We start from the raw sequence: 55,907 nt of genomic DNA on the forward strand, positions 1-55,907 counted from the left end.
AACGCCCGCAGGTATCCCAAGTGCTGTAGGTGTGACGAGAGGATTTTTGTAACGATCGGGTTTCGTCGTCATGTGAAAATTCACCGTGGCGAGGGGATTTATCCCCGCTGGGCAGCGAAGCGGCCCCAAACCCGGCCAGCAGCGTTTTTGCAGGCACACCGCGTGTAGGGGAATTGCGACTGCTTCGCAGCCGAGCGGGGATAAATCCCCTCGCCACAATAAATTCACTTATTGCAGAGAGCTGTTGCGCTCATAGCCAGCAGGCATCCCAAAGCGGGTAGTCACCGATTTTATCGACCAGTCCGGCTCGCAAGGGATTATTGATGAGGTAGCGGGCGAATGGCTCCCAGTCTTCGCCGTCACGGATCGCGCGGTCATGGTAGCCGGATTGCCACAGCGGTCCGTGACGTCCGGTTTTTCTGTTGACCGCGTGCGTGCAGCGAGCCTTGATACCGCCAATGACTTCGCCAAGTGAGCCGCTTTGCAACTGCATCAACCAATGAAAGTGGTCGGGCATGACAACCCAGGCGATGGATTGCGCGACACCTAGCTCATGAACCCGGCGCAACTCTGCAACCAATAATCGGCCTGTTTGCCAATCTGAAAATACGGGCCGGCGCTGGTGGATAACAGCGGTGATGAAATAGGCACGCCCCTTTTCAGAGAATCGACCTTGGCGTAGACGGTGGGAATTGGGACGGACTGGCACGTGAGCTTCCTTGCTTGTGTTCCTGGCTTCTCCAAAGGTTAGTGGTTGATTGCTTTGGTTGGCGCTGCAATCGTTGAGTGAAATTTCTGAATTCGCCGGGTGATTTATCGGTGATGAAGCGCAAGGAGAGACACAGCACAGTGAATCAAATGCACTGGGCCTGAGACATGACGCTGCACCATTGCTGTGCAATACTCGGCGCCTTTTTCAGTGGCGAGTCTTCCTACGCAAGGCAGGTAATGCCTTCCGCAAACCGCACTTGTGCCCAGAGTTGTCACTGAATGTTGTGGTTTATAGAGTGAAAAGACCTGCCAAAGGCTTTTTATACTGCACGCCCCGCTGATCTTGCAGGTTGCCCTGCAAGACGCGTCTGCCCACGAAGCCGACGCGGTTTCCTGCCCAGCCAAGGCCTATCGGCCGACGCTTCGAGACCCGGTGGTCATATCCAATAACAAAACGAGGTTGCACCCTTATGCCAGTCGGCAATCATCTGCCTCACGGCGAAACCGCTCAGGGCGGTCCGCTCAAACGCGAACTCGGCGAACGGCATATTCGCCTGATGGCGCTCGGTGCCTGTATCGGCGTCGGTCTGTTCCTGGGTTCGGCCAAGGCCATTGAAATGGCCGGCCCGGCAATCATGCTTTCCTACATCCTCGGCGGTCTGGCGATCCTGGTGATCATGCGGGCCCTCGGCGAGATGGCGGTGCACAACCCGGTGGCCGGTTCGTTCAGCCGCTACGCCCAGGACTATCTCGGTCCGCTGGCCGGTTTTCTCACCGGCTGGAACTACTGGTTCCTGTGGCTGGTGACCTGCGTCGCGGAAATCACCGCGGTGGCGGTGTACATGGGCATCTGGTTTCCCGATGTGCCGCGCTGGATCTGGGCCCTCGCGGCGCTGATCAGCATGGGCTCGATCAACCTGATTGCGGTCAAGGCCTTCGGTGAATTCGAGTTCTGGTTCGCCCTGATCAAGATCGTCACCATCATTGCCATGGTCATTGGCGGTGTCGGCATCATCGCCTTCGGTTTCGGCAATGACGGCGTGGCGCTGGGGATTTCCAACCTGTGGGCCCACGGCGGCTTCATGCCCAACGGCGTAACGGGCGTGCTGATGTCCCTGCAAATGGTCATGTTCGCCTACCTCGGCGTCGAGATGATCGGTTTGACCGCCGGCGAAGCGAAGAACCCGCAAAAGACCATTCCTGATGCGATCGGCTCGGTGTTCTGGCGGATTCTGCTGTTCTACGTCGGCGCGCTGTTCGTGATCCTGTCGATCTACCCGTGGAACGAAATTGGCACGCAAGGCAGCCCGTTCGTGATGACGTTCGAGCGTCTGGGCATCAAGACCGCCGCCGGCATCATCAACTTTGTGGTGATCACCGCAGCGCTGTCGTCGTGCAACGGCGGCATCTTCAGCACCGGGCGCATGCTCTACAGCCTGGCGCAGAACGGCCAGGCCCCGGCCGGTTTTGCCAAGACATCGAACAATGGCGTACCGCGTCGCGCGCTGCTGCTGTCGATTGCTGCGCTGCTGCTGGGTGTGCTGCTCAACTATCTGGTGCCGGAAAAAGTCTTCGTCTGGGTCACCTCGATTGCCACCTTCGGCGCGATCTGGACCTGGGTGATGATCCTGCTCGCCCAGCTGAAATTCCGCAAAGGCCTGAGCGCCAGCGAACGTGCCGGCCTCAAATACAAAATGTGGCTGTACCCGGTCAGTTCGTATTTCGCCCTGGCGTTTCTGGTGCTGGTGGTCGGCTTGATGGCGTACTTCCCGGATACTCGCGTGGCGCTGTATGTAGGGCCGGCGTTTCTGGTGCTGCTGACGGTGTTGTTCTATGTGTTCAAGTTGCAACCGACTCAGGTGTCGCAGGACACCGCGCGTTCGGTTTCGTAACGTTCAATCGCTGAAAACAGAAAAGCCCCGGTCGTGAGTGAGACCGGGGCTTTTTCGTGAGCGCTGCACAGCGGGGAAAACTACGTGTCAGCACATTGCCAGCCTCACGCGGCTGCCACCTCATTCGGCTCAAAACTGTCCGCCCGCGCCATCTGCCACATTCGCGAATAAAACTCTCCATTCACTTCCCCAGTGAGCAATTCTCCCGGTTTCAGAAACACATGCAGCTGCGAAAACAGCTTGATCTCGGTTGCCGACATGCGCCGCACCAGATGCTTGGCCGACAGTTGCGACGGGTGCTCAAGTCCGGCCGCCGCGAGCATTTCGGCGAGTGCCTTGAGCGTGCTGCGATGGAAGTTGTAAACCCGCTGGGCCTTGTCCGGCACCACCAGGGCGCGTTGGCGCAACGCATCCTGAGTCGCTACGCCGGTCGGGCATTTATTGGTGTGGCACGACTGCGACTGGATGCAGCCGATGGCGAACATGAAGCCGCGCGCGGAGTTCGCCCAGTCGGCGCCGATGGCCAGCACGCTGGCGATGTCGAAGGCGCTGACGATCTTGCCGCTGGCGCCGAGTTTGATCTTGTCGCGCAGGTTCAGGCCGATCAGGGTGTTGTGCACGAACAGCAGGCCTTCGCGCATCGGCACGCCGATGTGGTCGGTGAATTCCACCGGTGCGGCGCCAGTGCCGCCCTCCTTGCCATCGACAACGATAAAGTCCGGAAGAATGCCGGTCTCGAGCATGGCCTTGGCGATGCCCATGAACTCCCACGGATGGCCGAGGCAGAATTTGAAACCCACCGGTTTTCCGCCCGACAGCTCACGCAGTTGCTGGATGAACTGCATCATTTCGATGGGCGTGGAAAACGCGCTGTGGCGTGACGGCGAGACACAGTCTTCGCCCATCAGGATGCCGCGGGTGTCGGCAATCTCTCGGGTGACCTTGTGCTTGGGCAGGATGCCGCCGTGGCCGGGTTTTGCGCCTTGGCTCATCTTGATTTCAATCATTCGCACCTGCGGATTCTGCGCCTGGACGGCGAAGCGTTCCGGGTCGAAACGGCCGTCGCTGGTGCGGCAACCAAAGTAGCCGCTGCCCAGTTCCCAGGTCAGGTCGCCGCCGTGTTCGCGGTGATACGGGCTGATGCTGCCTTCGCCGGTGTCGTGGGCGAAATTGCCAAGCTTGGCGCCCTGGTTCAGCGCGCGAATGGCATTGGCGCTGAGTGAGCCGAAGCTCATTGCCGAAATGTTGAAGATCGACGCCGAGTACGGCTGCGTGCACTGCGGCCCGCCGACGGTGACACGGAAACCGTTCGGGTCGCTCAACGGCGCCGGGCGCATCGAGTGGCCGATGAATTCGAAGCCGGACTGATAGACATCGATCAGCGTGCCGAAGGGTTTGTCGGCGGTTTCGTTCTTGGCGCGCGAGTACACCAGCGAGCGCTGGGCGCGGGAGAAGGGCAGGGCATCGCTGTCGGATTCGAGCAGGTATTGGCGAATCTCCGGGCGGATGCCCTCGACCAGATAACGGATATTGCCCAGGATCGGATAGTTGCGGCGCACCGCGTGGCGCGTCTGCACCAGGTCGAAGAGGCCAAGCAGGCTCAGCACAGCGGTGACGGCGGTGATCGGCCACAGCCAGTCATGTTCAAGAAAAGGCAGGCTGGCGAGGGTGAAAATCACACAGGCAGCAAAGAAGGCGTAGCGGCTCAGCAGCGACAGGCTCATACGGTTTCCTTGGGTTCGGACTCGAATATTCAGCGAAGATTTTGGGATATACACATTCCCCTGTAGGAGTGAGCCTGCTCGCGATAGCGGTATATCAGCTACAAAAGTTTCGCTGGCCTGGCGCCATCGCGAGCAGGCTCACTCCTACAAAAGGCAACAATACCCGGCGCTCAGGCGTTCTGCGCCTGCAGAAAAATCGAAAACAGCTCGGACTGGGACTTGATCCCCAGCTTGCTGTACATGTGTTTCTTATGGACTTTCACGGTTTCCACGGAGATTTCCAGCTTACGGGCGATTTCTTTACTGGAGCAACCGCTGAGCATCAAGCGCCCGACATCCAGCTCGCGCGCGGTCAATTGTGCGCCCTTGAGCCGTTGCACCGACGCTTCCAGTTGCACCCGCCAGTCTGTCTGCGCAGGCGCGGCGGCGAGGGCCACGGTTTCGTTGATCTCGTATGGCAGGCGTTGGCGCAACAGACCCAGCACCCATGGCTGAATCAAAGACAGCAAAGCGATCTGTTCGCCAGTGAAACGTTTTTCACTGCCCAGCGACAGGCACAGCGTGCGCTCGCCTTCGAGCTGGCAATTGAACTGGATTTCGTCGGCCACCACATTCAGACGAAAGTATCGCTGGTAATACTCGGTCAGCTCGAAATGCTCCGGAGCAACTTCCGACAGGCGATACAGGCCGGTGCGCGATTGCTCGCGGCAGGCGATGTAGAACGGGTCGAGCAGGTACAGACCGCGCAGATAATCCTGAAACAACGGATCAGGACTGCCGTCCTCACCGGGGCATTCGGCGAAGACTTGCGGATGCTGGTCGGCACTGAACAGCAGCACCACCCAGCTATCGAACACCACGTACTGCTCAAGCAGACGCACCAGTTGCGCCCAGAAATTCGGCTTGTCGAGCGCGTCGATCAATTGCCCGACGGCGCGGTGCCAAGTGATGTCATTCAACGAAAGTGTCATCGATCTACCCCTATCGGGTTACCCCGGCCGCGTGATTCCCTGGCCGGTTGCTTGCTGCGCATACTGGCCCACAGACAGTCACCGGGCAATCCTTCAAGGCCCGGCGCACATAACAAGGAATGCCCATGAAAGTCGAACTCGCCCAACTGGCGGGCCGTGACCACGACACGGCTTACAACCTCGAACGCGCGCTGGCGGCGATTGCTGCCTGCGCGGCTGATACGCAGATGATCGTATTTCCGGAAACTCACCTGATGGGCTTCCCCAACGCTGAAACCGTGGCGCAGATTGCCGAACCGCTCGACGGCCCGACCGTCAGCGCCGTGCTCGCAGCAGCGCGTGAGCGCGATATAGCGGTGGTCATCGGCATGGCCGAGAGCGACAGCGGGCGCTTCTACAACACCACTTTGCTGATCACCCCCGAAGGCATCGCCCTGAAATACCGCAAGACCCACCTGTGGGCCTCGGATCGTGGCGTATTCGAAGCCGGCGACCGTTACGCCACCTGCGTGTGGAACGGCGTGCGCGTCGGCCTGTTGATCTGCTACGACATCGAGTTCCCGGAAACCGCCCGTGCCCTCGCGCAACTGGGGGTGGAATTGCTCATCGTCACCAACGGCAACATGGACCCGTACGGCCCGACCCACCGCACCGCGATCATGGCCCGCGCTCAGGAAAACCAGGCGTTTGCGCTGATGGTCAATCGTGTCGAGGCGGGGGATGACGGTCTGGTGTTTGCCGGTGGCAGTGCGCTGGTGGATCCGCTGGGGACGCTGCTGTTCGAGGCCGGACGGGAGGAGGGGCAGTTCGGGGTCGAGCTTGATTTTCAGCAGTTGGCAGTGGCGCGCAAGGATTACCGCTATCTGGATGATCAGCGTCTGAAGTTGCCGGGGGAGAGGGTGGAGCAGGCTTCTGGTGTGCGGGAGCTGCTGATTCCTGCGCGTTGATCCGAATGCTGCATCGTGCCGGCTGACGTCTTCGCGGGCAAGCCCGCTCCCACAGGGGGGCTGGGCGTACAAAAAAATTGTGTTCCCCTCGGACACTGTGGGAGCGGGCTTGCCCGCGAAGAGGCCCGCTCAAACAGCATAAAAACAACAAAGTCACACCCGAAATTTTCGCCGAATCCGGCTCTGCCATAAATCCAATAACATTCGGAGTAAGACGCCCATGGCTCGTTTGCAACGCACCCTTTCGCTAGGGTCGGTGGTGCTGTTTGGCATCGCCTACATGACGCCGATCATTGTCCTCGGCACCTTCGGCATCCTCGCCCAGGCCACTGTCGGCATGGTCCCGGCGGCCTACCTGGCAGCACTGGTGGCAATGTTCTTCACCGCAATGAGTTACGGACGCATGGCCGCCGCTTTCCCGGTGGCCGGCTCGGCTTACAGCTATGTACGCAAGGCAATCAGCCCGAAACTCGGTTTCATTGCCGGGTGGGCGGTGTTGCTCGATTACCTGTTTCTGCCCATGGCCATCTGGTTGATCGGCTCGGCCTACCTGGCTTCGGCGTTCCCGTCGATCCCGCAGTGGATCTGGGTGCTGGCGTTCATCGGCATCACCAGTGCGATCAATATCGTCGGCTTGAAACTGGCCAATGGCATCAACGCCTTGCTGATGCTGGTGCAGTTCCTCGTGCTGATCGCGTTCGTTGCGCTGTGCATTCACTACATCGGCGGCGATGCCAGCACGCCGCTATGGTCGATCAAACCGTTCTTCAACGGCGACATGCAGATGCCGCTGATCATGAGCGGCGCGGCGATTGCCTGCTATTCGTTCCTCGGCTTCGACGCGGTCAGTACCCTGACCGAAGAAACCCGCGATCCGCGCCGCACCATTCCCCGGGCGATCATGCTGATCACCCTGATCGGCGGTTTGATCTTCGTCGGCGTCTCGTACTTTGTGCAAATCGCACATCCGTCGTTCCAGTTCGACAGCGTCGATTCGGCAGCCTATGAAATCGCCCGCAACATCGGCGGCGATCTGTTTGTGTCGATCTTCCTCATTGGTCTGATCGTCGGCCAGTTCGCCTCAGGCTTGTCGGCGCAGGCCAGCGGTTCGCGGCTGCTGTTCGCCATGGGCCGCGACGGGGTCTTGCCGAAGTCGTTTTTCGGCACCTTGCACGCGCGCTTCGGTACCCCGGTCAACAGCATTCTGCTGTGCGCGGCAGTGGCGTTGCTGGCGCTGAAACTCGACGTCACCACCTCGACTTCGTTCATTAACTTCGGCGCGTTCCTGGCGTTCAGCCTGGTCAACCTGTCGGTGATTTTCCACTACTGGATCGGCGGCGAGAAAAAAGGTCCGCGCGAGCTGCTGCTGTTTTTGTTCTGCCCGCTGATCGGCCTCGTTGCGGATTTGTGGCTGATGGTCAGCCTCGATCATCTGGCGGTCTGGCTGGGGTTGAGCTGGTTGGCGATTGGCGTGGTGTACCTCGCGGTGCTCACCGGTGGTTTCCGCCGTCAGCCGCCGGAACTGGATTTTCAGGAAGCCGGCTGAATGTGCCTCAAACGGCCAGTCGGTTCTGGCGTATGGGCAGTTCGACACGGAATGTCGTGCCCACGCCCAATTCGCTGCGAACCTGAATATCGCCGCCGTGTTTTTTCACGATGCCATAGGACAGCGACAGCCCGAGCCCCGTACCCTGGCCGACCGGTTTGGTGGTGAAGAACGGATCGAAGATTTTCTGCAGCGTGTCCGCAGGGATGCCCGAACCGGTGTCGGCGACTTCGATCCAGACGTTGTCGCCCTCGACGCCGGTGCGCAAGGTAATGGTGCCGCGCTCCGGACCCATGGCCTGCGCGGCGTTGACCACCAGGTTCATGATGACCTGATTGATTTGCGAGGGCAGGCATTCGATGTCCGGCAGAGGCTGGTAATCCTTGACCAGATCGGCCTTGTATTTGAGTTCGCTGGCGACGATGTTCAGGGTCGATTCGATGCCTTGCTGCAGATTCGCCCATTGCCATTGCTGCTGGGTGTCGACGCGGGAGAAGTCTTTCAAGTCCTTGACGATCTGCCCGACCCGGCCGATGCCCTCCTTGGATTCACGGATCAGCAGCGGGATGTCTTCGAGAAGAAAATCCAGTTCGGCCGCTTCGCGCTGTTGCTGCAAACGGGCGGCGGACTCGCCGCCCAGGCTTTGACCGATGCTGTGGTAGGCATCGAACAGGGGACGCAGCTGATTGAAGTAACCGTCGAGGGTGCCGAGGTTGGAAGAAATGAAGCCGATCGGGTTGTTGATTTCGTGGGCGACCCCCGCCGCCAATTGCCCCAGCGAGGCGAGTTTTTCCGACTGCACCAGTTGCCCTTCCAGTTGTTTGCGCTCGTCGATCTCCCGCTGCAAGTCCTGGCTGGCCTGCTTGAACTGGGCGGTGCGCTGATCGACCAGATGTTCCAGATGGTGCATCTGCAGCGAGGCTCTTTCGGTCATCTGCCATTTGGTCAGCAGCGTGTTGGCCATCTGCTGGACTTCGATGTTGTCGAAGGGTTTTTTCAGGATCAGCAAGCGATCGTGGGCCTGGAGTCGGTCGAGCAATTCGTCCCAGGAATAATCCGAATAGGCGGTACACACCACCACCTGTAATTGCGGATCGTGCTGCCATAGATGCTCGATGGTTTTCGCGCCATCCCAGCCATCGGGCATGCGCATGTCGACGAACGCCAGTGCATAGGGGCGTTGTTCCTGTAGCGCCTGGATCAGTTTGCCCAGGCCTTCCTCGCCGCCGTAGGCCGAGTCCAGTTCGAACAGCGGCCGCTCGGGCCGGGCCTGGGTGCCAAACAGCGCGGCTTCCATTTCGTCCAGCTCTACCGACTGCGGTGTGGCGGGCATGAGAATCTTGCGAAAGTCCTCGTGAATCGACGGCATGTCGTCGATCAGCAGAATGCGGCGGTTCGACAGCTCGCTCATGCGTTCTCCGTGACGGTGATCAAGGGTATCTGCAAGGTGAACAGCGCACCTTTGCCCGGCCCGTCGCTGTGGGCGGTGAGATGGCCGTTCATTTCGATGGCCGCCAGCGCACAGCTGTGCAAGCCGAAACCGTGGCCTTCCTTGCGGGTGGTAAAACCGTGGGCAAAGATCCGCGTCATGTTCTCGGCGGCGATGCCTTCGCCGTCGTCCTTGACGCTGATTTCGAGAAAGCGCTCATCGACAGTCCTGACGCCCAGGGTCATGGTGCGCGGACGATTGCTCAGGTCCGACATCGCGTATTTGGCGTTGCTGATGAGGTTGATCAGGATCAGCAGCAAACGGTGCTTGTCGCCCATCACTTGCGGCACGTCGTCGTAGGCCTTGACCACGGTGACGTGATGTCGGGTCAGCGCGCCGGCGTTCATGCGCAAGGCATCTTCGAGCAACTGATCGATGTACAGCGGCTCGGTCATGCTGCTGGCGCCGGCGTAGGACTGCTGGGTAGCGACGATGTCCTTGATGTGATCGACGCTTTTGCTCATCTGGGTCAACTCGTCGGCCATCTCCTGTTGTTCCTGGGCGATGGCGGTGACCAGTTGATTGAGATAGCCGGGCAGCAGTTTGCCCTTGGCGTCTTCGCTGAGAAATACCCCCAGGTCATCGGGATGGTCATTGATCAACTGCATGGCTTTGCCCAGGCCCTGGGTCTTGCTGCTGCGCAATTTGCGCGCGATCAGGTCAGAAGAAATGTTCACGCTGTTGAGGACGTTGCCGACGTTGTGCAGCACATTGGTCGCAATTTCCGCCATGCCGGCCTGACGGGCCGCGTCGAGCAGTTCGCTCTGGGCATTGCGCAGCTCGCGGGTGCGTTCTTCGACCCGTTGCTCCAGTACATCGTTGGCGGTCTGCAACGCCGCGTTGACCCGGTTGATTTCCGCGAAGCTGCCGATCAGACGGATCGCCAGCCACACCAGCGACAACATCAGCAGCACAGAAAACAACAGCAGGTAGAAGTGATACTGACGGTCGGTTATCTCGACGCGCCGCTGGTCGCGATCGAGCAGGGTGGTGAGGCTGTCCAGCTGTTCGGCGACGGGGACGGCCTCGATGCTTTCGAGTAACTGATTGACCACCGGCTGCTCCCGGGCAATCAGAGCGATGTGGTTGCTGAGGATTCTGATCGGGGCCTTGAAATCCGCTGGCAGGCGTTCGGCGTTAACCGCCAGTTTGTTCAGGCCCAGCTCGATTTCGGCGGCTTTTTCCACAGTGGTGACCTGGGCGTATTCCAGGGTGCTGAGCAGCAGGTCGTAGGTGTCGGTGACGATGTTTTGCTGCTGCAATTTGTCGAAATCGGACAGCGCGGCGAGTTGCTGCTGAATGTCGTCCTCGGCGGTCGGCAGAAACGCCAGTGAGTTGCGCAGCAGGGCGTTATGCGACTTGAACTGTTCGACCAGGCGGGTCTTTTCCTGCATCGCCTGCAAAAAGGCCTCATGGGCGCCGTTCCATTGCGCCAGGTCGTTGCGACCGTGGCCGGACTCAAGCGAATCGAACTGCGCCCAGAGCCGGTTCATCTCGTTCATCGGCGACACCAGCGGGTCGTAGTTGTGCGAGATCGCTACCCTGGCCTTGAGGATCTCGTTTTCCCACAGCGAGTCCTGCTGCTTGATCTGCCGGATCAGATCCCGCGACTCGGTGTAAGTCATGGTCTGCTCGGAGTTGGACTTGAGGTACAGAAACAGCAGCACCGAGGCCAGCGCCAGCGCGACGAGGGTGAGCAACAACAGGCTGCGCCGACGCGAAATGTTCGTCATGGCTTGCCCTCCGTCTTGCCGGTCAGGGTCTTGAGAAACTGGATGATCAGGGTTTTGTCTTCAGTGCTGGGCATGCGGCCCAACTGGTACTGGAACATGATATCCACAGCCCGCTCGAGGTCGGGTGCCGAGCCGTCATGGAAGTACGGTGCGGTCAGCGCGACGTTGCGCAGGCTCGGCACTTTGAACACCGCACGATCGGCCTCGTCGGCGGTGACATTGAAGCGCCCTTGGTCAGCCGCTGTCGGGTTGCCGCGGTCGGCGATGTAATCGCCGAACACGCCGAATTTCTGGAACATGTTGCCGCCGATATTCACGCCCTGATGGCAGGCGATGCAGCCGTAATCCTTGAAGCGCTGATAACCCTGTTTTTCCTCATAGCTGATGGCGGAGGTATCGCCCAGCAGGTATTGATCGAAGCGCGAACCGGGGGTCAGCAAGGTGCGTTCGAAGGCGGCCAGCGCCTGCTGGATATTGGCCCGGGTCACGCCGTCCGGGTACGCCGCGGCGAAGTCCCGGCGATAACCGGCGTCGCTGGCAATCCGCTCGATCACGGTCTTCCAGTCGCTGCCCATTTCGTGAGGACTGGTGATGACGATGTTGCTCTGTTCCTCCAGCGTTTCGACGCGACCGTTCCAGAACTGGCGGAAGTTGAGGCTGGCGTTGAATACCGTCGGCGTGTTGACCGCCACGGGTTTGCCGTCGAAGCCCAGTGAAAGCGCTCGGCTGTCGGCACCGTTGTGCTCCAGTTGATGGCAACTGGCACAGGACAAGGTGTTGTTGACCGATAATCTGGGGTCATGAAACAGCTGCCGTCCGAGGGCCACGCGTCCGGCATCCTGGCGGGGCACCTCGGGCAGCGGTTTGAGCGGCTCGTTCAACGGTTCGGCGATGGCGCTGGCAGCGCCGCCGCTCAGCAGCAGCGCGAGGGCATAGGGCACCAGGCCCGTCGACCGATTCATGGTGCGCTCCACGGTGCACATTCTCCCGACGCCAGCCAGCGGGCGAAGGTATCTGCCGGCAAGGCTTCGCTGAAATAAAACCCTTGGCCTTCTTCGCATTGATGGGCCTTGAGAAAGGCCAGTTGTTCGGCGGTTTCGATCCCTTCGGCGATGACGTTCAAACCCAGGCTCTTGCCCAGGTTGATGATCGCGCTGACTAGCGCGGCGTCGTGACTGTCGCTGATCAGGCCGCGAATGAACGACTGATCGATTTTCAGCACATCAATGGGAAAGCGGCGTAGATAACTCAGGCTGGAATAACCGGTGCCGAAATCGTCGATGGCCAGCCGTGTGCCCAGCGCCTTCAACCGATTGAGCGCGGTCAGGGTGGCCTCGACGTTTTGCATCAGCACACCTTCAGTGATTTCCAGCTCCAGCCATTCGGCGGCGAGATTGTTTTGCTTCAGCGCCTGCTCGACACCGTCGACGAAGTCGCGTTGGCGAAAGTCGATGGGCGAGGTGTTGATTGACAGGCGAATCGGCGGCAGTCCGGCCAGTTGCCATTCGCGCAGCTGACGACAGGCTTCATTCAGCACCCACTTGCTCAACGGCACGATCAGACCAGTGTCCTCGGCCACCGGGATAAATGCCGAGGGATACACCCAGCCATGCCCCGGTTTCTGCCAGCGCACCAGCGCCTCGGCCCCGACCACGCGGGCGCTGCGCAGGTCGACCTTGGGTTGATAGTGCAGGACCAGTTCTTGCGCTTGCAGGGCCCGGCGCAGACCTGATTCGATGCTGTGCTGTTCCCGGGCGTGCTGGTTCATGGCTTCGATGAAAAAGCCGATTTCATCGGGACCGTGTTCCTTGACGTTGCGCATCGCGGTTTCGGCTTTTTTGATCAGCTCGATGGCGTCCAGCCCGTCTTCGGGGTACACGCTGATGCCCAGGCTGGCGGTAACGCTGACGTCATGCCCGGCAATCGTCTGCGGTGCACGAATGGCCGCGAGCAGTTTTTCTGCGACGCCGTGGGTTTGCTGCGGGTGGTTGATGTCGTTGAGGATCACCACGAATTCGTCGGCGCCGTAGCGAAAGACCGAGTCCGAATCGCGCAGGCAAAGCGTTAATTGCCGCGCGGTGCATTTGAGCATCTCGTCGCCCGCCGGATGGCCCAGGGCATGGTTGATGCGTTTGAAGCGGTCGAGACCGAGAAACATCACCACCAGTTGCTTGTCATGGCGCCGGCAGACCGCCAGCGCCTGACTCAGGCGATCGCCGAGCAGCGTGCTGTTGGGCAGCCCCGTGAGGGCGTCGTATTGCAGCAGGTGCGAGACCTTGAGCAGTTCATGCACCCGCGCCTCGATGGTTTGCTCAAGGGCGAGCATCTTTAATGCCGCGTCCTGCGCCAGTTGCCATTTCCAGGTCAGAGCGTTGGCCATCTGACGGATTTCCAGGCTGTCGAACGGCTTTTTCAGAATCAGCAATTGATCGCCGAACGCCAGCCGTTCGGCCATGGCTTCCCAGCTGTAATCGCTGTAAGCGGTGCATAAGGCGATTTGCAGGTTCGGATCGACCTGCCAGAGCTGCTCGATGGTCTCCAGACCATCCCAGCCGGGCGGCATGCGCATGTCGATGAAGGCCAGGGCATACGGGGTGCCGGCGGCCAGGGCGCGCTCGACCAGGGCCAGGGCTTCCTGGCCCTGATAGGCGGAATCGAGCTGGAAGGTCAGGTGGGCCGACGGGTGGGTGCCGAACAGCGTCTGTTCCAGTTGCTGCAGATCGGCCGGGTCCTGCGCCTGTGGCGCGAGAATCTTGCGAAAGTCAGCATGGATCGCCGGCGTGTCGTCGATGATCAGAATGCGTCGGTTGGTCTGCGGGAACGGGGTCTTCATGCCTCATTCCCCTTCGGCGGCAATTCGCTGTTGCGCAGCAGTTGCTCCGCCTGTTCGGCGCTGACCGCCTCGCTGAAGTACAACCCTTGCGCGCTGGAAAGTGGCGCTTCGCTCCCCTCAATCAGCGGCGCCTCGGGGGCTGTGTGACCTTCGGTAATGATGCCGATGTCCAGATCCCGGGCGAAGTTGACGATCGCACGCAGGGCGTTGGCGCTGGCCGGATCCCTGCTCGCGCTGTCGATGAACGTCTGAGCCAGTTTGAGGTGATTGACCCGGTAGGTTTTCAGGTAATCGAACGATGAGTACTCGGTGCCGAAGTCGTCGATGGCGATGGTCACGCCCAGCTCGCGCAAACGCGGCAACACATCGTTGTGGGTCCACTTGGTCTGCGCCAGCGTGGCCTCGGTGACATCGAAGCGCAGGTCCCACGGCGCGAGTTCCCAGCGTGCGGTGGTGCGGAGTACGTCGTAGATCAGTTCCGGACCGCTTTTGAGTTGCGCCAGGGACAGCTTGATCGCCATCACCGGCGGGGCCACGCCTTCATCGCGCCACAGGCGCATCTGGCGGCAGGCCCGGTCGAGGACCCAGCGCCCGAGCGCAATGATCGCGCCGGTGCGTTGCGCCGCCGGCACAAACGCGCTGGCCGGCAGCAGGCCCAGACGCGGATGCTGCCAGACGATCTGCGCCTCCATGCCGAGAATCCGGCGGCTGTGCAGATCCACTTCCGGCGCGTAGTTGAGGGTCAGTTCGTCGCCGTCCAGCGCCGTCAGCAACTCGCTGGCCAGGGTCATGCGTTCAGCCACCTCCCGGGAGATCTCGGCGCAGTGGAAGTGATATTGGTTGCGGCCCATTTCCTTGGCGCGGTACAGCGCCATGTCGGCCTGCCCGAGCAGGCTGTCGGCGTCGAGGCTGGCCGCGGTGTAGGTGCTGATGCCGATGCTCACCGACACGTGCAGGGCATTGCCGGCCAGGTGATAGGGCGCCAGCAGCGTGTCGCGGATGTTGTTGGCCATGGCCGCCGATTGGGTCGGGTCGCTGACGTCCAGTTGCACAATCGCGAACTCGTCGCCACCGAGGCGCGCGACCACGTCGTTTTCGCGCACGCTGGCCTTGATGCGCCGGGCGACTTCCTGCAGCAGCAGATCACCCACCGGGTGGCCGAGGGTGTCATTGATCCGCTTGAAGTGGTCCAGGTCCAGATAAAACACCGCGAACGGCGCGGCGCCCCGACGCGCGGCAGCGAAGGCCTGGTGCAGCCGCTCAATCAGCGTCGCGCGATTGGCGAGCCCGGTCAGGCCATCGGAGCGGGCCAGCAAGGCGAGTTTTTCCTCGGCCACGCGGCGCTCGGTGATGTCGAGGATAATCCCCTCTACTTCGAGCAGGCGGCCGTCATCGTCGCGCACCGGGATATAGCGGTTTTCCACCCAGCGCCAGGTGCCGTCCCCGGTGCGCATACGAAACTCGATCGAAGCGCCCAGCGCGTGCCGGTCAAGGACCCGGGCCATGGCCGCATCGACGCTGGCCTGGTCGTCGGGATGAATCAATGCTTGTGCCCAGTTGGGCGAACGCACCAGTTCTGCCGCCACATGGCCATAACGGGTGATGTTGTGGGAAATGTACATCAGCGGAAACGACGGCTCGCCGCGCAGCCGGTAAAGGATGGTCGGGCTGTTCTGCACAATGATGTTGGCGTCGGACAACTCCCGGGTGCGCTCCTCGACGGCTTGTTCCAGCAGGTTCATTTTCAGCGCGGCGTCTTCGGTCATTTGCCATTTGACCGTGAGGGCGCTGGCCATCTGGCGGATCTCGATGGCGTCGAAGGGTTTTTTCAGGATCAGCAGGCGGTCGTTCAACGCCAGACGCTGGTCGATGTCTTCCCAGGAATAATCGGAATACGCTGTGCACAGCGCGACCTGCAATTTCGGGTCGACGTGCCACAGCCGTTCGATGGTTTCCAGGCCGTCCCAGCCCGGCGGCATGCGCATGTCGATAAAAGCCATGGCATAGGGCCGCTGACTGGCCAGCGCGGCTTCGATCTTTTCCAGCGCCTGGTGGCCCTGGAACGCCGAATCCAGTTCGAAGCGCAGGGTCGGCGCTGCCGACGGGGTGCCGAACAATAGATTCTCGGTGGCGCCCAGCCCGTCATCGTCAAGCGCGACCGGACTAAGGATCTTGGCGAAGTCCTCATGGATCGACGCACTGTCGTCAACGATGAGTACGCGCCGATTGATCGGCGTAAGTGGCGCGTTCATGCCGTGCTGCTTGCGATTTCATACGCGGTTGTCGTCAAGAGCATCCCTTTCCCTTATTGCCTGGCCTATCAGCGGACGGAACCGCTCACTGTGTTGAGCGTAGTTGGCCGTTCGTCACTTTGCCTGCGCATCCAGGCAGAAGTTTTGCGTGAGCAATCGGCAAAATCATCTAGCCTTTAAAGCAGATGCGGGTCGGTGCCGGGGGCAGAGCGCCGCGTCGTTGACGTCCACTGTTGCGCTTGAGGCCATACCATGGAAGAACAAAACACCTCGACGAGCCAGCGCCCCAAGGTGCTGCTGGTCGATGACGAAGAATCGATTCTCAACAGTCTGCGCCGCCTGTTGCGCGGCCAGCCCTACGATGTCCTTTTGGCCACCAGCGGTGCCCAGGCGCTGGAGATACTGGCGCAGCAGCCAGTGGACCTGGTGATGAGTGACGCACGCATGCCGAACATGGACGGCGCCTCGTTGCTGGCGCAGGTCCGTCAGCGCTGGCCAGCGACGATGCGCATCATGCTCACCGGCTATGCCGATCCGACGGCGATCATCAAGGCGATCAACGACGGCCAGATTCACCGCTACATCAGCAAACCGTGGAATGACGAAGAACTGCTGGTGATTCTGCGCCAGTCGCTGGAACACCAGCATTCCGAGCGCGAGCGTCAGCGCCTGGAGCGCCTGGCCCGGGTGCAGAACGATCAGCTCAAGCTGCTCAACAGCACGCTGGAGAAGCACGTCGCCGCCCGTACCGCCGAGTTGCAGCAGACCGCCGACATGCTCGATCTGGCTTACGAAGAACTCAAGCACAGCTACGTCACTGGCACCGAAGTGTTCTCCCTGCTGGCCAATCTGCGTCTGCCGCCGGCCAAACAGACCAACCGGCAAATCATCGAATTGGTGCGCGGCTACAGCAAGGCGCACGGCCTGGACGAAGCCACCAGCCGCGACCTGGCCATGGCGGCCGCCCTGTACAACATTGGCAAACTTAGTTGGCCCGACACCATGATGGTCACGCCGTCGGATCTGCTGCATTCCGCTGAGCGCGAGCGTTATCGCGGATATCCGAAGCAGAGCGAATCGCTGTTGATGACCCTCGATCCGATGAAGGATGCCGCGCGGCTGATCCTCCATCATCAGGAGCGCTGGGACGGCAGCGGTTTTCCCGATCGCCTCAAGGGCGAGGCGATTCCGTTCGGCTCGCGCTTGTTGAAACTGGCGGTGGACTTTGTCGAACTGCAACGCGGGCTGATTCTCGAACGGCAGATGAACAGCGACGAAGCGCTGCTTTACCTGCGTCAATACAGTGGCCGTCTGTACGACCCGGAACTGGTCGAGGACTTCATCCAGGTGTGCGCGGCATTCCTCAGCGATATCACCCTGATCGACCCGGACGTCAAGGTCGTGACCACCCGCGAGCTGACAGCGGGAACAGAACTGGCGCGTAACCTCAACGCCGATAACGGCATGCTCCTGCTCAACGCCGGCAAGGTACTCAGTGCTCCGCTGATTGAAAAACTGATTGCTTTCGAGGCGATGGAGGGCGGCAAGTATCAGGTTTTTGTCAAAGTGCCGCAGGACGAGCCGGGCTTGCTGCAGGCTGAGGGCTGAAGGGCATGACGAGACAGGGGCGGGCGTGGGATCCTTGGTTTTTTTGACCCAGGGACTGTTGTCACCCATGACGCTCGCATCTGTCGCTTCCGCTCAAACTATCCACATCGCCGCCGCGCTGCTGCTGAATGCGCAGGGCCAGACCCTGTTGGTACGCAAGCGCGGCACCACAGCGTTCATGCAGCCGGGCGGCAAGATCGAACCCCGGGAATTACCGGTGCACGCGCTGGCTCGCGAGCTGGAGGAAGAACTGGGCCTGCGTATCGATGCGACGCAGGCTGCGTTCCTCGGTGAGTTTGCGGCACCGGCTGCGAATGAACCTGGGTATGTCGTCTGCGCACAGATTTTTCAATTGACGATCGATGCCGAGGTTTGCCCGGCCGCTGAAATCGAAGAGGTGATCTGGGTCGACCCGGCCACTGATCCGGCGGTTGACCTGGCACCATTGACACGCGACCTGATCCTGCCGTTTTATCGGCGCTCGCTGACCGCACTCGCCTGATCATTCACGCAAAGGACTTTGCCATGATCCCGCTTCCAGACCTGCTGATTTTCGCCGCTGCCGCGTTGCTGATGGTACTGACGCCGGGGCCGAACATGATTTATCTGATCTCGCGCTCGATTTGTCAGGGCCGCCGGGCCGGGGTGACTTCATTGCTGGGCGTAGTTGGCGGGTTCTTTGTGCACATGTTTGCCGCCGCGGCCGGGTTGACCGCGGTGTTCCTGGCCGTGCCGATGGCCTATGAAGTGCTGAAGTGGGCGGGGGCGCTGTACCTGCTGTGGCTGGCTTGGCAAGCAGTCAAACCCGGGGCGCGTTCGCCGTTCGAGGCGCAACAACTGCCGCCGGACTCGTCACGCAAACTGATCACCATGGGCTTTCTCACCAGTGCGCTGAACCCGAAAATCGCCGTGTTCTATCTGTCGGTGTTTCCGCAGTTCATCAGCCCTGAACACGGCTCGGTGTTCGTCCAGAGCGTTGTTCTGGGGCTGACGCAGATCAGCGTCAGTTTTACCGTCAACCTGCTGATCGCGCTGTTTGCGGCGGGCATTGCCTCATGGTTTGTGCGTAACCCGACGTGGCTGGCGATGCAGCGTTATTTCATGGGGTTGGTGCTCGGCGGTCTGGCCGTACGGCTGATGCTCGAACAGCGCAGGACGGCCTGAACATGTGGATCGAGCGGCTCGATGCCAGCCATGCCCTGGCGTATCGCGAACGCATGCTTGAAGCCTATGACCGCCACCCGCAGGCGTTCACTTCCAGCGTGCGTGAGCGTGCGGTGATGCCGCTGAGCTGGTGGGAAGGGCGCTTGACCAGCAAACTCGATGTGCTGCTCGGCGCCTTTGACGGCGGCACGCTGGCCGGCATTGTCGGCCTCGCGCTCGAACCCAGGGAAAAGGCCCGCCATAAAGTTACTTTGTTCGGCATGTATGTCTCGACTGACTTCCGCCAAAAGGGCCTGGGTTTCGAGCTGGTACAGGCGGCCCTCCTCGAAGCACAAAACCATGCCGGGCTGAAAGTCATCCAGCTCACCGTCACTGCCGGCAACGATGCCGCCTTCAAGCTGTACCAACGCTGCGGCTTCATCCAGTTCGGCCTGGAACCGCTGGCGGTGCGGGTAGGCGAGGATTACTTCGACAAAATCCACATGTGGCGCCAGCTCTGACACAGCGCTGCTCTTGTTCCATTGTGGGAGCGAGCCAGGGGCCCTGTCAGCCGCCGCAAATGTTGCCTGACCCACCGCTTTCGCGAGCAAGCCCGCTCCCACAATTTGACCGCATTTCTCCAGTCCAAACGCAGCCCCTCTGTAGGAGTGAGCCTGCTCGCGATAGGGTCGTTCAGACACATCACTATCGACTGACAGATTGCTATCGCGAGCAGGCTCACTCCTACAGTGGATCTTCTGCGTAGCAGTTTCAGCGCACGGCGCTGACGCCATCGAGTGTTGAGAACGAGGTGTCCTTGGCGGTCAGCAGGAAGTCGCGCATGTATGGGGCGTCCAGCATGTCCGTGCGGATCGCTGCGTACAGCGTCGCAAACAAACCTTTCTCGCCCAGGCGCTTGGCCTTCACGTAACCGCGCGAGCTGTATTCGTGCAGGGCCCAGTGCGGCATGCCGCAGACGCCGCGGCCGCTGGCGACCAGTTGCATCATCATCACCGTCAGCTCCGAGGTGCGCACCTGCGCCGGCTCGATGTCGGCAGGTTCGAGGAACCGGGTGAAGATGTCCAGGCGGTCGCGTTCCACCGGATAAGTAATCAGCGTTTCCGTCAGCAGATCGTCGGGCACGATGTACGGCTTGCTCGCCAGCGCATGTTGGTTGGCCACCGCCAGCATGGCTTCGTAAGTGAACAGCGGCACGTAGGTAATGCCGGCGATGTCCAGCGGATCGGAGGTCACCACCAGGTCCAGATCACCACGGGCCAGGGCTGGCAGCGGTGCGAAGGAAAAACCCGAGGCCAGGTCGAGTTCGACTTCCGGCCACGCGTCACGAAACTGATCGATGGTGGGCATCAGCCACTGAAAGCAACTATGGCATTCGATGGCCATGTGCAGACGCCCGGCGGTCCCACCGGCCAGTCGGCTGATGTCCCGCTCGGCGGCACGCAACAGCGGCAGGGTGACGTCAGCCAGTTGCAGCAGGCGCAGGCCGGCGCTGGTGAAACGCACCGGTTTGGTCTTGCGCACGAACAACGCCATGCCCAGGCGCTCTTCCAGTTCCTTGAACTGGTGGGAGAGCGCCGACTGGGTCAGGTGCAGGCGGTCGGCGGCGTCGACCAGACTGTCGGCTTCGCGCAGGGCGTGCAGGGTTTTCAGGTGACGGATCTCAAGCACCGCAGGTCTCCATGAGTAGAACTCGTGATCAAATTCAAGATGTTGAGTTTGTCTCATGTTGAACCGGCTGTCGATGGCGCAACGTAGTCTCCGGGCCAGTGACCGCTCGGCGCTGTTCATCAAACTGTCACGCAACTATGGCAGCGCGCTCGCACAAATTTCATCAGACTCGCGCTCTACTGGGGTTCTGCGTTTTGGTGTTTTTTCATGCGTGTATTGTTCTTTCTGGCCGCGCTGTTGGTCGGCCTGCCGTCGTTGGCGGCTTCGCGTTGTGATGTCAACGTACCGACCGAGCGGGTCGACCTGCCGGCGGTGAGCATCGCCTATCAGAGCATCGGCCGTGCCTCGGATCCGGCGTTGCTACTGGTCATGGGCCTTGGCGGTCAGTTGATTCACTGGCCGGACGAAGTGGTTGTGGCGTTGTGTCAGTCAGGTTTTCGGGTCATCCGTTATGACAACCGCGATGTCGGCCTGTCGACCTGGCGCCAACCTCCGGTCGAGGCCAATCTGACGTTTGAAGTGTTGCGCTACAAACTCGGCCTGCCGGTTTCGGCGCCCTACAGCCTGACGGACATGGCCGACGATGCATTGGGGTTGATGAGCGCGCTGCAGGTCGAGCGCTTTCATGTGCTGGGCGCGAGCATGGGCGGAATGATCGCCCAGCACATGGCGGCAATGGCGCCGCAACGGGTCGAAAGCCTGACGCTGCTGATGACCACTTCCGGGGCCGCTGGCTTGCCGGCACCGAATGCGGCGTTGGTGCAGCTGTTGTCGCGGCGCGGCGCACCGAACCGTCAGGTGGCGCTGGAACAACAGGCTGATCTGCTCGCGGCACTCGGCAGCCCGGCGGTGACGGATGATCGGCAAGCGTTATTGCAACAGGCCGCGGCTTCCTATGACCGCGCGTTCAACCCTGAGGGCGTCAAGCGGCAGATCATGGCGATTCTCGCCGAGCCAAGTCGAGTGGCGTTGCTCAATCAACTGCGCGTGCCGACGCTGGTGGTGCATGGCACGGCCGATCCGTTGCTGCCAGTGATGCACGGTGTGCACCTGGCGGCGCATATCCGGGGCAGCCAGTTAAAACTGATTCCGGGGCTGGCCCATCGGTTTCAGGAGGCATTCAAGGAACCGCTGCTGGCGGCGGTGTTGCCGTATCTTCAGGCGCACCGTGAGGACACTTCGCACTGGGCGCGGGTCGAGCCGGCGGAGAATAGGAATTTGCTTTAACTGAAAGTTTTGCGGTGATCGTTCGGCCCCTTCGCGAGCAGGCTCGCTCCCACAGGGGAATGCATTGCAAATGTGGGAGCGAGCCTGCTCGCGAAGGGGCCCTCATTGTCACCAAACAGGCGTCCCTGCGTCAGCTGTGAACACGCACCCAAACGGTCACTAAAACAGTCGCCGCCATCAACCACGCCACTGCCGCCACGGCCAGCGACGCCTCCAGCCGCATCCGGTCGACCATCACATACAACGTCGCCAGATAGACGAAGTACGGAATAATCGACCACATCCCAAACACGATCGTGGTTTTCAGATCATCGATCGAGCGGCCCTTGCCAACGATGTAATGGGCAATCAGCGCAAAGGTCGGAAACAGCGGCACCAAACCTGCGATGTAATAGTTTTTGGTCTTCGACAGCGCCGCGATCATCACCACCACGGCGGCGCCCAGCAGGGCTTTGAATATCAGGTCCACGTCGTTCTCGCTTAATGGCTCAGGCCGTATTTTTTCACTTTGTCGAACAGCGTGGTCTTGGCCATGCCCAGTTCCAGGCTGGCCTGGGTCAGGTTGCCGCCGCTGCGTTGCAGGGCGTCGCTGAGCAGGTTGCGCTCGAATGCCTCCACCGCTTCGGCGAACGCCAGACCTTGACCGCCGCTGCCGGCGCCGGACTTCTTGAAGGCCGGCAGGCCCAGGGCGAAGCGCTCGGCGACGTTGCGCAGTTCGCGCACGTTGCCGGGCCAGTCGTGGCTCATCAGGTGCGACAGGGTCTGATTGTCCAGCTCCGGCAATGCGCGGTCGAAGCGCAGGGCCGATTGCTGGGTGAAGTGTTCGAACAGTTGCAGGATGTCTTCGCGGCGTTCGCGCAAGGGCGGCAATTCCAGCGTCACCACGTTGAGGCGGTAATACAGGTCGCTGCGAAAGGCCCCCGCTTTGCTGGCTTCGTCGAGGTCGGATTTGGTCGCCGCAATCACCCGGCAGTCCACGGCCACGCTCTGGTTGGAACCGAGGCGTTCGAGGGTGCGCTCCTGCAACACACGCAGCAGTTTGATCTGCAACGGCAGCGGCATGCTTTCCACCTCATCGAGAAACAGCGTGCCGCCGTCGGCGTGCTCGATCTTGCCGATACGGCGCTTGCCGGCACCGGTGAAGGCGTTCGCTTCGTGGCCGAAGATTTCACTTTCAAAGAGGTTTTCCGGCAGGCCGCCGCAGTTCAGTGCGACGAACTGTTTGCCGTGACGGCGGCTGAAGTCGTGCAGGCAGCGGGCGACCAGTTCCTTGCCGGTGCCGGTCTCGCCCTCGATCAACACGTTGGCCGAGGTGTCGGCGACGTTGGCGATCAGTTCGCGCAGGTTCTGCATCGCCGGCGAGCGGCCGATGATCCGTCCTTCCAGAGAATCGCGTTCGGCCAGTTGCCGCCGCAACGACGAGACTTCGCGGGCCAGGCTGCGTTGTTCCAGCGCACGCCGGGCGACGTCCACCAGACGCTCCGGCGAGAACGGCTTCTCCATGAAATCGTAAGCGCCTTTCTGCATCGCGCCGACCGCCATGGAGATGTCGCCATGGCCGGTGATCAGCACCACCGGCAGGCTGCGGTCGCGTTGCTTGAGGCGGGTCAGCAGTTCCAGGCCATCGATGCCCGGCAGGCGGATATCGCTGATGACGATACCGGCGAAATTATCGCCGACCTGCTCCAGCGCTTCTTCGGCACTGCCCACGCCGATGCAGGGAATGTCTTCCAGGGTCAGCGCCTGCTGGCAGCCGAGCAGCACATGGGGGTCGTCTTCGACAATCAGCACACTGAGTTCGTGGTTCATATTGGCTCGGCAGGTGTAGGGCTTACCAACGGTAAACTGAGGACGAAGGTGGTGCCACCGCTGGCCGGGTGTTCGACACCCAGATGGCCGCCGGTGGCGGCGGCGAGGCTGGCGGAAAGCGTCAGGCCCAGGCCCAGGCCTTGCTCGCCGGGCTTGGTGGTGAAAAACGGTTCGAACAAATGTTTGCGCGCCTCGGCGTCGATGCCGTGACCGTTGTCACGTACGCGCAGGCGATATTTGCCGTTGAACTCTTCGCCTTCGAGCCACAGTTGCGGCTGCGCCTGGGCCTGCATGGCATCGAGGGCGTTGCCGATCAGGTTGAGCAGAATCTGTTCGAGACGGGTCTGGTCGATCTGCAATTGCACGTCGCTGAACTGCCGGTGCACTTGCAGCGCCGAGGTTTCCAGACGCGCGCCGAGCACTTGCAGCGCGGCGTCGACCGCTTTGCCGAGGCTGGCCTGGCCCTTGTTATCGCCGCGCCGGGCAAAGGAGCGCAGGCTGGCGGTGATCCGGCCCATGCGGTCGATCAGGTCGTTGATGGTCTTGAGGTTGGTGCTGGCGACATCGAGCTGGCCGCGCTCAAGAAAGCGCACGGTATTGCCCGACAGCGTGCGCATCGCTGCCAGGGGCTGATTCAATTCATGGGCGATGCTGGTGGACATCTGGCCGATCGCGGCGAGTTTGCCGGCCTGCACCAGTTCATCCTGGGCGCGGCGCAAGGTCTCTTCGGCCTGGCGGCGTTCGCGTATCTGGCTCTTGAGCCGTTCGTTGCTGGCACGCAGATCGGCAGTGCGTTCGGTAATCCGTCGCTCCAGCTGGCTGTTCACTTCCTGCAAGGCTTCGCGGGCGGCGAGGCGGGTGGCGAGGACCTTGCGCCGCTCGTTCCAGGCGATCAGCAGGAAGGCGAACAGGGCGAATGCGACCGCCACCAGAATGCCTTGATTGATCGCCTCGCGGCGCAGGTCCTGCAGCGGCGTGAGCAGGGTGAAATTCCACGGCGTGTCGCTCAGCGGCCGGGTCTGCGCCAGGTAACTGATGTCATCCTCGTCGGACGCCACTTCGCTGTTGGCCGGGAAGGTGAGTTTTTCCACGCCTTCGGACAAGGTCTCGCGGGCCAGCGGTTGCAGCTCGTTGAGCGGGAACCAGTAGTACTGCAGGCTGCGGGCGAGTTTTTCCTTGACCTCGTCGCTTAGCGGGACCACCGATTTCAGCCGCCGGGCCGGATCGCTGGAAAGAATGATGATGCCGTTTTCGTCACTGACAAAGGCTTCCAGACGCGCGCGCTGCCAGCGTTCTTCCATGGCTTCCAGGCGCACCTTGACCACCGCGACGCCGATGATCTTGCCGTGCTCTTCCAGGCCGTGGGCCAGGTAGTAACCGGGCTCGCCGTTGGTGCTGCCGATGCCGTAGAAACGCCCGGGCTGGCCGCGCACGGCGTCCTTGAAATAGGCGCGGAAGGACAGGTCCTCACCCAGGTAACTGTCGACATCGCGCCAGTTGCTGGTGGCCATGACGCGGCCGGTGGTGTCCATCACATAGATGGCCCGGCTGCGGCTGCGGCGGTTCAGGCCCTCAAGGTAATCGTTGACCGTTTGCCGGTGTTCCGGGGTCGGGTCGGCCAGCAACTGCGGCACACTCGTTTCGAGTTCCAGCAGGCTGGGCAGGTAGGTGTACTTGCTGATTTCGCTTTCGACCGCACGGGCGTGCAACTCCAACTGACGCTGGCCGTTCTCGCCGAGGCTGCGGATGCCGAAGTGCTCACTGGTCCAGAAGCCGATAAACCCCAGGCCAATCATCAGGGCGATGACCAGCGGCGGCAGGAACAGATGGCGAATCAGACGGGGCTTCACGGCAAGTGATGGCTTTGCAGCGCGATAGAGGGTGGGGTCGCATTTCATCACAGATGCCTTGGGTCAACCACTGCACTTGTTTGTGCATCACCGTTGCTTTGAGGTGAACCCTGTGGTGAGGGGATTTATCCCCGTTCGGCTGCGAAGCAGTCGTCGAACCGCTAGATGCGGTTTGACTTTGAAATGCCAGGGCCGCTTCGCAGCCCAACGGGGATAAATCCCCTCGCCACAGAAGCTCGCCACACCACAGGGTTCTGCGTGGTTTTTTAGTGCTGCAAGATTTTCTCGAGGAAGTGCTGCGCGCGTTCGGAGCGGGCGCTGATGTCGCCGAAGAATTCCTCTTTCGGGCAGTCTTCGATGATCTTGCCCTGGTCCATGAAAATCACCCGGTCGGCCACTTTACGGGCGAAGCCCATTTCGTGGGTCACGCACATCATTGTCATGCCTTCGTGGGCCAGTTGCACCATCACGTCGAGCACTTCGTTGACCATTTCCGGGTCGAGCGCCGAGGTCGGCTCGTCGAATAGCATGACGATCGGGTCCATCGCCAGCGCACGGGCAATCGCCACACGCTGTTGCTGACCGCCGGACAGTTGCCCCGGATGTTTGTGGGCGTGCGCCGACAGGCCGACGCGCTCAAGCAGTTGCAGACCTTTTTTGGTCGCCTCTTCCTTGCTGCGGCCCAGCACCTTGATCTGCGCGATGGTCAGGTTTTCGGTGATGGTCAGGTGCGGGAACAGTTCGAAATGCTGGAACACCATGCCCACCCGCGAACGCAGTTTCGGCAGGTTGGTCTTCGGGTCGGCAATCGAGGTGCCATCAACCACGACGTCACCCTTCTGAAACGGCTCCAGCGCGTTGACGCATTTGATCAGCGTCGACTTGCCGGAACCCGACGGGCCGCAGACCACGATCACTTCGCCTTTTTTGACCTCGGTGCTGCAATCAGTCAGCACCTGGAAGTCCCCATACCACTTGTTGATATTTTTGATAGAGATCATACGGCGAACCTTTTTTGCAGTTGCTTGACCAGCCGCGAGGCGGCGAAGCTGATAATGAAGTACACAAGACCGGCGATAATCAGGAACTCGTTGGAGCGGCCGATGATGTCGCCGCTGGCGCGGGAGGCATTGAGGAAGTCAACCAGGCCTACGGTGTAAACCAGCGAAGTGTCCTGGAACAGAATGATGCTCTGCTGCAGCAACAGCGGGGTCATTTTGCGGAACGCCTGCGGCAGGATGATCAGGCGCATCATCTGCCCGTAAGTCATGCCCAGCGCTTGCGCCGCGCCCATCTGACCTTTGGGGATCGACTGCACGCCGGCACGGACGATTTCGCAGAAGTACGCCGCTTCGAACATCATGAACGCCACGATGCATGAGGTGAACGCACCGATCGGTGTGTCTTCGCCGGTGATCCAGCGCAGCACGAACGGCACCGCCAGATAGAACCAGGTGATCACCAGCAGCAGCGGGATCGAACGGAAATAGTTGACGTAGGCGCCAGCGATGCTCGACAGCAGTTTGCTGTGCGACAGACGCATCAGCGCGAGAATGGTGCCGAGAATGATCCCGCCGACCACGCCCATGGCCATCAGCTTGAGGGTCATCACCATGCCGTTCCACAAACCGGGAATGGCCGGGACGATGCCGCTGAAATCGAATTCCATTATTTACCCCCCACGGAGATCAGGCCGGGCACGGCGACTTTCTTCTCGACCATGCGCATCAGCAACATCAGGCTCATGTTGAGGGTGAAGTAGATCAGGGTCGCCAGGGTGAACGCTTCAAACAGGTTGGCCGAGAACTCGGCGGTCTGTTTGGTTTGCGCCAGTAGCTCCATCAGGCCGATCAAGGACGCCACGGAGGAGTTCTTGAACACGTTCAAAAATTCCGAGGTAAGCGGTGGAATGATGATCCGGTAGGCCTGGGGCAGCAGCACGTTCCAGTAGATTTGCGGCAGCTTGAAACCCATGGCGCGGGCGGCCGATTCCTGGCCGCGGGGCAGCGCCTGGATACCGGTGCGCACTTGCTCGCAAACACGCGCGGCAGTGAACAGGCCAAGGCACACGACGACGCTCAGGTAGGCCGAGGTGGTCGGGTTCAGGTCCTGTTTGTACCACTCCTGCATATCCGCGGGCAGCAGATCGGGTACCAGGAAGTACCAGATGAACAGCTGAACCAGCAGTGGCACGTTACGGAACAGTTCGACGTAGCAGGTCGCGATGCCCGACACGATGCGGTTCGGTACGGTGCGCATCACGCCCAGTATCGAGCCCAGCAGCAGGGCGATGATCCACGCGACGATGGCGATGGCGATGGTCCAGCCCAGCCCGGAGATGAACCAGTCGAGATAAGTCTCGCTGCCCACGCCGGTGGACTTGAAGAACACGCCCCAGTCCCAGTTGTAATTCATTAGGGTCTCCCCTCGATTCGATCGATGTACAAGTGCCCGCCTGGGGAAACTCCGTTCCCGCCTGATGTGAACATCAGGCACACGCGATCGGCTCGACAGCTACCGGTTCGAGTGTTTCCAAAAAAGTGCCAGCAGGGAGTGACCATCCCCTGAAAAGGCAGGCGCCTCCTCAGGGGATAAGGTTAGTCAGAAATCAGGATTTCTTGTCGTCAGCCGCTTTGTCGGTCGGGTTGGCGATCAGGGTCTTGAGCTCGTCGCTCATCGGGAAGTTCAGGTTCAGGCCTTTTGGCGGAATCGGCTGCATGAACCACTTCTCGTAGATCTTGTTGATTTCGCCCGACTTGTAGGTGGCGACGATGGCGTCATCCACAGCTTTTTTGAACGGGGCGTCGCCCTTGCGCATCATGCAGCCGTAGATTTCGTACGACTGCGCGGTGCCGGTGACTTCCCAATCGGCGGCTTTCTTGGCCTTGGCCGCTTCGCCGGCGAGCAGCGCGTCGTCCATCATGAACGCCACGGCACGGCCCGATTCCAGCATCTGGAAGGATTCGCCGTGGTCTTTGGCGGAGATGACGTTCATGCCCATCTGCTTGTCGGCGTTCATCGCCTTGAGGATGCGCTCGGAGGTGGTGCCGGCGGTGGTCACGACGTTCTTGCCTTTCAGATCGTCGAAATCCTTGTACTTGGAGTCTTTCTTGGAGAGCAGACGGGTACCGATTTCGAAGATGCCGACGGAGAAGTCGACCTGCTGCTGACGCTCGACGTTGTTGGTGGTCGAACCGCACTCGACGTCCACGGTGCCGTTCTGCACCAGCGGGATACGGGTTTGCGAAGTCACCAGGTTGTATTTGACTTGCAGGTTGGGCAGGTCGAGGTCTTTCTTGATCGCTTCGACGATGGCCAGCTGGATATCGTGGGAGTAGCCGACCGGCTTGCCGGAAGCGTCCGCGATGTAGGAGAACGGAATGGAGGCGTCACGGTGGCCCAGGGTGATGACACCGGACTCTTTGATCTTCTTCAGGGTGCCGGTGAGCTCGGCGGCGAAAACTGGCGTGCTGATCAGAGCGGCAGCAATGGCTGCGCCCAGGATATGGGGAACGATGCGCATCAAATTTTCCTCGACATTGTTTTTTTTATGGAGCCAGTTTGTCGGCCCTTTTTGTGCTTCGAATGCCTGACGGCTCCTGAAGTGTTGGCACAGCAGGCATTCGTCGAGAGAGTGTAGAGCAGAAGTCGTGCCAGACCAGTCGATAATGGTCAACCAATTGATTTTTAACGTTATTAAAGTTTTGTGGCGGTGATTTTATGCGGAACTGATCCGGTTAACCGAATCGACCGGAGAGTCGCGTTCGGAAAACCGAATGATCTGTAACGCGCAGTCTCAGCGATCCCGGCTCAAAGGCGTTTCGTGCAAATACAGCCACTTCACCCCGTCTGCCTGCGCCCTCAGGATTGCCACCGACACGCGTGAGTGTTCAGTCCCGTTTAACCGCTGGGTTTCTACGTAGCTCAGAGCCAGTGTCTCGTCCTGCTGCCAGACCGTATGCAAATCGCTGATGTCGATATCAAGCCCTGCCTTGGCGCCCACAGCTCCCCTGAACAGTTGCTCGACCTCGGACCGGTTCAACGGAATCGCCGAGATGCCAACCATGCTGAAGTCCTCGGCAAATGCCTGCATCAACGGCTCGATGCTTGCGGCACCAGTGCCGTCGGCATCGGTGAATACGCGATGAATCAGTTCGTGGACGTAGTGAATACTGTGTATGGCTTGTTCAGCCAGATCGTTGCTCATGGGCACTCTCTTCAGGGTTCAATTGGCGCATCTGAAACAGCGGCAGCAGCCCGACCAGCGCCGCAACCGCGAAGGTCGCGTGGTAGGCCTGCGTGGTGTCGAACTGCTTGAGCAGCACATTGAAAATCATCAGAAACAGCGCGGCGCCGAGGCTGAAAGACATCTGGCGATTGATGTTCCAGATGACACTGGCCTTGTGCGTATCGCCGCCGGCGAAGTCCATCAATGAGGTGGTCTGCGCGGTATTGGCACCGATGCCGCCACCGATGCCCATCAGGCTGTAGGCAAGGACGATGATCCACAGATCACCGGGTGCATTGACCAGCACCAACGTGGCGATGCCAGCGCTGTGCAACAACATGCCGAGAATGAACAGGCGCTTGGCGCCGACCCGGTTGTAGACCCTGCCGCAAAGGGTCATCGCGATGAACGCACCAATGGCGTAAAGGATCATGAACATCCCGGTCAGCCTGGCGCTGAAGTGCAGAATGTTCTGCAGGAAGAAAATGCTCATCAGATTGACTCCGGTGAACACGCCCGGAATCGCGTAATAGATGAGAATCGAGGTGCTGAGTTTTTTACTTCTGAGCAAGCTCAACTCGATGATTGCGTTGTTGCAACGGCGGTAGTGCAACAGATAAACGGCTATGAATATCAGGCCCGCGATGACAAACACCAGCGCTGCCAACGGCGGATAGTCGCCGCCGTACAGCGACATGCCCATCAACAGGCTGGCGAGTGCCGCGCTGACCAGCAACAGGCCTTTGATGTCGGGCCGCTGAAGATCGGCGGGCTTGCTTTCCCTGATCCAGAACCAGGACAAACCGGCGGCGATCAGCGAAAACGGAATGTTGCTATAGAACACCCAGCGCCATGAACTGCTGTCGACGATGATGCCGCCCACGGTGGGTGAAATGGCCGGTGCGATCAGTGCGACGGCCATCACCAGCGTGGATATCTTCGCCCGTTGCTCGCCCTGGAAAAGATTGAACGTCAGCGCCTGTCCGACCGGAATCAACAAGCCACCGCCGATGCCCTGGACGAAGCGCCAGATCACCAGTTCGTGGAAACTGTCGGCCTGGCCGCACATCCACACCGAGCCGCTGAATACCAGCATGGAAACGGTCAGAATTTCACGACTGCCAAAGCGTCCGGCCAGCCAGGTGCTGACAGGGATTATCAAGGTCAACCCGAGGATGTAAGCGTTGGCGACCCATGCCACTGCAGAAGTGCTGACTTGCAAAGTGGCCGATATACTGGGTAATGCGACAGCGGACATAAATATATTTATGCAATCAATAAAGAAGCCGATCAAGAAAATCAGCGCGATCTTGTAGCGATAGTTCATGGTGTATCCCCTTTGCCGCGCAGCATAGGGGCGATGGACTTGAAGTGTCGATACGACTATGCTTAAAACAATGTTTGACAGAATTTAACAGTGAGCCCAACCACCATGCACTCTCATCTTAATCGGGTTCAAACGTTTCTCGCGGTGGTCGATTTTGGTTCTTATACCAAAGCGGCTAATTATCTGAGTATCAGCAAAGCCATGGCCAGCCTGCATGTCAAGGCGCTGGAGGAAGTGTTGTCGGCCACGTTGCTGATCCGCAATACACGTAACATTTCGCTGACGGAAATAGGTCAGGAGTTTTATGAAGAGTTCAAGGGGATTATCGCGGACATTGATAATGCTTTTGACAATGTATTGAAGGGTAATAATCGCGTATCTGGAAAGTTGCGCATAAGTTCAACCAGCGAGTATGGTGAGAAGTTTATTCTGCCGTTGATCCCGTTGTTTACCGAGCACTATCCGGATATTCGCCTGTGCTACAACTTCAACTCTTCGCTGAATGATCTAGTGGCAGAGAAGCTCGACCTGGTCGTTCGCTTGGGTAACTTGGCAGATTCGGCATTCAAAAGCCGAAAGCTGGCGGATTACGAAATCGTATTGGTCGCCACCGAAGGATTTCTCGCCCGGCATGCGGTTCGACAGCCCCAGGATCTGAATGGTGTACCGTGGATTGCCAACAGCAATCTGCAGGCGCCGACACAGTGGCGCTTACGTGATGGTCTGGGTGGGGAGATCGAAGTCAACGGCACCAGCCACTTCGAGTCGAATTCCTCCACAGCAATTCGATCAATGACACTGTCCTCGCTGGGCGTGTCGGTACTGCCGGCCTGGGTGGTTGAAGACGATATTGCCAGTGGTCGTCTGGTGCGCCTGCTGCCCGGTTACTCGCTGCCCTCGCAATCGATCAATGTGGTCTTTCCAAACACTCCACATCTGCCGCACAAATCGCGGGTTTTCATCGATTTTCTGTTGGTGCATCTGGGGCAGTGAGTTCATCTATCCAATGTCGTGAGGGGGCTGGATTTTGCGGATACAACAAAAAAAGCCCCTGAATCTCTCGATCCAGGGGCTTTCGTTTAAACGGTGAGATCAAGCCGCCTCGATCTTCCGATTCTGCTCAACCTTGCCCAGATACGACGCCAGCTTCTGCTGCTCATCTGCCGTGGTGAACAACCCGAGCTTGGTACGGCGCCACAAAATGTCGTGCGCAGTGGTCGCCCACTCTTCGCTGCACAGGTAATCGACTTCGCGGGTATAGAGCCCGCCGCCTATGTGCTCACCCATGTCGGCCAGGGTTTCCACGCCTTCAAGCATGCGCCAGGTGCGGCTACCGTAAGTGACGGCCCAGCGACGGGCGATTTCAGTCGGAACGAAGTCGAACTTGTCGCGAATCAGCGCGCTCAAGGCTTGCGGTGTGGTCATGTCTTCGCCGCCGGGCAGGGTGGCGGTGGACGTCCAGCTCGGGCGCATCTGGGTGAAGAACGGCATCAACTGCGCCATCGCTGATTCGGCGAGTTTGCGATAGGTGGTCAGCTTGCCGCCGAACACCGACAGCAGGGGCGCTTCTTCGCCGCCGCCAGACAGCGCCAGGGTGTAATCGCGAGTGACCGCCGAGGGGTTGTCGGATTCGTCGTTGCACAGCGGCCGTACGCCCGAGTAGCTGTGCAGGATGTCATCGCGGCTGAGCTGCTGCTTGAAGTGGGCGTTGACCACTTTCAGCAGGTAATCGGTTTCCCCTTCGGTGATCGCGACTTTGGCCGGATCGCCGGTGTATTCGCGGTCGGTGGTGCCAATCAGGGTGAAGTGGTTCAGGTACGGAATGGTGAAAACGATGCGCTGGTCTTCGTTTTGCAGAATGTGCGCATGCTCACCTTCGTACAGTTTCGGCACGATGATGTGGCTGCCCTGAATCAGACGAATGCCGTACGGCGATTCCATCTTCAGGTCGTCACGGATGAATTTGGCTACCCACGGGCCGGCGGCGTTGACCAGTGCTTTGGCGGTAATCGAAAACAGGCTGCCATCGGCGCGTTCCAGGTGCAGATGCCACAGGCCTTTGGCGCGACGGGCGCTGACACAACGGGTCTGGGTGTGCACGTGGGCGCCTTTTTCGCGGGCGGCCATGGCGTTGAGCACCACGAGGCGGGCGTCATCGACCCAGCAGTCGGAGTATTCGAAGCCTTTCTTGATTTCGCTTTTCAGCGCGCTGTCGGCGCCGAACTTCAGGCTTTTCGAACCCGGCAGCTTTTCGCGTTTGCCAAGGTTGTCATAGAGGAACAGGCCGGCACGAATCATCCACGCCGGACGCAGGTGCGGGCGGTGCGGCAGCACGAAGCGCATCGGCTTGACGATGTGCGGTGCCTTGGCCAGCAGCACTTCACGTTCGGCCAGCGCCTCACGCACCAGACGGAATTCATAATGTTCGAGATAGCGCAGGCCACCGTGGATCAGCTTGCTGCTGGCTGACGAAGTGTGGCTGGCGAGATCGTCCTTTTCGCAAAGGAACACCGAAAGACCGCGACCGGCGGCATCCGCTGCGATCCCCACGCCATTGATCCCGCCGCCGATTACGGCAACGTCATAGATCTCGGAGAGAGGGGGCGTACGCAAGGTAGAGGTGGACATCGGCTGGCCTCGGGTTCTTTTTGGTTTTCGATATTTGAAATCGAACATGAATGTTCATTTGCGAAAATGGTAGCCCATAAAGACGCGCGCAGCCAGTCGACTTCGATTGAAAAAACTCATCGAAGGGCAGAGAAAGGAAAATTTTCGAACATGAGCTGCGCAAAGGCGCGAAAGGTGTGCTGCTTTTAAGGGCCTCTTCGCGAGCAGGCTCACTCCTACAAGGGTTATGTGTTCAGCCGATCAAGTGACGTTCGACCTGTCATCTTCGGCGACGTAGAATGCGCGCCTTTCCCGGGCAATCGTCCCCACGTTTGACGCCCGCGCATTTATCGGAGCACTCGACCATGACCGTCACCAAGACCAGCGAATACCTGGAAACCCTTTACGAAGGCTACGGCCAGCGTTTCCGCATGGAAAAACTGCTGCACGAAGTGCGCACCGAACACCAGCACCTGGTGATCTTCCAGAACCCGCGCATGGGCCGGGTGATGGCGCTGGACGGCGTGATCCAGACCACCGAAGCCGACGAATTCATCTACCACGAAATGCTCACCCACGTGCCGATCCTCGCCCACGGCACTGCCAAGCGCGTGCTGATCATCGGCGGCGGCGACGGCGGCATGTTGCGCGAAGTGACCAAGCACGCCGGTGTCGAACACATCACCATGGTCGAGATCGACGGCACCGTGGTCGACATGTGCAAAGAATTCCTGCCGAACCATTCCGCCGGTGCTTACGACGATCCCCGTCTGAACCTGGTGATCGATGACGGCATGCGTTTCGTTGCCACCACCAGCGAAAAATTCGACGTGATCATCTCCGACTCCACCGATCCGATCGGTCCGGGCGAAGTGCTGTTCTCGGAGAACTTCTATCAGGCCTGCCACCGTTGCCTGAACGAGGGCGGTATTCTCGTGACGCAGAACGGCACGCCGTTCATGCAGATCGACGAAGTCAAAACCACGGCCGGTCGCCTCAACAGCCTGTTCCCGGACTGGCACTTCTATCAGGCCGCCGTGCCGACCTACATCGGCGGTTCGATGACCTTCGCCTGGGGTTCGACCAACCCGGCCTACCGCAAGCTGAGCCGTGAAACCCTGCAACAGCGGTTTATCGGCAGCGGCATCGTCACCCGCTACTACAACCCGGAAATCCACATCGGCGCATTCGCCTTGCCGCAATACGTACTGCGTGCGATCAACAAGCCAAGCAACGACTAATCACGCCGAAGGCGCTCTGTAAGGGAGCTTTTGTGGCGAGGGGATTTATCCCCGTTGGGATGCGCAGCATCCCTGAACCGGCCTGCGCGGTGTCTCTGTTAAACCGCAATGGATGGTATTACGACTGCTGCGCAGCCGGACGGGGATAAATCCCCTCGCCACAGAGTCCGCCTTATCGATTGGATGTTATTTTCACCGTTGGCGCCTGTAATCCTTTTGAACCAACTATCGCGGGAAAAAGTCGAGATAGAGGTAAGCCCATTTACGGGTTGATCGAGGAGGCACTGATGCAAAAGTGGAAAGTCACTTTCGTGGATGATCACGGTGAAATTGTTGATGAAGTCTTCGAACGTGAGGAATGCCCGTCCGACGATGAGGCCGCACGGCTGATCAAGGAGCGGCTTCTTCCGGTCGCCGCCAAATTGGATCTGAACGATCTGGAAGGGCGCACCGCCGATGCCGGGGTGAAAAACCTCAAGACGCAGAACGGCATCGAAATCCGCAGCATCACCCCCATCTGAATACTTCCTGTCATCTCGTAAACCAGGCCTTGGCAGCAGCGCTCTCTTGGGGCTACTCTGCAAGCGAGATCAGCGAATGGATCGCTAAGGTCTGGTCTTGTCAGCTACATGCTTGCTTCCCGCGCGCAACCACGTTGCCGTAGTACTTTGGCCAAAAGGCCCGGGGCGGGAATACGGAAAGTCTATCCATCAATCGAGGGGGACGATTCATGAGCACAGCCTATCAAGAAGACATCAGCAGCAATGTTCTGCGCCGCATGAAAGAAGGCGGTTTCGATTTTTCCCGTTTCCATCCCATCGAGTTCTACGCGATTTTCCCGGACGAGGAACGGGCGCGCAGGGCAGCAGGCAAATTTCGCGGTGAATCGATCAATGCCCAGGTCAGTGCGCGCGATGATGGCGCCTGGTCGCTGGAATTGAGCAAAGTGATGTATGCGACCTACGACGATATTGGCGATTTCGAGCAGGGCTTTTCCGCAGTGGTCGAGCCCTTGGGCGGCATTATCGAGGGCTGGGGCGTGAAGCAGGAGGTGCGCAATCGCTATCGGTTGAATTGATATTGCGCAGTGTTTGTCGAGCAACGGCTGACCTTCGGGTCGGCCGTTGTTGTTTTCGGAGTACCAAATTGCCGTGGAAAAACCCTGAAACAAGAATCCCGGGCAAAAAAAAGCCACCGGAGAGGGTGGCTAAAAGGGAAGACCGATAAGGAGAGGAAACCGGTCAGGGTTACGGCGGGGCGGGCTGCCGAGGCAGTCCAGAGCGGTTGAGCGGCAAGCTTTTCGGCGTCTCTGCCGAGGAGGTTTTGCAGCGAATGCGCGGATTATCCGCAGTCACGCTCAGGCAGTGAAATCAACTCTGACTATGCTGGTGATAGACGCCGCAGTGCGTCGCAATGAAGCGGGGGCAATCGGGCCGGGGCATTTGCCGCACAGGAATGGTGCGCTGCCCGCGGCGTGGATATACAACCGATTGAAATCAAAGCGTTTATGCCGATGGCACGGGCCTTGCGAAGGCCTGTATGTCCGGAGTGACAAGGAGTACGGCATGATCCGCACCTATTTTGATGAGATGTACGATGCCGGCGGCCAGGTTCGCCCGCATTATCGAGAGTTCGCCCGTTGGCTGGCGGATACGCCTGACGAGTTGCTCGCCCAGCGGCGACGCGAGGCCGATCTGCTGTTCCATCGTGCCGGCATCACCTTCACGCTCTACGGGGACGAGCAGGGCACCGAGCGCCTGATTCCTTTCGACACCATTCCGCGCAGCATCCCCGCCAGTGAGTGGCGGATTGTCGAGCGCGGCTGCATCCAGCGGGTCAAGGCGCTGAACATGTTCCTCGCCGACCTGTATCACGAGCAGCGCATCATCAAGGCCGGGATCATTCCCGCCGAACAGGTGCTGGCCAACGAGCAATATCAGTTGGCGATGCAAGGCCTGGATCTGCACCGCGACATCTATTCGCACATTTCCGGCGTCGATCTGGTGCGTGACGGCGACGGGACCTATTACGTACTCGAAGACAACCTGCGCACTCCGAGCGGCGTGAGCTACATGCTCGAAGACCGCAAAATGATGATGCGCTTGTTTCCCGAGCTGTTCGCCGCCCAGCGCATCGCGCCCATCGACCACTACCCGAACCTGTTGCTCGACACCCTGAAAAGCTCCAGCCCGCTGGACGACCCGAGCGTGGTGGTATTGACGCCGGGGCGCTTCAACAGTGCGTTTTTCGAACACGCGTTTCTCGCGCGGGAAATGGGCGTCGAACTGGTCGAAGGCGCGGACCTGTTTGTGCGCGACGACAAAGTGTTCATGCGCACCACCGATGGCCCAAAAGCGGTGGACGTGATCTACCGCCGTCTCGACGATGCGTTCCTCGATCCGCTGGCCTTCAATCCGGACTCGATGCTCGGTGTGCCGGGGCTGCTGTCATCCTATCGCTCCGGCAATGTGGTGCTGGCCAACGCCATCGGCACCGGCGTGGCGGACGACAAATCGGTGTATCCGTTTGTCACCGACATGATCCGTTTTTACCTCGATGAAGAACCGATCCTGAAGAACGTACCGACCTGGCAATGCCGCAATCCGTCTGAACTGTCCCATGTGCTGGCCAATCTACCGGATCTGGTGGTCAAGGAAACCCAAGGCTCCGGCGGTTACGGAATGCTGGTAGGGCCGGCGGCCACGACGGCTGAAATCGACGCTTTTCGCGAGCGCATCAAGGCCAAGCCCCATGCCTATATCGCGCAACCGACGCTGTCGCTGTCGACCTGTCCGACCTTTGTCGAAAACGGCATTGCGCCGCGCCACATCGACCTGCGCCCGTTTGTGCTGTCCGGTCGCGAAACCCGGGTTGTGCCCGGCGGTTTGACCCGTGTCGCCTTGCGCGAAGGCTCTCTGGTGGTGAATTCCTCCCAGGGTGGCGGAACCAAGGACACCTGGGTGGTCGAGGATTGAAGGAAGCTTGCCATGTTAAGTAGAACTGCCTCGGATCTGTACTGGATGTCGCGCTATCTGGAGCGAGCGGAAAACCTCGCGCGGATGCTCGACATCAGCTATTCGCTGTCGCTGATGCCGCAAGACGGGCGCGGCGACGGTCTGCACGAACTCGCCATGCCGCTGCTCATCACCGGCACCCTGGACGATTATCTGGAACGCCACGGCGCATTGCATGCCGAACGCTTGCTGCATTTTTTCGCCCTCGATGCCGCCAACCCGGCGAGCATCTACAGTTGCCTGGGGGCGGCGCGAGCCAGCGCCCATGCGGTGCGCGGGCGTATCACCGCGGACATGTGGGAGAACATCAACGCCACCTGGCTGGAGATTCGCGGGATCGCCGAACAAGGCCTCAGCCGCTATGGCATGAGCCGTTTCTGCGAATGGATCAAGGAGCGTTCGCACCTGTTTCGCGGCGCCTCCTACGGCACGATCATGCGCAACGATGCCTTTCGCTTCATTCGGCTCGGCACGTTTATCGAACGCGCGGACAACACACTGCGCCTGCTCGATGCTCGTTATGAAATGGCCGGCGATCAGGCCGAAGCGGTCAGTGACAGTACGGCGCACGCGTATTACCAGTGGAGTGCGCTGTTACGGGCCCTGTCGTCATTCGAGGCCTACACGGAAATTTACCGTGATGCCCCCGGCGCCCGACATGTCGCCGAGTTGTTGCTGTTGCGCGCCGATGTGCCGCGGTCGCTGCGCGCCTGCACCGAAGAAATCGACCAGATTCTTGCGCAATTGCCCGGCGCCAACGGCCGCCCGGCACAACGTCTGGCGGCGGAAATGGATGCACGCCTGCGCTATACCGGGATCAACGAAATCCTCGAGGAAGGCCTGCACGCCTGGCTGACCGAATTCATCCCGCTGGTGCGCCAGTTGGGCAACGCCATTCACAGTTCCTACCTGGAGGCTGCATGAGACTTTCCATTAGCCACGAGACCACCTATCACTACGAAGATCAGGTGCGGGCGAGCATCCAGTATCTGCGTCTGACGCCTCACGATAGCGAGCGTCAGCACGTCCTCAGCTGGCAGCTCGACCTGCCGCGTCCGGTGCGTGCGCAGCTCGATCCGTTCGGCAACATCCTGCATGTGCTGACCATGGACGAGCCACACGAAGCGATCATTATCGGCGCTCGCGGCCAAGTCGATATCGACGAACTGCGCGAAGCCGAGCATGAAAGCCAGTCGGCGTTGCCGTTCCTGCGCTTCACTCGTTTGACCGAAGCCGATGAAGCCCTTCGCGCGTTTGCCGAGCACGCCTGCAAGCAGCGCCGTGACCGCACGGCCCTGATCGATCTGATGCACGGTCTGAATCAGCACATGAGCTACACGCCGGGCTCGACCGAAGTCGATACCAGCGCCGCCGAAGCCTTCGCCGGGCGGGCCGGGGTCTGTCAGGATCACACCCACGCGTTCCTGGCCTGCGCCCGCAGCCTCGGCGTGCCATCGCGTTATGTGTCGGGCTATCTGTACAGCGAGGACTGCGAACATCTGGCCAGTCACGCCTGGGCAGAAGCATGGCTGGATGACGCCTGGTACAGCTTCGACGTGACCAATCAACTGGCGCGGCCCGAACGTCATTTGAAACTGGCGGTGGGCCTGGATTACCTGGATGCCTGCCCGGTACGCGGCATGCGCCGGGGCGGCGGCTGCGAGCAGATGCACGCGAAGGTGTTTGTTTCGCCGACGCCGGTCATTTCCGTCCAGCAGCAGTAAGGATTCGCACCATCCCCTGTAGGAGTGAGCCTGCTCGCGATAGCGGCATATCAGGCGATACCGTTGTGACTGACCCACCGCTATCGCGAGCAGGCTCGCTCCTACAAGGGGATCGGTGTCAGGGCTTAACCTTGCGTCCGGCCATGTGCTGCAAATACCCGATCAACATCTGCAAATCCTGATCCGGCAACACCTCCACCGAAAACCCGGGCATCTTCGCCTGCGGCCACTGACGCAAGCTCTGCGGATCACGAATGTAACGCTTCAAAAAGTCTGCACCGAAATACTCGGTCGGGTTGTACGGAATATTCAGATCCGGGCCGAATTGCGCATCCCCGGCACCGTTCAAACGATGACAGGCCAGGCAGTTTTTCTGAAACAGCGCAAAACCCTTGTTTACCGGATCATCGGCCTTCAGCGCGGGATCGGGGAGCAGGGCAGGGAAGCGCTGGGCCACCGGGGCCATCAGCTTGATGCTGGCGACTTGAAACGGCCACTGCTCGGGGCTGATATTGCCGACCTGCGGATCCGTCCACACCAGATAGAACGGCCCGGCGCCGTGTTTGCCCGCGGCCAGCGGCGGCCACGGCTGAGCGGGATCTTCAATGGCCAGCCAGGCCCGTGCGCCTGTGGTGCCGAGCAACGGCGCCGCCGCCAGTTCGGCGGCAAACCCGTCCAGCGCCACCGCTTGCAGGTGATCTTCGGGCTTTATCCCGGTCAGCAATGCAGCCATGGGCACCGCACGGTAGGTCATGTCTTTTTTATAAGAGACATCGTTCTTGACCGTGAGCGTGCGTATTTGGGGGAGCTTGAGCAGCTCCTCGGTCTGCCAGGTGCGGCTGTTCGCGCCAAGCTGCAACTCCAGCTGTGCGGCAGACAAGGGCATGCTGAGCAGCAAGACCCCGAACGCAATGAGGGTTTTCAAAATGATCGCCGTCCATGTCGTGAAAGTGCACAAAGGTTGGCACAGCCACGCTGGCCCGGGTAGCGGGCCAGTCACATTTTCTGTGGCGATAGTCAGCGCCTGGCGCTTGAGTCAGCCGATGACCTTGGTCAGATTCGGCAAAATCAACAACAGCGTCGTGGCAAAAAGAATGAGCCCTGCTTGACGAACTTTCGGTTGTTTGAACATGGCTTGACCGCCTTTATTGTTATTTCCTGATGCCTGCCTGCATATCCATGACGGCATGCGTTGCACTTCCTGTTGAGGGACGACCGTCTCGGCAAAACCCGACAACGATGACGTACATGTTCACCTTAGGGCTGGTGCGCGCCGTGGCTTAGATCCATTTCACATGGAGGTCTCGGAAAATGCGATTAAAAAGCTATGAGGCGTATTGCCAGCTCCTGTAGCGCCCGCTGGCTAGACAACTCGGCGACCTGAACCGGTTCACCTGATCGACGATGACCGTCCGTCTGAGCGTGTACGTCAAGCGCATTGAGCGCTGTGGTCATTGAATCCTGACGCGCTGCGGCCAAGAGTGACGGACCCGCCATCATCACCGCACAGGTTCGAGGACGTCATGACCCAAGCTTTGATATTCGACGCATTACGCACGCCCCGGGGCAAAGGCAAGGCCGACGGCGCCTTGCACAGTGTCAAACCGGTGAACCTGGTGGCCGGATTGCTGGCCGCGCTGCAACTGCGCACCTCGCTGGACACCCGTCAGGTCGATGACGTGGTACTCGGCTGCGTGACGCCGATCGGCGATCAGGGCTCGGACATCGCCAAGACCGCCGTGCAGGTGGCCGATTGGGACGTCAGCGTGGCGGGCGTGCAAATCAACCGTTTCTGCGCCTCGGGGCTGGAAGCGGTCAACCTCGGCGCGATGAAAGTGCGTTCCGGTTTCGAAGACCTGGTGGTGGTTGGCGGCGTCGAGTCGATGTCGCGGGTGCCGATGGGCAGCGATGGCGGCGCCTGGGCGCTGGACCCGCAGACCAACCTGCACAGCCATTTCACCCCGCAAGGCGTTGGCGCCGACCTGATCGCTACCCTTGAAGGCTTCAGCCGCCAGGACGTCGACGCCTACGCCCTGCATTCGCAACAGAAAGCCGCGCGGGCCCGGGCCGGCGGTGCGTTCAGCAAGTCGCTGGTGCCGGTGCAGGATCAGAACGGCATCATCCTGCTCGATCATGATGAATTCATTCGCGCCGATTGCACGCTGGAAGGCTTGGGCAAGCTCAAGCCGAGTTTTGAAATGATCGGCCAGATGGGCTTCGATGCCACGGCGCTGCGGGTCTACAGCCATGTCGAGCGGATCAACCACGTGCACACCCCCGGCAACAGCTCTGGCATCGTTGATGGCGCCGCGCTGATGCTGATCGGCTCCGAAGCCAAGGGCCGCGCGCTGGGTCTGCAACCCCGGGCGCGGATTGTCGCTACGGCAGTCACAAGCACTGATCCGACCATCATGCTCACCGGCCCGGCGCCAGCCACCCGTAAAGCATTGGCCAAGGCCGGGCTGCGCGTGGAAGACATTGACCTGTTCGAGGTCAACGAAGCGTTTGCCTCGGTGGTGCTGAAGTTCATCAAGGACATGGCCGTCGACCCGGACAAGGTCAACGTCAACGGTGGTTCCATCGCCATGGGCCACCCGCTGGGCGCCACCGGTTGCGCCATCCTCGGCACTCTGCTCGACGAGCTGGACGCCCGACGCCTGCGCTATGGCCTGGCGACCCTGTGCGTCGGCGGCGGCATGGGCATTGCCACCATCATCGAACGCCTCTGAGCCCCGCATTCAAGGAATCCTGCTATGAGCGAAGCCATTCGTTACGAAAAAGGCCAGGACGGTATCGTCGTGCTGACCATCGACCTGCCGGGCCAGAGCGCCAACACCATGAACGCCGTGTACCGCGAGGCCATGGCGGCCAGCGTTGCCCGTCTGCTCACAGAGAAAGACAGCCTGGCCGGGGTCATCATCACCTCGGCAAAGAAAACCTTCTTTGCCGGCGGCGACCTCAACGAACTGATCAAGGTCGGCAAGCCGCAGGCCAAAGCGTTCTACGACATGGTGCTCGCCCTCAAAGGCCAACTGCGCACGCTGGAAACACTGGGCAAGCCGGTGGTCGCCGCCATTAATGGCGCGGCACTGGGGGGCGGTTGGGAAATCTGTCTGGCTTGTCATCACCGCGTGGCGCTGGACGATGCCTCGGTGCAACTCGGCCTGCCGGAAGTGACCCTCGGCCTGTTGCCGGGCGGCGGCGGGGTGGTGCGCATGGTGCGCCTGCTCGGCATCGAAAAAGCGCTGCCGTACTTGCTCGAAGGCAAGAAAATCCGCCCGCAGCAGGCGTTGCAGGCGGGTTTGATCGACGCGCTGGCGTCAGATCGCGACGACTTGCTGGTCAAGGCCCGTGCCTGGATCATTGCCAACCCAGCGGCCGTGCAGCGTTGGGACGTCAAGGGTTATCAAATCCCCGGCGGCACACCGTCCAACCCGAAAGTGGCGCAGATGCTGGCAATCGCACCGTCGATCCTGCGCACGAAAACCCAAGGCACGCTGCCAGCACCGGAGAAGATCCTATGTGCGGCGGTGGAGGGCGCGCAGGTGGATTTTGACACAGCGCATTTGATCGAAACCCGCTATTTCACTGAGCTGACCACCGGGCAGATCGCGAAAAACCTGATTGGCACGTTCTGGTTTCAGCTCAATGAAATCAATGCCGGCGGTTCGCGACCACAGGGTTTCGCGCCACATAAAACGCAAAAGGTCGGCGTATTGGGCGCCGGCATGATGGGCGCGGGGATCGCTTTTGTCAGCGTCTCGGCCGGTATCAACGTGGTGCTCAAAGACATCAACCTCGCTGCGGCCGATAAAGGCAAGGCGCATTCAGCGGCACTGCTGGACAAGAAGGTTGCACGGGGGCAAATGACGGTTGTGCAGCGTGATGAGGTGCTGGCGCGGATCCACACCACTGAGGACGATGCTGATCTGGCCGGGTGCGATCTGGTCATCGAAGCGGTCTTTGAGGACCGCGATTTGAAGGCCCGGGTCTCGGCGGCGGCGCAAAAAGTCGTTGGCGGCGAGGCGGTGATTGCGTCCAACACCTCGACATTGCCGATCACCGGTCTGGCGCGCGCTGTGCCGGATCAAAGCAAGTTCATCGGCCTGCATTTCTTCAGCCCGGTGGAAAAAATGCCGCTGGTGGAAATCATCAAGGGCGCGCAAACCAGCGACGCCACCCTGGCGCGCGGTTTTGATTTCGTCCTGCAAATCAGGAAGACCCCGATCGTGGTCAGCGATAGCCGCGGCTTCTTCACCTCGCGAGTGTTTGGCACGTTCACTAATGAAGGCATCGCCATGCTCGGCGAAGGCGTCAGCGCGCCGATGATCGAGACCGAAGCACGCAAGGCCGGGATGCCGGTAGGCCCGCTGGCCATCTCCGACGAAGTTTCCCTCAGCTTGATGAGCCTCATCCGCACGCAGACGGCCAAAGACCTACAGGCAGAAGGGAAACCGCTGATTGAGCACCCGGCGTTTGCCGTGATTGACTTGCTGCTCAACGAATACAAACGGCCCGGCAAGGCGGCGGGCGCTGGCTTTTATGATTACCCGGTCGGCGCTCAAAAGCATTTGTGGCCCGAGCTGAAAAGCCGTTTAGAGAAGGCCGACGGGCAGATTTCGTCACAGGATGTGCGTGATCGTTTGCTGTTTATTCAAGCTATCGAAACCGTGCGCTGCGTCGAGGAGGGCGTGCTGACCTCGACGGCCGATGCCAACGTCGGCTCGATCTTCGGCATCGGTTTCGCCGCATGGACGGGGGGCGCGCTGCAGTTCATCAACCAATACGGCGTGAAGGACTTTGTTGCCCGGGCGCAGTACCTGGCGGAGCAGTACGGCGAACGTTTCGCACCGCCGGCACTGCTGCTGGATAAAGCCGCCAACGGTGAGATGTTCTAGGGGCCGAGGGCACTGCGGGGCTTGCCTTGCCAGGGTGTTTCAAGGCAGGCTCTGAGGTGTTCATTATTCCCATCACGTGTCAGGTATTTTTTATGTCGCTACGCATCTGCATACTCGAAACCGACATCCTGCGTCCGGAACTGGTCGACCAATATCAGGGTTACGGGCAGATGTTTCAGCGCCTGTTCTCGCAGCAACCAATTGCCGCCGAGTTCACCGTCTACAACGTGATGCAGGGCCACTACCCGAGCGACGACCTGAGCTTCGACGCGTACCTGGTCACCGGCAGCAAGGCCGATTCATTCGGCACGGATCCGTGGATTCAGACCCTCAAGCAATACCTGCTGGCGCGTTACGAGCGTGGCGACAAACTGCTCGGCGTATGCTTCGGTCATCAGTTGCTGGCGCTGCTGCTCGGTGGCAAGAGCGAACGTGCGACGCAAGGCTGGGGCGTCGGTACCCACAACTACAAACTCGCAGCCAAGGCGCCATGGATGAGTCCGGTACGTGAAGAGCTGACGCTGCTGATCAGCCATCAGGACCAAGTCACGGCGCTGCCGGAGAACGCCACGGTGATTGCGTCCAGTGACTTCTGCCCGTTCGCCGCGTATCACATCAACGATCAGGTGCTGTGCTTCCAGGGGCACCCGGAATTCATTCATGACTATTCGCGGGCGCTGCTGGATTTGCGCCAGGAAGCGCTGGGTGCGCAGATTTACAACAACGGCGTCGCCAGCCTGGAACAGGAGCATCATGGCGCTACGGTTGCGGAATGGATGATGCGGTTTGTGGCGCACAAGCCAGAAACAGTTTGAGACCAAAAGCTTCGCGAGCAGGCTCGCTCCTACATTGATCCTCTGTGGGAGCAAGCCTGCTCGCGAATCGCCCGGGCAACGCGGTTCCTGCTACAACCACCCAGACCGCTTGAAACTCGCCCAAAGACTCACACAGCCCACCGCAATAAACCCCAGCACGCCGAAATAGCCGTAATGCCAGGTCAGCTCCGGCATGTTCTCGAAGTTCATCCCGTAAATCCCCGCCACCGCCGTGGGAAACGCCAGAATCGCCGCCCACGCCGCGAACTTGCGCTGCACCACGCTTTGCCGTGACGCCTCGAGCAACACGCCAATCTCGATGGTCTGGCTGGCGATGTCGGCCAGCGTACTCAGGTCCTCCATCTGCCGCGTCACATGGATCTGCACGTCGCGGAAGTAGGGGCGCATGTTCTTGTCGATAAACGGGAAGCTGAGTTTCTGCAGTTCTTCGCCAATCTCTACCATCGGCGCTGCGTACCGGCGCAGGCGCACGACATCGCGGCGCAGGCCATGGAGCTTTTGAATGTCACGCTCATTCAGCGCACTGCACAGCACGTTGCGCTCCAGTTCATCAATCTCGGCATGAATGGCTTCGCCCACGGGCTGATAGTTCTCGATGACGAAATCGAGCAGCGCATAGAGCACGAAATCTTCCCCATGCTCCAACAGCAACGGACGTGCCTCACAACGTTGGCGGACTTGCGCGTATGAGGCAGAGTGGCCGTTGCGTGCGGTAATGATGTAGCCCTTACCGGCGAAAATATGCGTTTCGATGAACTGTAAAACGCCGTTTTCACGAACGGGCGAGTAGGTAACGATAAACAAAGCGTCGCCAAAGGTTTCCAGCTTTGGCCGGCTGTGTTTCTCCAGCGCATCTTCGATGGCCAGTTCATGCAGGTTGAACTGACGTTGCAGGTTGAACAGTTCCTGCGCGTCCGGCTCTTCGAGACCGATCCAGACAAAGTGACCGGGTTTGGCGGCCCAGGCAGCGCCTTCATCAAGCGTGATATTGGTGACTTTCTTTCCCGCGCTGTAGACCGCAGCAGCAACAACTCGACCCATGGTGGTGATTCACTTCTTCTTGGCAGGTGACAGGAATACAAGGCTTCAGCTTAGCCGTGTCGCTGCTTCAGAGTCAGTGAAATCTGTACAGTTCAGTGGGCAAAAGAAAACCCGCACAGGGCGGGTTTGGTTTTCAGGCGGCTTGCAGTTGGCGATCCATCGATTCGATGCATTCGCGCATCTGTTCGCGGCATTGCTCGATAAGCATGGGCATGTCGTCCATGGTCAATCCGACTGTAGGAATCGCCGGCAGCGAACGTATGAGAACGTCGCCGCTGCGCCAGCGATTCAGGCGCATGTGCTTGATGTAGCTGCTGACGCACACCGGAACGATCGGCACACCGGCGGCGATCGCCATCTGGAACGCACCTTTCTTGAATGGCAGCAGCTCCTCGCCGAGGTTACGCGTCCCTTCCGGGAATACCCAAATGGAAGTCTCTTCGTTTTGCAGGGTATGGGTGGTGGTGAGCATCGATTGCCGCGCCTTGTGCGCATTGCCGCGGTCGATCAATACATTGCCCGCCAGCCAGAACAACTGCCCGAACAGCGGCACCCACTTCAGGCTCTTTTTGCCGATGCACACGGTGCGCCGCGGCACCACGTTGCCGAACACAAACAGATCGTAGTTGGATTGATGATTGGCGATGATCACGCAGCTGTCGGGTTTGTCCAGCAAACCACCGACGTCGGATTTCACCCGCAGACGCAAAATGCACATCGCCGGAAGCGCGTAGAGGCGAGCGCAGAGTCGACTGTTGTCAGGATTGAACGGGCGGCACACGCCGAGGATCACTCCTAGCACTCCAGCCAGAACAAAGTGCAGACCCATCAATAACATACGAAACACGAACAGCATTTTCAGGCCCCACCGGGACAAAAGGTGGCGCAGTGTACGGATGTGCACTGTTTTCGGCAATTGCCGCTATAGACTCCGGAGATGGCCGATGTTTAAGCGCATGTTTCTAAGTTGAAGGGCAGACCTGTCCTAGAGCTGTCGCTGCCTTTTAAACCCGGCGGGCAAGAAAAAGCCCGACACGCCGGTCGGGCTTTTCTTCGCGCGGGAAACCTGACTTAACCCAGATACTCCTGATCGAGAATGATCGCATTATCCAGCGTGTCGAGCAGCGCCTTGCGGACTTTCAACTTGGTGTTTTTGTGCGCGGTCATGTTGATCTTCTTCAACTGACGAGCCGCGGCGAGGGCGGCACCTTGCAGCTCCTCGGCCGACACCACCTTGTCGAGGAAGCCGGCATCTATCGCACTGTGCGGATCAAACATCTCACCATTGATCACCGAGCGATGGAAGGCCGAGCGACGCAGACGATCACGCGCCAGCTCGATGCCGGCGTGGTGCATGGTCATGCCGATCTGCACTTCGTTCAAACCGATGCTGAACGGACCCTCGACGCCAATGCGGTAGTCAGCGGACAGCAGGATGAACGCGCCTTTGGCCACGGCGTGACCAGGGCAGGCGACAATCACCGGGAATGGGTGAGACAACAGACGACGCGCCAGGGTCGAACCGGCGGTCACCAGCGATACCGCTTCTTTAGGGCCGGCGGTCATCACTTTCAGATCGTAGCCGCCAGACAGAATGCCGGGCTGACCGGTGATGATCACCACGGCGCGATCCGTCACGGCCTGATCCAGCGCCGCGTTGAAGGCCGCAATGACGTCCGGGGAGATGGCATTGACCTTACCGTTGTTCAGGATCAGGGTCGCGATACCGTCTTCGAGGTGGTAGGAAATCAACTCACTCATGACGCTATTCCTTGTAAGAAAGATGGGCAGACGTTACCCACCGCCGCCAGCCAGGTAAAGCGCCGTGACTGACCCTGCGGTCACCCTTTTTCCGGCTGAGCCGGCGTGGCGCGCCATTGCACTCCTCTATAGCGACACAGTGCTCACCGAAGAATGGCCGGTTTGCCATGGCCCACGGTGGCGACCCTCCGGGTATTCTCTTAAGCGCATGAAAATTCTGAAAAAAAGTTTGCCATCGGAAAAGCTTTCGACTACATTAGCGCGCCTCGACAGACAGAACATGTTTGCAGAGATACGGTGAAGTGTCCGAGTGGCTTAAGGAGCACGCCTGGAAAGTGTGTATACAGGAAACTGTATCGAGAGTTCGAATCTCTCCTTCACCGCCACATTCAGTAAACACAAACCCCCGATTTTCCTAGAGAAAGTCGGGGGTTTGTGGTTTTTGGCGTCTGGAAAAGAGCGCTGCAAGCTCGGATTGAATGGGCTTCTGTTGTTCCTCGACCATGAGTTGCACGCCGGTTGCAAGCGCAGAGTGGAACAAATGCCTTTCCGAGCGCGCGGCGATAGACTCCAAGCACGGCTGTTTCGGCTTCACATTTTTGTAAAAGGACGACTTCCATGATCATTTCCACCACTCACTCCGTTGAAGGACGTGAGATCACCGCCTATCTGGACATTGTCAGCGCCGAATCGGTGCAAGGCGTCAACGTGATCCGTGATCTGTTCGCCGGCATGCGCGACTTTTTTGGTGGCCGGTCGCAAACGCTCGAACGGGCCTTGAAGGAGGCGCGCGTGCAGGCGACCGACGAACTCAAGGAACGCGCGCGCGCGTTGCAGGCGGATGCAGTGGTCGGGGTGGATTTCGAAATCAGCATGCCGGCGGGCAAGGGCGGCATGGTGGTGGTGTTTGTGACCGGTACGGCGGTGAAGTTGCGCTGATCACCGGGCGGTCGTTTGCGCCTGATAGATTTCGATGTTGCCGTGTTTCACCTGTTGATAGGCGGTGTACGGCAGAACCAGCGTATCGGCCAGGCCGGAGACTGCCAGATCAAGCAGCATCAGCGGCGCGGCGGGGCGACCGGCGAAACCTTTCTGCGGTAACTCAGGCGCGTGCAGCGTGCAGAAGTCGTAACCGATACCGCTGTAGATTCGGGAAATCGAATCGCAGTGGGTCTGGCGCTTTTTCAGGTCTTCGCCCGCGATGGAGTCTTCCTGGAAAACGCTGCTGATCGTTCCGCATCCACTGATCGTGAGAGCCATGCAGAGCAAGGCAGCGGTTTTTAGCATCATGTTGGCAATCCTTGGCAGCGAGACGAGGATGCCAGATTAGCTGACTCGGGAATGTCTTCGCCATAAGCGGCGAAGCCCATCCGTTCAAAGGATGGGCTTATTGCCGACGATCAGCCTCGTGGTTTGAGAATGACCGTGCCTCTGGAGTCGTAGGTCAACGGTGTATCGATAGCGACGAGGGTCGGCGTGCCGCCAGATTGAGCCGGTTGCGCGGGTTCGCTCGGATGATAGATGACGCCTGGCTGCAAAATCGGTTTATCCGGGTACTTGATGGTGATTTCACCCGAGGCGATCTTGTCCTTGAGTTTTTCCGCGGCGGCTTTGCCGGCGGCGATCTGCTCATCCGTGAGCTTGACGACTGGCAGGTTGGGGGATCCGTTGATTTGCATGTTCTCTCCTTGAGATTCATTTGTAGGAAAAAGGGCAGCGGCCATTTACTGAAAATCTTTAGCGGAGAAAGACCAGAGGTTGTAAGGGCGCGCTGAATGGCGGCACATCCATTCGTCGGGATCAGTCAGCATGAACAACAAGTCCAGGAATGACCGGCTAGTCTCAAAAGTCTTGGAGGTCGATATTTTTTCAGGCAAAGCGGTTTGCCGGTGTCGGCCCCATTGCGGAGGGGAGAGGCTATGACAGGTCCGTATATCGAAGACGATGGCGCTGAGTTTTCATTCAACAACTGCGTGCGCTGCGGGCAGACGGAGTATCAGTCGGGTTTTGGCGAAGATCCGGTGAGCAATGGAAAAATTCGCTCTACAGCTCCGAAAGGGCCGAAAGCGAAGTTTCTGCCCAAGGTCACGGCAAGGAAAGGAAAGTGATTTCGCCCGGTAACCCCGTCATTGAACGGGGTTTTTTATGGACGCAAGCCTATGGGTGGAAACGCCTGGCAACCGTTGACATTTATATGGGTTTTTTTTCACAAACTTTTCACGTGGGTCAACGTAGGGTGAAGCCATCCGTTAGAAAGCAAGTCTCCAGCCCGTCTCCCCAGCGGGCTTTTTTTTGCCTGGCATAAAACCTTTTCCACAATCGCTGTCCAACCCGGCGCCAAGTGCACGCGGATCTTTTGATTTCGTCTGGACTTTTGTGTGTCGAGAGCATTAAATCCCGGCCCGTTTTGTCATCCCAATTTTTTTGAGGTTTTCGTCATGCGTTTAACACTGCCCGCTGTGGTTCTTGGCCTTCTGGTTGCTCAAGGTGCGATGGCCGCCGGCGATGGCACCGCGGCACTGGGTGGCGGCCTGGGCGGCGCGCTGGGTAACGTCGTCGGCCAGAAAATGGGCGGCAGCACCGGTGCTGCGATTGGTGCCGGTGTAGCGGGCGCTGCGGGTAGCGCGGTCGCTGCACGCAAAGGCAGTCGCACCAAGGCAGCCATCGGTGGTGGCGTCGGTGCGGCCGGCGGTTCGGTGATTGGCCACAGCCTCGGTGGCAAGAATGGCGCGACCATTGGCGCGGGCCTGGGCGGTGCAGCCGGCGGCGCGGTGGGCAGCAATCTGGGCAAAGGCCACAAGGGCCACTGAGACGGATCTTCTGTCAGAAAAAGCCCGACTCGATGTCGGGCTTTTTCATGGGTGAACGTTTCTTCATAAATCATCTCCAATTCACATACGCCCCGCTTGGGCGGACTGTCCCGATTCGGGAACTGAGAGGTTCATATGCGATTGCCATTATCTGCACTGTTTTTCGGCTTGTTCGTGGCGCAGGGCGCGATGGCTGCCGGGGACGGCACTGCTGCCGTAGGCGGTGGTCTCGGTGGTGCGCTGGGTAATGTGGTTGGCGGACAGCTCGGCGGAAGCACGGGCGCGGCGGTCGGCGCAGGTGTCGGCGGCGCGGCGGGCGGTGCCCTTGGCGCGAACAAACGTAATCGCACCGAAGCGGCGATTGGTGGCGGCCTCGGTGCCGCGGGCGGCTCGGTCGTCGGCAACAGCCTCGGTGGCTCTACCGGTTCGACCATTGGTGCAGGCTTGGGTGGTGCTGCGGGTGGTGCGGTCGGAAACAACTTGGGTGACGACGACGGCGGATCCCACTCCGGTGGGCACAAGCACAAGCATAAGCATAAGTACAAAAACAAACACAAGAACTGACATTATTAAATCAACGGAAACCCGGCCTGGTGCCGGGTTTTCGCGTCTGGCCGTTGGAATGAGGAACGATTGGCGGTAGGGCTTTTCGAACGTCATACATCCCACGTGATCGAGAGGTTTGCCATGACTCCTGAAACCGAAGGCAAGGAAGAGAAAGGTCCGAGCGGCGTGCCGTTTATCAACGATCCGGAAAAGATCAACGATCCGGGAAATGAAGACCCGGGTTCGCTGATGGATGACGCGACGGTGCCGTTGATCGAGGAGGATGAAGATGACGAGGATGAGCAGTAAGCCTTTTCCGGTGGCAATGTTTCGCTGAGTTCTGCTGATCGGACAACCCGGATAGAGGGGCATTGCCCGTTGCCCTACGTCCACCGTCCTCGCTATGCTGCTGAACCCATTAATCAGATCCGAGTTGCGGCACTTTGAATGCCGTCCGGGATGTCTTTGATAACGGATCCGATGATGAATGCACCGCTGAAGGCGTTCGGCCCGATCAAGGCCGTGATTTTCGATATGGACGGGTTGTTGCTGGACACGGAGGGCATTTACACCGAGGTCACCTCCATCATCGCCGGGCGTTACGGGCGAACCTTCGACTGGAGCGTCAAGCAGAATATCATTGGTCGCGGTGCCAGCGACCTGGCCAATTACGTGGTGCAAGCGCTTGAGCTACCGATCACCCCGGAAGAATTCCTGACGATCCGCGAGCCGCTGATGCGCGAGCGTTTTCCAAAGGCTCAGGCAATGCCGGGAGCCGAGGCGCTGGTGCGTCACCTCAAGGCGCACGACATTCCGATTGCGGTCGGCACCAGTTCGTCACGCCAGTCGTTTGGCCAGAAAACCACCTTGCACCGCGACTGGTTTGCGCTGTTCGATTTCATCGTCACGGCGGACGATCCGGAAGTCGGCGCGGCCAAACCGGCGCCGGATATCTTCCTCACCGCTGCCCGGCGTCTGGGTGTTGCGCCGAAGGATTGCCTGGTGTTTGAGGATTCGCCGTTCGGCGTCACCGCGGCAAAAGCGGCAGGCATGACCGCAATCGCCATCCCCGACGCGGCGATGGCCGACGAAAAATATGCCCACGCTGACGGTATTCTTCGCTCGCTGAAAGCCTTCACCCCAAGCGCTTTTGGCCTGCCGGCGCTGGAATGGGCTTGACCCTCAACAGAAAAAAACGCCGCCCTTGTAGCACGAAGGGCGGCGTTTTTCTTGCGGTTTAAAAACTAATCAGGCGCCGAAACCACCGTCGATGGTCAGGCTGGCCCCGGTGATATAGCCGGCTTCCGGCCCGGCCAGATACGCCACGAAACTGGCAATTTCATCGGCGGTGCCGTAACGGCCCACGGCCATGAGTGGAATCAGGCTTTCGGCGAAGTCACCGTGTGCCGGGTTCATGTCGGTGTCGACCGGGCCTGGCTGTACGTTGTTGATGGTGATGCCCCGTGGGCCGAGATCGCGAGCCAGGCCCTTGGTCAGACCGACCAGCGCCGATTTGCTCATTGCATATACGCCGCCACCGCCAAAAGGCATGCGGTCGGCGTTGGTGCTGCCGATGTTGATGATCCGCGAACCTTCGCCCATGTGTTTCGCCGCTTCCTGCGAAGCGATGAACACGCTGCGCACGTTGATCGCCAGCGTCTGATCGAAGTCTTCCAGTTTGAACTCTTCCAGCGGTGCGATGGCCAGTACGCCCGCGTTGTTGACCAGAATATCCAGGCGGCCAAACGCTTCGACCGTGGTGCTGACGGCGTGGCGGATGGCGTCGGCATCGGCGCTGTCGGCCTTGATCGCCAAGGCTTTGCCACCATTGCCAGTGATGCTGTTTTGCAGTTCTTCAGCTTTTGCCGCCGAGCTGACGTAGGTGAAGGCTACCGCGGCGCCTTCAGCAGCAAGGCGTTTGACGATGGCCGCGCCGATACCGCGCGAACCGCCTTGAATCAGAGCGACTTTGCCGCTGAAGTTTTGAGTGGTCATCTTCGATCTCCAAATGTTCAAGGCGGGATGCCCTGTTGTTGCAACCGAGTATCGACCTGTTACCGACAACCGTGTAGACCCTGATTGCTATAGTCTGTGTAAACCAAAAGTTTATAGTGGCGCTCATGGAAACCTTCAGCAGTATCGAATGCTTCGTGCGCAGTGCCGAAGTCGGCAGTTTTGCCGAAGCGGCGCGACGCCTGAGCCTGACGCCGGCCGCGGTCGGCAAAAGCGTGGCGAAGCTGGAAGCCCGACTAGGGGTGCGACTGTTTCAGCGCAGTACCCGCAGCCTGACACTGACCGAAGCCGGGCAGCGCTTTTTGACGGAGGTCAGCGCGAGCCTGACTACGATCCAGAACGCCGTGGCTAATCTGGCCAGTGCCGAAGGGCAGCCTGCCGGGTCGTTAAAGGTCAGCATGGGCACGGTGTTCGGACGTTTGTATATCGTGCCGCTGCTCGGTGAGTTTTTGCGGCGCTACCCGGCGATCAACCCGGACTGGCACTTCGATAATCGCCAGGTCGATCTGATCGGGCAGGGCTTCGACGCGGCCATCGGCGGCGGCTTCGAACTGCCGCCGGGTGTGGTGGCGCGCAAGCTGACCGCGGCCCATCGGGTATTGGTGGCGTCAAAGGATTATCTGCGCAGCCATGCGCCGATCAGCCATCCCGATGATCTCGCCCGGCACGACGGGATTCTGATCCGCTCACCGCAAACCGGACGCGTACGCTCCTGGCAACTGACCCACCGCGATCAGCAGCACAACCCATTGACGTTAAAGCTGCGGATGACCATGAGCGATTCCGAAGCCGCCTGCGCGACGGCAGCGCAAGGTTTGGGGATTGCCCTGGTGAGCATGCCGTTTGCCGTTGGGTATCTGGAGGCGGGGACGTTGCAGCGGGTGTTGCCGGACTGGTTTGTCGATGATGGCAACATCTCGATCTATTACGCCGAGCACAAACTCTTGCCGGGCAAGACCCGCGCGTTTGTCGATTTCGTTATCGAGCAGTTTGCCGAGCAGGGCTTGGCGCGGCGGTTTAGTGCTGTTTGAGCAAGGCTTGGGACTTGGTTGCGGCCATCGCGAGCAGGCTCACTCCTACATTTGGAATGCGTTCCCCTGTAGGAGTGAGCCTGCTCGCGATGAACGATGACACGGTCTATCGAGCAAACCGCCCCGGCCAGCCAACAATGTTCTTCGGCCGCGGCGTCGCATAGGTGCGCACCTTGGACGTCGACAAGTTCAAGCGCACCAGCGCTTCGGCAATCGTCACCGCCGCCGTCACGCCATCCACCACCGGCACTCCGGTACGTCGACGAATCTGCTCGTCCAGCCCGGCCATGCCGCCGCAACCCAGGCAAATCACTTCTGCCTTGTCCTGTGTTACCGCCAGTTCGGCCTGGTGAACAATCGCTTCCAGCGCGCGCTGCGGCTCGTGTTCCAGCTCCAGCACGGCCAGGCCGCTGGCCCGCACCGAGGCACAGCGATCCCACAGGCCGGAGAGTTTCAGGCGATCCTCGATCAGCGGCACGGTGCGATCCAGCGTGGTCACTACCGAATAGGCATGGCCGAGGAACATCGCCGTGCTGGCGGCGGCGTCGGTGATGTCCACCACCGGCACGTTGAGCAATTCCTGCAGGCCTTCGCGGCCGTGTTCGCCGTAGCCAGCCTGAATCACGGCATCGAATGGCTGATCGTAGGACATCACGCGATCCATCACGGCGATGGCGGCCAGGTAGCTTTCGAAATTGCCTTCGATCGACTCGGCGCCGAAGCGTGGCGTCAGGCCGACGATTTCCGTACCGGGTGAGGCGACGGCCTGCGCCGAACGGGCGATGGCATCGGTGATGGATTCGGTGGTGTTGACGTTGACCACGAGAATGCGCATGGAAAATCCTTATTGCGGGCAGTTTTGCGGCCCGAAACCGGGCCGCGAGGAAATTAATGGCAGACGTTATCGACCGCGATGGCTTCGCCGCTGACATCCGCGTAGTGCGGCTGACGTTTGGCAATGATCAGATACAGCATGCCGGCGATTCCGGCGCCGATCAGCCAGGAAAACGGCGAAACGCTGTGGAAGCCCGGGACCAATGCCAGGACGATGGCGATCAACGCAGCAGGAATAAACGCCGCCACCGCGCGGAAATTGACGCCGCGACTGTAGTAATAAGCACCGTGTGGCGCTTCGCTGTAGAGCTGTGGCACATGGATCCGGCCTTTGCGGATCAGCCAGTAGTCAACCATGATCACCCCGTACAGCGGGCCGAGCAGAGCGCCCAGGCCGGACAGGAAATACACAATCACCAACGGACTGTTGTAGAGATTCCACGGCAGGATCAACACGGCGATGGTCGCGCTGATCAGCCCGGCGCGGCGGAAGGTCAGGTATTTCGGCGCCAAGTTGCTGAGCACGAACGCCGGGGCGACGAAGTTCGCCATGATGTTCACCGCGACGGTGA

53 protein-coding genes, 1 tRNA gene and 1 pseudogene (1 of these 55 running past the window's edge) are annotated in these 55,907 nt (G+C 59.9%); 26 read left to right on the top strand and 29 right to left on the bottom strand.

What is annotated here, in order from left to right; genetic code table 11:
* Window positions 1-250: 250 nt before the first annotated feature.
* Window positions 251-709 (bottom strand): transposase, encoded by a 459-nt coding sequence (locus HU765_RS20365; RefSeq protein ID WP_186622556.1) that lies wholly within the window; start codon window positions 707-709, stop codon window positions 251-253.
* Between the two features lie 472 nt (window positions 710-1,181).
* On the opposite strand from HU765_RS20365, the gene HU765_RS20370 reads away from it, so the two are divergent.
* Complete coding sequence (locus HU765_RS20370) at window positions 1,182-2,603, top strand: amino acid permease (RefSeq protein WP_186622558.1); 1,422 nt, start codon at window positions 1,182-1,184, stop codon at window positions 2,601-2,603.
* Between the two features lie 104 nt (window positions 2,604-2,707).
* On the opposite strand, the gene HU765_RS20375 is transcribed toward HU765_RS20370, so the two are convergent.
* Both HU765_RS20375 and HU765_RS20380 read right to left on the bottom strand, forming a co-directional pair.
* Window positions 2,708-4,327 carry an FMN-binding glutamate synthase family protein gene (locus HU765_RS20375; protein WP_186622560.1) on the bottom strand — a complete coding sequence of 540 codons (1,620 nt, stop codon included), beginning with the start codon at window positions 4,325-4,327 and terminating at the stop codon, window positions 2,708-2,710.
* 170 nt (window positions 4,328-4,497) lie between these two features.
* On the bottom strand, window positions 4,498-5,298 hold the full coding sequence (locus HU765_RS20380; protein ID WP_186622562.1) for a LuxR C-terminal-related transcriptional regulator: 801 nt from the start codon (window positions 5,296-5,298) through the stop codon (window positions 4,498-4,500).
* Window positions 5,299-5,423: 125 nt separating this feature from the next.
* Here HU765_RS20380 and HU765_RS20385 point away from each other — a divergent pair, with 125 nt between their 5' ends.
* Both HU765_RS20385 and HU765_RS20390 read left to right on the top strand, forming a co-directional pair.
* A complete protein-coding gene (locus HU765_RS20385) occupies window positions 5,424-6,245 on the top strand; it encodes a carbon-nitrogen hydrolase family protein (RefSeq protein ID WP_186622564.1) in 822 nt (273 codons plus the stop codon).
* 220 nt (window positions 6,246-6,465) lie between these two features.
* Window positions 6,466-7,791, top strand: a complete 1,326-nt coding sequence (locus HU765_RS20390) for an APC family permease (protein WP_186622566.1) — start codon at window positions 6,466-6,468, stop codon at window positions 7,789-7,791.
* A 7-nt stretch (window positions 7,792-7,798) separates the two neighbouring features.
* Here HU765_RS20390 and HU765_RS20395 read toward each other — a convergent pair whose 3' ends face one another.
* The 5 genes from HU765_RS20395 to HU765_RS20415 are packed head-to-tail and all read right to left on the bottom strand — an operon-like array spanning window position 7,799 to window position 16,098.
* The gene (locus HU765_RS20395) at window positions 7,799-9,202 is read right to left on the bottom strand and encodes an ATP-binding protein (RefSeq protein ID WP_186622567.1); all 1,404 of its coding nucleotides are present in this window, start codon (window positions 9,200-9,202) and stop codon (window positions 7,799-7,801) included.
* A complete protein-coding gene (locus HU765_RS20400; RefSeq protein ID WP_186622568.1) occupies window positions 9,199-11,013 on the bottom strand; it encodes a DAHL domain-containing protein in 1,815 nt (604 codons plus the stop codon). The genes HU765_RS20395 and HU765_RS20400 overlap by 4 nt, the downstream gene beginning before the upstream one ends.
* Window positions 11,010-11,975 (bottom strand): cytochrome c peroxidase, encoded by a 966-nt coding sequence (locus HU765_RS20405; protein ID WP_238344737.1) that lies wholly within the window; start codon window positions 11,973-11,975, stop codon window positions 11,010-11,012. The genes HU765_RS20400 and HU765_RS20405 overlap by 4 nt, the downstream gene beginning before the upstream one ends.
* A complete protein-coding gene (locus tag HU765_RS20410) occupies window positions 11,972-13,846 on the bottom strand; it encodes a GGDEF and EAL domain-containing protein (RefSeq protein ID WP_186622570.1) in 1,875 nt (624 codons plus the stop codon). The genes HU765_RS20405 and HU765_RS20410 overlap by 4 nt, the downstream gene beginning before the upstream one ends.
* Complete coding sequence (locus tag HU765_RS20415) at window positions 13,843-16,098, bottom strand: EAL domain-containing protein (RefSeq protein ID WP_186622575.1); 2,256 nt, start codon at window positions 16,096-16,098, stop codon at window positions 13,843-13,845. Before HU765_RS20415 ends, HU765_RS20410 begins: the two co-directional genes overlap by 4 nt.
* Before the next feature lie 252 nt (window positions 16,099-16,350).
* Between HU765_RS20415 and HU765_RS20420 the strand changes: the two genes are divergently transcribed.
* The 4 genes from HU765_RS20420 to HU765_RS20435 all read left to right on the top strand — a co-directional run bounded on the left by HU765_RS20420 (window position 16,351) and on the right by HU765_RS20435 (window position 19,370).
* The gene (locus HU765_RS20420) at window positions 16,351-17,706 is read left to right on the top strand and encodes an HD domain-containing phosphohydrolase (protein WP_186622577.1); all 1,356 of its coding nucleotides are present in this window, start codon (window positions 16,351-16,353) and stop codon (window positions 17,704-17,706) included.
* 67 nt (window positions 17,707-17,773) lie between these two features.
* Window positions 17,774-18,208, top strand: coding sequence for an NUDIX domain-containing protein (locus HU765_RS20425; RefSeq protein ID WP_186622580.1), 435 nt, complete (start codon window positions 17,774-17,776; stop codon window positions 18,206-18,208).
* A 23-nt stretch (window positions 18,209-18,231) separates the two neighbouring features.
* Window positions 18,232-18,870, top strand: a complete 639-nt coding sequence (locus HU765_RS20430) for a LysE family translocator (RefSeq protein WP_186622582.1) — start codon at window positions 18,232-18,234, stop codon at window positions 18,868-18,870.
* Between the two features lie 2 nt (window positions 18,871-18,872).
* A complete protein-coding gene (locus HU765_RS20435; RefSeq protein ID WP_186622584.1) occupies window positions 18,873-19,370 on the top strand; it encodes a GNAT family N-acetyltransferase in 498 nt (165 codons plus the stop codon).
* A 250-nt stretch (window positions 19,371-19,620) separates the two neighbouring features.
* Here HU765_RS20435 and metR read toward each other — a convergent pair whose 3' ends face one another.
* Window positions 19,621-20,538, bottom strand: a complete 918-nt coding sequence (metR, locus tag HU765_RS20440; protein WP_186622586.1) for a transcriptional regulator MetR — start codon at window positions 20,536-20,538, stop codon at window positions 19,621-19,623.
* Between the two features lie 207 nt (window positions 20,539-20,745).
* Here metR and HU765_RS20445 point away from each other — a divergent pair, with 207 nt between their 5' ends.
* On the top strand, window positions 20,746-21,765 hold the full coding sequence (locus HU765_RS20445; RefSeq protein ID WP_186622588.1) for an alpha/beta hydrolase: 1,020 nt from the start codon (window positions 20,746-20,748) through the stop codon (window positions 21,763-21,765).
* Window positions 21,766-21,895: 130 nt separating this feature from the next.
* Here HU765_RS20445 and HU765_RS20450 read toward each other — a convergent pair whose 3' ends face one another.
* The 9 genes from HU765_RS20450 to HU765_RS20490 all read right to left on the bottom strand — a co-directional run bounded on the left by HU765_RS20450 (window position 21,896) and on the right by HU765_RS20490 (window position 30,979).
* Complete coding sequence (locus HU765_RS20450) at window positions 21,896-22,225, bottom strand: GlpM family protein (protein WP_186622622.1); 330 nt, start codon at window positions 22,223-22,225, stop codon at window positions 21,896-21,898.
* Between the two features lie 20 nt (window positions 22,226-22,245).
* A complete protein-coding gene (locus HU765_RS20455) occupies window positions 22,246-23,574 on the bottom strand; it encodes a sigma-54 dependent transcriptional regulator (protein WP_186549994.1) in 1,329 nt (442 codons plus the stop codon).
* A complete protein-coding gene (locus HU765_RS20460) occupies window positions 23,571-25,472 on the bottom strand; it encodes an ATP-binding protein (protein ID WP_186549996.1) in 1,902 nt (633 codons plus the stop codon). Before HU765_RS20460 ends, HU765_RS20455 begins: the two co-directional genes overlap by 4 nt.
* 218 nt (window positions 25,473-25,690) lie before the next feature.
* Complete coding sequence (locus HU765_RS20465) at window positions 25,691-26,425, bottom strand: amino acid ABC transporter ATP-binding protein (RefSeq protein ID WP_016773390.1); 735 nt, start codon at window positions 26,423-26,425, stop codon at window positions 25,691-25,693.
* Window positions 26,422-27,093 carry an ABC transporter permease subunit gene (locus HU765_RS20470; protein ID WP_186549998.1) on the bottom strand — a complete coding sequence of 224 codons (672 nt, stop codon included), beginning with the start codon at window positions 27,091-27,093 and terminating at the stop codon, window positions 26,422-26,424. Before HU765_RS20470 ends, HU765_RS20465 begins: the two co-directional genes overlap by 4 nt.
* Window positions 27,093-27,839, bottom strand: coding sequence for an amino acid ABC transporter permease (locus tag HU765_RS20475; RefSeq protein ID WP_186622590.1), 747 nt, complete (start codon window positions 27,837-27,839; stop codon window positions 27,093-27,095). Before HU765_RS20475 ends, HU765_RS20470 begins: the two co-directional genes overlap by 1 nt.
* 193 nt (window positions 27,840-28,032) lie before the next feature.
* Window positions 28,033-28,947: a glutamate/aspartate ABC transporter substrate-binding protein gene (locus HU765_RS20480; RefSeq protein WP_186550002.1), complete on the bottom strand. Its 915-nt coding sequence runs from the start codon at window positions 28,945-28,947 to the stop codon at window positions 28,033-28,035.
* 273 nt (window positions 28,948-29,220) lie between these two features.
* Complete coding sequence (locus HU765_RS20485; RefSeq protein WP_186622593.1) at window positions 29,221-29,631, bottom strand: DUF4440 domain-containing protein; 411 nt, start codon at window positions 29,629-29,631, stop codon at window positions 29,221-29,223.
* On the bottom strand, window positions 29,612-30,979 hold the full coding sequence (locus tag HU765_RS20490; RefSeq protein WP_186622594.1) for an MFS transporter: 1,368 nt from the start codon (window positions 30,977-30,979) through the stop codon (window positions 29,612-29,614). Before HU765_RS20490 ends, HU765_RS20485 begins: the two co-directional genes overlap by 20 nt.
* Before the next feature lie 105 nt (window positions 30,980-31,084).
* Here HU765_RS20490 and HU765_RS20495 point away from each other — a divergent pair, with 105 nt between their 5' ends.
* Entirely contained in the window at window positions 31,085-31,972 is an 888-nt protein-coding gene (locus tag HU765_RS20495) for a LysR family transcriptional regulator (protein WP_186622624.1), read from the top strand.
* 99 nt (window positions 31,973-32,071) lie between these two features.
* Here the strand turns inward: HU765_RS20495 and glpD are convergent, their stop codons facing one another.
* Window positions 32,072-33,607: a glycerol-3-phosphate dehydrogenase gene (glpD, locus tag HU765_RS20500; protein WP_186622597.1), complete on the bottom strand. Its 1,536-nt coding sequence runs from the start codon at window positions 33,605-33,607 to the stop codon at window positions 32,072-32,074.
* 344 nt (window positions 33,608-33,951) lie between these two features.
* Here glpD and speE point away from each other — a divergent pair, with 344 nt between their 5' ends.
* The 6 genes from speE to HU765_RS20530 all read left to right on the top strand — a co-directional run bounded on the left by speE (window position 33,952) and on the right by HU765_RS20530 (window position 39,565).
* Window positions 33,952-34,827, top strand: coding sequence for a polyamine aminopropyltransferase (speE, locus tag HU765_RS20505; protein WP_186622599.1), 876 nt, complete (start codon window positions 33,952-33,954; stop codon window positions 34,825-34,827).
* 287 nt (window positions 34,828-35,114) lie between these two features.
* Window positions 35,115-35,348, top strand: a complete 234-nt coding sequence (locus tag HU765_RS20510) for a hypothetical protein (RefSeq protein WP_186622600.1) — start codon at window positions 35,115-35,117, stop codon at window positions 35,346-35,348.
* Between the two features lie 209 nt (window positions 35,349-35,557).
* Window positions 35,558-35,905 carry a ribonuclease E inhibitor RraB gene (locus tag HU765_RS20515; protein WP_003223226.1) on the top strand — a complete coding sequence of 116 codons (348 nt, stop codon included), beginning with the start codon at window positions 35,558-35,560 and terminating at the stop codon, window positions 35,903-35,905.
* Between the two features lie 487 nt (window positions 35,906-36,392).
* On the top strand, window positions 36,393-37,802 hold the full coding sequence (locus tag HU765_RS20520; RefSeq protein WP_186622601.1) for a circularly permuted type 2 ATP-grasp protein: 1,410 nt from the start codon (window positions 36,393-36,395) through the stop codon (window positions 37,800-37,802).
* Between the two features lie 12 nt (window positions 37,803-37,814).
* Window positions 37,815-38,765 carry an alpha-E domain-containing protein gene (locus HU765_RS20525; protein WP_186622602.1) on the top strand — a complete coding sequence of 317 codons (951 nt, stop codon included), beginning with the start codon at window positions 37,815-37,817 and terminating at the stop codon, window positions 38,763-38,765.
* Window positions 38,762-39,565: a transglutaminase family protein gene (locus HU765_RS20530; RefSeq protein ID WP_186622603.1), complete on the top strand. Its 804-nt coding sequence runs from the start codon at window positions 38,762-38,764 to the stop codon at window positions 39,563-39,565. The genes HU765_RS20525 and HU765_RS20530 overlap by 4 nt, the downstream gene beginning before the upstream one ends.
* Window positions 39,566-39,683: 118 nt before the next feature.
* On the opposite strand, the pseudogene HU765_RS20535 reads toward HU765_RS20530, so the two are convergent.
* Both HU765_RS20535 and HU765_RS20540 read right to left on the bottom strand, forming a co-directional pair.
* A pseudogene (locus tag HU765_RS20535) lies at window positions 39,684-40,506 on the bottom strand (cytochrome c).
* Between the two features lie 95 nt (window positions 40,507-40,601).
* Complete coding sequence (locus HU765_RS20540) at window positions 40,602-40,754, bottom strand: hypothetical protein (protein WP_186551608.1); 153 nt, start codon at window positions 40,752-40,754, stop codon at window positions 40,602-40,604.
* Window positions 40,755-41,088: 334 nt separating this feature from the next.
* Between HU765_RS20540 and HU765_RS20545 the strand changes: the two genes are divergently transcribed.
* From HU765_RS20545 to HU765_RS20555, 3 genes are all read left to right on the top strand, one after another.
* Entirely contained in the window at window positions 41,089-42,294 is a 1,206-nt protein-coding gene (locus HU765_RS20545; RefSeq protein ID WP_186622604.1) for an acetyl-CoA C-acetyltransferase, read from the top strand.
* Between the two features lie 24 nt (window positions 42,295-42,318).
* Window positions 42,319-44,463 (top strand): 3-hydroxyacyl-CoA dehydrogenase NAD-binding domain-containing protein, encoded by a 2,145-nt coding sequence (locus HU765_RS20550; protein WP_186622605.1) that lies wholly within the window; start codon window positions 42,319-42,321, stop codon window positions 44,461-44,463.
* Between the two features lie 92 nt (window positions 44,464-44,555).
* The gene (locus tag HU765_RS20555) at window positions 44,556-45,278 is read left to right on the top strand and encodes an amidotransferase (protein ID WP_186551603.1); all 723 of its coding nucleotides are present in this window, start codon (window positions 44,556-44,558) and stop codon (window positions 45,276-45,278) included.
* Window positions 45,279-45,368: 90 nt separating this feature from the next.
* Here the strand turns inward: HU765_RS20555 and HU765_RS20560 are convergent, their stop codons facing one another.
* The 3 genes from HU765_RS20560 to HU765_RS20570 form a co-directional block, all read right to left on the bottom strand.
* On the bottom strand, window positions 45,369-46,340 hold the full coding sequence (locus HU765_RS20560) for a magnesium and cobalt transport protein CorA (RefSeq protein WP_186551602.1): 972 nt from the start codon (window positions 46,338-46,340) through the stop codon (window positions 45,369-45,371).
* A gap of 133 nt (window positions 46,341-46,473) precedes the next feature.
* Complete coding sequence (locus tag HU765_RS20565; protein WP_186551601.1) at window positions 46,474-47,196, bottom strand: 1-acylglycerol-3-phosphate O-acyltransferase; 723 nt, start codon at window positions 47,194-47,196, stop codon at window positions 46,474-46,476.
* Window positions 47,197-47,411: 215 nt separating this feature from the next.
* Window positions 47,412-48,101 (bottom strand): crotonase/enoyl-CoA hydratase family protein, encoded by a 690-nt coding sequence (locus HU765_RS20570; RefSeq protein WP_186622607.1) that lies wholly within the window; start codon window positions 48,099-48,101, stop codon window positions 47,412-47,414.
* Between the two features lie 296 nt (window positions 48,102-48,397).
* Here HU765_RS20570 and HU765_RS20575 point away from each other — a divergent pair.
* Window positions 48,398-48,487: transfer RNA gene (locus HU765_RS20575), tRNA-Ser, on the top strand.
* 232 nt (window positions 48,488-48,719) lie between these two features.
* Window positions 48,720-49,040 carry a YbjQ family protein gene (locus HU765_RS20580; protein ID WP_186551599.1) on the top strand — a complete coding sequence of 107 codons (321 nt, stop codon included), beginning with the start codon at window positions 48,720-48,722 and terminating at the stop codon, window positions 49,038-49,040.
* On the opposite strand, the gene HU765_RS20585 is transcribed toward HU765_RS20580, so the two are convergent.
* Both HU765_RS20585 and HU765_RS20590 read right to left on the bottom strand, forming a co-directional pair.
* The gene (locus tag HU765_RS20585; protein WP_186622609.1) at window positions 49,041-49,391 is read right to left on the bottom strand and encodes a YceK/YidQ family lipoprotein; all 351 of its coding nucleotides are present in this window, start codon (window positions 49,389-49,391) and stop codon (window positions 49,041-49,043) included.
* Window positions 49,392-49,501: 110 nt separating this feature from the next.
* Window positions 49,502-49,780 (bottom strand): hypothetical protein, encoded by a 279-nt coding sequence (locus HU765_RS20590; protein WP_186622611.1) that lies wholly within the window; start codon window positions 49,778-49,780, stop codon window positions 49,502-49,504.
* A 240-nt stretch (window positions 49,781-50,020) separates the two neighbouring features.
* Between HU765_RS20590 and HU765_RS20595 the strand changes: the two genes are divergently transcribed.
* The 5 genes from HU765_RS20595 to HU765_RS20615 all read left to right on the top strand — a co-directional run bounded on the left by HU765_RS20595 (window position 50,021) and on the right by HU765_RS20615 (window position 52,636).
* A complete protein-coding gene (locus HU765_RS20595) occupies window positions 50,021-50,209 on the top strand; it encodes a hypothetical protein (protein ID WP_186551596.1) in 189 nt (62 codons plus the stop codon).
* Window positions 50,210-50,539: 330 nt separating this feature from the next.
* Window positions 50,540-50,911 carry a bacteriocin gene (locus HU765_RS20600; protein WP_186622613.1) on the top strand — a complete coding sequence of 124 codons (372 nt, stop codon included), beginning with the start codon at window positions 50,540-50,542 and terminating at the stop codon, window positions 50,909-50,911.
* Window positions 50,912-51,046: 135 nt separating this feature from the next.
* Window positions 51,047-51,475 (top strand): YMGG-like glycine zipper-containing protein, encoded by a 429-nt coding sequence (locus HU765_RS20605; RefSeq protein ID WP_186622614.1) that lies wholly within the window; start codon window positions 51,047-51,049, stop codon window positions 51,473-51,475.
* A 123-nt stretch (window positions 51,476-51,598) separates the two neighbouring features.
* Complete coding sequence (locus tag HU765_RS20610) at window positions 51,599-51,766, top strand: hypothetical protein (protein WP_186551593.1); 168 nt, start codon at window positions 51,599-51,601, stop codon at window positions 51,764-51,766.
* A 174-nt stretch (window positions 51,767-51,940) separates the two neighbouring features.
* Entirely contained in the window at window positions 51,941-52,636 is a 696-nt protein-coding gene (locus HU765_RS20615; protein ID WP_186622615.1) for an HAD-IA family hydrolase, read from the top strand.
* Between the two features lie 69 nt (window positions 52,637-52,705).
* On the opposite strand, the gene HU765_RS20620 is transcribed toward HU765_RS20615, so the two are convergent.
* Complete coding sequence (locus tag HU765_RS20620) at window positions 52,706-53,452, bottom strand: 3-oxoacyl-ACP reductase family protein (RefSeq protein WP_186622616.1); 747 nt, start codon at window positions 53,450-53,452, stop codon at window positions 52,706-52,708.
* Between the two features lie 125 nt (window positions 53,453-53,577).
* Here HU765_RS20620 and HU765_RS20625 point away from each other — a divergent pair, with 125 nt between their 5' ends.
* Window positions 53,578-54,501, top strand: a complete 924-nt coding sequence (locus HU765_RS20625) for a LysR family transcriptional regulator (protein ID WP_186622617.1) — start codon at window positions 53,578-53,580, stop codon at window positions 54,499-54,501.
* Window positions 54,502-54,607: 106 nt separating this feature from the next.
* On the opposite strand, the gene HU765_RS20630 is transcribed toward HU765_RS20625, so the two are convergent.
* A complete protein-coding gene (locus HU765_RS20630; RefSeq protein ID WP_186622618.1) occupies window positions 54,608-55,336 on the bottom strand; it encodes an aspartate/glutamate racemase family protein in 729 nt (242 codons plus the stop codon).
* Window positions 55,337-55,389: 53 nt separating this feature from the next.
* Window positions 55,390-55,907, bottom strand: the end of a protein-coding gene (locus HU765_RS20635; RefSeq protein WP_186551588.1) for an NCS1 family nucleobase:cation symporter-1. The gene runs 1,015 nt beyond the window's last position; the window shows 518 of its 1,533 coding nt (coding positions 1,016-1,533); the start codon falls outside the window, past its right edge; the stop codon is at window positions 55,390-55,392.

The organism is Pseudomonas sp. SWRI81 (assembly GCF_014268545.1).
In the GTDB taxonomy this organism is placed as follows: Bacteria; Pseudomonadota; Gammaproteobacteria; order Pseudomonadales; family Pseudomonadaceae; genus Aquipseudomonas; species Aquipseudomonas hamedanensis.

What these genes read in the sequence shown, in the direction of transcription:
- HU765_RS20370 (WP_186622558.1), top strand. Translation starts at nt 1,182, where the DNA reads ATGCCAGTCGGCAATCATCTGCCTCACGGCGAAACCGCTCAGGGCGGT.
- HU765_RS20375 (WP_186622560.1), bottom strand. Translation starts at nt 4,327, where the DNA reads ATGAGCCTGTCGCTGCTGAGCCGCTACGCCTTCTTTGCTGCCTGTGTG.
- HU765_RS20380 (WP_186622562.1), bottom strand. Translation starts at nt 5,298, where the DNA reads ATGACACTTTCGTTGAATGACATCACTTGGCACCGCGCCGTCGGGCAA.
- HU765_RS20385 (WP_186622564.1), top strand. Translation starts at nt 5,424, where the DNA reads ATGAAAGTCGAACTCGCCCAACTGGCGGGCCGTGACCACGACACGGCT.
- HU765_RS20390 (WP_186622566.1), top strand. Translation starts at nt 6,466, where the DNA reads ATGGCTCGTTTGCAACGCACCCTTTCGCTAGGGTCGGTGGTGCTGTTT.
- HU765_RS20395 (WP_186622567.1), bottom strand. Translation starts at nt 9,202, where the DNA reads ATGAGCGAGCTGTCGAACCGCCGCATTCTGCTGATCGACGACATGCCG.
- HU765_RS20400 (WP_186622568.1), bottom strand. Translation starts at nt 11,013, where the DNA reads ATGACGAACATTTCGCGTCGGCGCAGCCTGTTGTTGCTCACCCTCGTC.
- HU765_RS20405 (WP_238344737.1), bottom strand. Translation starts at nt 11,975, where the DNA reads ATGAATCGGTCGACGGGCCTGGTGCCCTATGCCCTCGCGCTGCTGCTG.
- HU765_RS20410 (WP_186622570.1), bottom strand. Translation starts at nt 13,846, where the DNA reads ATGAAGACCCCGTTCCCGCAGACCAACCGACGCATTCTGATCATCGAC.
- HU765_RS20415 (WP_186622575.1), bottom strand. Translation starts at nt 16,098, where the DNA reads ATGAACGCGCCACTTACGCCGATCAATCGGCGCGTACTCATCGTTGAC.
- HU765_RS20420 (WP_186622577.1), top strand. Translation starts at nt 16,351, where the DNA reads ATGGAAGAACAAAACACCTCGACGAGCCAGCGCCCCAAGGTGCTGCTG.
- HU765_RS20425 (WP_186622580.1), top strand. Translation starts at nt 17,774, where the DNA reads ATGACGCTCGCATCTGTCGCTTCCGCTCAAACTATCCACATCGCCGCC.
- HU765_RS20430 (WP_186622582.1), top strand. Translation starts at nt 18,232, where the DNA reads ATGATCCCGCTTCCAGACCTGCTGATTTTCGCCGCTGCCGCGTTGCTG.
- HU765_RS20435 (WP_186622584.1), top strand. Translation starts at nt 18,873, where the DNA reads ATGTGGATCGAGCGGCTCGATGCCAGCCATGCCCTGGCGTATCGCGAA.
- HU765_RS20445 (WP_186622588.1), top strand. Translation starts at nt 20,746, where the DNA reads ATGCGTGTATTGTTCTTTCTGGCCGCGCTGTTGGTCGGCCTGCCGTCG.
- HU765_RS20455 (WP_186549994.1), bottom strand. Translation starts at nt 23,574, where the DNA reads ATGAACCACGAACTCAGTGTGCTGATTGTCGAAGACGACCCCCATGTG.
- HU765_RS20460 (WP_186549996.1), bottom strand. Translation starts at nt 25,472, where the DNA reads ATGAAATGCGACCCCACCCTCTATCGCGCTGCAAAGCCATCACTTGCC.
- HU765_RS20465 (WP_016773390.1), bottom strand. Translation starts at nt 26,425, where the DNA reads ATGATCTCTATCAAAAATATCAACAAGTGGTATGGGGACTTCCAGGTG.
- HU765_RS20470 (WP_186549998.1), bottom strand. Translation starts at nt 27,093, where the DNA reads ATGGAATTCGATTTCAGCGGCATCGTCCCGGCCATTCCCGGTTTGTGG.
- HU765_RS20475 (WP_186622590.1), bottom strand. Translation starts at nt 27,839, where the DNA reads ATGAATTACAACTGGGACTGGGGCGTGTTCTTCAAGTCCACCGGCGTG.
- HU765_RS20480 (WP_186550002.1), bottom strand. Translation starts at nt 28,947, where the DNA reads ATGCGCATCGTTCCCCATATCCTGGGCGCAGCCATTGCTGCCGCTCTG.
- HU765_RS20485 (WP_186622593.1), bottom strand. Translation starts at nt 29,631, where the DNA reads ATGAGCAACGATCTGGCTGAACAAGCCATACACAGTATTCACTACGTC.
- HU765_RS20490 (WP_186622594.1), bottom strand. Translation starts at nt 30,979, where the DNA reads ATGAACTATCGCTACAAGATCGCGCTGATTTTCTTGATCGGCTTCTTT.
- HU765_RS20495 (WP_186622624.1), top strand. Translation starts at nt 31,085, where the DNA reads ATGCACTCTCATCTTAATCGGGTTCAAACGTTTCTCGCGGTGGTCGAT.
- glpD (WP_186622597.1), bottom strand. Translation starts at nt 33,607, where the DNA reads ATGTCCACCTCTACCTTGCGTACGCCCCCTCTCTCCGAGATCTATGAC.
- speE (WP_186622599.1), top strand. Translation starts at nt 33,952, where the DNA reads ATGACCGTCACCAAGACCAGCGAATACCTGGAAACCCTTTACGAAGGC.
- HU765_RS20510 (WP_186622600.1), top strand. Translation starts at nt 35,115, where the DNA reads ATGCAAAAGTGGAAAGTCACTTTCGTGGATGATCACGGTGAAATTGTT.
- HU765_RS20515 (WP_003223226.1), top strand. Translation starts at nt 35,558, where the DNA reads ATGAGCACAGCCTATCAAGAAGACATCAGCAGCAATGTTCTGCGCCGC.
- HU765_RS20520 (WP_186622601.1), top strand. Translation starts at nt 36,393, where the DNA reads ATGATCCGCACCTATTTTGATGAGATGTACGATGCCGGCGGCCAGGTT.
- HU765_RS20525 (WP_186622602.1), top strand. Translation starts at nt 37,815, where the DNA reads ATGTTAAGTAGAACTGCCTCGGATCTGTACTGGATGTCGCGCTATCTG.
- HU765_RS20530 (WP_186622603.1), top strand. Translation starts at nt 38,762, where the DNA reads ATGAGACTTTCCATTAGCCACGAGACCACCTATCACTACGAAGATCAG.
- HU765_RS20540 (WP_186551608.1), bottom strand. Translation starts at nt 40,754, where the DNA reads ATGCCGTCATGGATATGCAGGCAGGCATCAGGAAATAACAATAAAGGC.
- HU765_RS20545 (WP_186622604.1), top strand. Translation starts at nt 41,089, where the DNA reads ATGACCCAAGCTTTGATATTCGACGCATTACGCACGCCCCGGGGCAAA.
- HU765_RS20550 (WP_186622605.1), top strand. Translation starts at nt 42,319, where the DNA reads ATGAGCGAAGCCATTCGTTACGAAAAAGGCCAGGACGGTATCGTCGTG.
- HU765_RS20555 (WP_186551603.1), top strand. Translation starts at nt 44,556, where the DNA reads ATGTCGCTACGCATCTGCATACTCGAAACCGACATCCTGCGTCCGGAA.
- HU765_RS20560 (WP_186551602.1), bottom strand. Translation starts at nt 46,340, where the DNA reads ATGGGTCGAGTTGTTGCTGCTGCGGTCTACAGCGCGGGAAAGAAAGTC.
- HU765_RS20565 (WP_186551601.1), bottom strand. Translation starts at nt 47,196, where the DNA reads ATGCTGTTCGTGTTTCGTATGTTATTGATGGGTCTGCACTTTGTTCTG.
- HU765_RS20570 (WP_186622607.1), bottom strand. Translation starts at nt 48,101, where the DNA reads ATGAGTGAGTTGATTTCCTACCACCTCGAAGACGGTATCGCGACCCTG.
- HU765_RS20580 (WP_186551599.1), top strand. Translation starts at nt 48,720, where the DNA reads ATGATCATTTCCACCACTCACTCCGTTGAAGGACGTGAGATCACCGCC.
- HU765_RS20585 (WP_186622609.1), bottom strand. Translation starts at nt 49,391, where the DNA reads ATGATGCTAAAAACCGCTGCCTTGCTCTGCATGGCTCTCACGATCAGT.
- HU765_RS20590 (WP_186622611.1), bottom strand. Translation starts at nt 49,780, where the DNA reads ATGCAAATCAACGGATCCCCCAACCTGCCAGTCGTCAAGCTCACGGAT.
- HU765_RS20595 (WP_186551596.1), top strand. Translation starts at nt 50,021, where the DNA reads ATGACAGGTCCGTATATCGAAGACGATGGCGCTGAGTTTTCATTCAAC.
- HU765_RS20600 (WP_186622613.1), top strand. Translation starts at nt 50,540, where the DNA reads ATGCGTTTAACACTGCCCGCTGTGGTTCTTGGCCTTCTGGTTGCTCAA.
- HU765_RS20605 (WP_186622614.1), top strand. Translation starts at nt 51,047, where the DNA reads ATGCGATTGCCATTATCTGCACTGTTTTTCGGCTTGTTCGTGGCGCAG.
- HU765_RS20610 (WP_186551593.1), top strand. Translation starts at nt 51,599, where the DNA reads ATGACTCCTGAAACCGAAGGCAAGGAAGAGAAAGGTCCGAGCGGCGTG.
- HU765_RS20615 (WP_186622615.1), top strand. Translation starts at nt 51,941, where the DNA reads ATGAATGCACCGCTGAAGGCGTTCGGCCCGATCAAGGCCGTGATTTTC.
- HU765_RS20620 (WP_186622616.1), bottom strand. Translation starts at nt 53,452, where the DNA reads ATGACCACTCAAAACTTCAGCGGCAAAGTCGCTCTGATTCAAGGCGGT.
- HU765_RS20625 (WP_186622617.1), top strand. Translation starts at nt 53,578, where the DNA reads ATGGAAACCTTCAGCAGTATCGAATGCTTCGTGCGCAGTGCCGAAGTC.
- HU765_RS20630 (WP_186622618.1), bottom strand. Translation starts at nt 55,336, where the DNA reads ATGCGCATTCTCGTGGTCAACGTCAACACCACCGAATCCATCACCGAT.